General features: G+C 69.5%; 53 protein-coding genes and 1 other RNA gene (1 of these 54 running past the window's edge). 3 read left to right on the top strand and 51 right to left on the bottom strand.

Features of this window, described 5'->3' with window-relative positions; genetic code table 11:
• Nucleotides 1-118 precede the first annotated feature (118 nt).
• Together B5F85_RS02680 and B5F85_RS02675 are read right to left on the bottom strand one after the other, a co-directional pair.
• Complete coding sequence (locus B5F85_RS02680) at nt 119-424, bottom strand: hypothetical protein (protein WP_087314153.1); 306 nt, start codon at nt 422-424, stop codon at nt 119-121.
• Between the two features lie 294 nt (nt 425-718).
• The gene (locus tag B5F85_RS02675; RefSeq protein WP_087314151.1) at nt 719-2,113 is read right to left on the bottom strand and encodes an HD domain-containing protein; all 1,395 of its coding nucleotides are present in this window, start codon (nt 2,111-2,113) and stop codon (nt 719-721) included.
• A 440-nt stretch (nt 2,114-2,553) separates the two neighbouring features.
• On the opposite strand from B5F85_RS02675, the gene B5F85_RS02670 reads away from it, so the two are divergent.
• Together B5F85_RS02670 and B5F85_RS02665 are read left to right on the top strand one after the other, a co-directional pair.
• A complete protein-coding gene (locus B5F85_RS02670) occupies nt 2,554-3,912 on the top strand; it encodes a C1 family peptidase (protein WP_087314149.1) in 1,359 nt (452 codons plus the stop codon).
• Nucleotides 3,913-3,922: 10 nt separating this feature from the next.
• The gene (locus B5F85_RS02665; RefSeq protein WP_087314147.1) at nt 3,923-5,374 is read left to right on the top strand and encodes a C1 family peptidase; all 1,452 of its coding nucleotides are present in this window, start codon (nt 3,923-3,925) and stop codon (nt 5,372-5,374) included.
• Between the two features lie 252 nt (nt 5,375-5,626).
• On the opposite strand, the gene B5F85_RS02660 is transcribed toward B5F85_RS02665, so the two are convergent.
• Together B5F85_RS02660 and B5F85_RS02655 are read right to left on the bottom strand one after the other, a co-directional pair.
• Nucleotides 5,627-6,268, bottom strand: coding sequence for a YigZ family protein (locus B5F85_RS02660; protein WP_087314300.1), 642 nt, complete (start codon nt 6,266-6,268; stop codon nt 5,627-5,629).
• Nucleotides 6,265-6,801 carry a PTS glucose transporter subunit IIA gene (locus tag B5F85_RS02655; protein WP_158094544.1) on the bottom strand — a complete coding sequence of 179 codons (537 nt, stop codon included), beginning with the start codon at nt 6,799-6,801 and terminating at the stop codon, nt 6,265-6,267. The genes B5F85_RS02660 and B5F85_RS02655 overlap by 4 nt, the downstream gene beginning before the upstream one ends.
• 120 nt (nt 6,802-6,921) lie before the next feature.
• Between B5F85_RS02655 and rnpB the strand changes: the two genes are divergently transcribed.
• Nucleotides 6,922-7,276: RNase P RNA component class A (rnpB, locus tag B5F85_RS02650), an RNA gene on the top strand.
• A 93-nt stretch (nt 7,277-7,369) separates the two neighbouring features.
• Here rnpB and B5F85_RS02645 read toward each other — a convergent pair.
• The 47 genes from B5F85_RS02645 to B5F85_RS02415 all read right to left on the bottom strand — a co-directional run.
• Nucleotides 7,370-8,041 (bottom strand): DivIVA domain-containing protein, encoded by a 672-nt coding sequence (locus B5F85_RS02645; RefSeq protein ID WP_087314143.1) that lies wholly within the window; start codon nt 8,039-8,041, stop codon nt 7,370-7,372.
• Between the two features lie 58 nt (nt 8,042-8,099).
• Nucleotides 8,100-8,369, bottom strand: a complete 270-nt coding sequence (locus B5F85_RS02640; protein ID WP_087314141.1) for a YggT family protein — start codon at nt 8,367-8,369, stop codon at nt 8,100-8,102.
• Between the two features lie 91 nt (nt 8,370-8,460).
• Entirely contained in the window at nt 8,461-9,273 is an 813-nt protein-coding gene (gene proC / locus B5F85_RS02635) for a pyrroline-5-carboxylate reductase (protein WP_087314139.1), read from the bottom strand.
• 8 nt (nt 9,274-9,281) lie between these two features.
• A complete protein-coding gene (locus tag B5F85_RS02630; RefSeq protein WP_087314137.1) occupies nt 9,282-9,950 on the bottom strand; it encodes a cell division protein SepF in 669 nt (222 codons plus the stop codon).
• A 54-nt stretch (nt 9,951-10,004) separates the two neighbouring features.
• Complete coding sequence (locus B5F85_RS02625) at nt 10,005-10,730, bottom strand: YggS family pyridoxal phosphate-dependent enzyme (RefSeq protein WP_087314135.1); 726 nt, start codon at nt 10,728-10,730, stop codon at nt 10,005-10,007.
• The gene (locus B5F85_RS02620; RefSeq protein WP_087314133.1) at nt 10,727-11,584 is read right to left on the bottom strand and encodes a polyphenol oxidase family protein; all 858 of its coding nucleotides are present in this window, start codon (nt 11,582-11,584) and stop codon (nt 10,727-10,729) included. Before B5F85_RS02620 ends, B5F85_RS02625 begins: the two co-directional genes overlap by 4 nt.
• Nucleotides 11,585-11,586: 2 nt before the next feature.
• Nucleotides 11,587-12,711, bottom strand: a complete 1,125-nt coding sequence (ftsZ, locus tag B5F85_RS02615) for a cell division protein FtsZ (protein WP_087314132.1) — start codon at nt 12,709-12,711, stop codon at nt 11,587-11,589.
• Between the two features lie 224 nt (nt 12,712-12,935).
• On the bottom strand, nt 12,936-14,210 hold the full coding sequence (locus tag B5F85_RS02610) for an FtsQ-type POTRA domain-containing protein (protein ID WP_087314130.1): 1,275 nt from the start codon (nt 14,208-14,210) through the stop codon (nt 12,936-12,938).
• Nucleotides 14,211-14,223: 13 nt separating this feature from the next.
• Nucleotides 14,224-15,138 carry a UDP-N-acetylmuramate dehydrogenase gene (gene murB / locus B5F85_RS02605; protein WP_204204609.1) on the bottom strand — a complete coding sequence of 305 codons (915 nt, stop codon included), beginning with the start codon at nt 15,136-15,138 and terminating at the stop codon, nt 14,224-14,226.
• Nucleotides 15,135-16,562, bottom strand: a complete 1,428-nt coding sequence (gene murC / locus B5F85_RS02600; protein ID WP_087314128.1) for a UDP-N-acetylmuramate--L-alanine ligase — start codon at nt 16,560-16,562, stop codon at nt 15,135-15,137. The genes murB and murC overlap by 4 nt, the downstream gene beginning before the upstream one ends.
• Before the next feature lie 170 nt (nt 16,563-16,732).
• Nucleotides 16,733-17,863 carry an undecaprenyldiphospho-muramoylpentapeptide beta-N-acetylglucosaminyltransferase gene (murG, locus tag B5F85_RS02595; protein ID WP_087314126.1) on the bottom strand — a complete coding sequence of 377 codons (1,131 nt, stop codon included), beginning with the start codon at nt 17,861-17,863 and terminating at the stop codon, nt 16,733-16,735.
• Nucleotides 17,864-17,876: 13 nt separating this feature from the next.
• Nucleotides 17,877-19,436, bottom strand: a complete 1,560-nt coding sequence (gene ftsW / locus B5F85_RS02590) for a putative lipid II flippase FtsW (protein WP_239386612.1) — start codon at nt 19,434-19,436, stop codon at nt 17,877-17,879.
• Complete coding sequence (gene murD / locus B5F85_RS02585) at nt 19,433-20,848, bottom strand: UDP-N-acetylmuramoyl-L-alanine--D-glutamate ligase (protein WP_087314122.1); 1,416 nt, start codon at nt 20,846-20,848, stop codon at nt 19,433-19,435. The genes ftsW and murD overlap by 4 nt, the downstream gene beginning before the upstream one ends.
• A gap of 11 nt (nt 20,849-20,859) precedes the next feature.
• On the bottom strand, nt 20,860-21,891 hold the full coding sequence (mraY, locus tag B5F85_RS02580) for a phospho-N-acetylmuramoyl-pentapeptide-transferase (protein WP_087314120.1): 1,032 nt from the start codon (nt 21,889-21,891) through the stop codon (nt 20,860-20,862).
• Nucleotides 21,888-23,327 carry a UDP-N-acetylmuramoyl-tripeptide--D-alanyl-D-alanine ligase gene (murF, locus tag B5F85_RS02575; protein WP_087314118.1) on the bottom strand — a complete coding sequence of 480 codons (1,440 nt, stop codon included), beginning with the start codon at nt 23,325-23,327 and terminating at the stop codon, nt 21,888-21,890. Before murF ends, mraY begins: the two co-directional genes overlap by 4 nt.
• Before the next feature lie 19 nt (nt 23,328-23,346).
• Nucleotides 23,347-25,134 carry a penicillin-binding protein 2 gene (locus tag B5F85_RS02570; RefSeq protein WP_239386610.1) on the bottom strand — a complete coding sequence of 596 codons (1,788 nt, stop codon included), beginning with the start codon at nt 25,132-25,134 and terminating at the stop codon, nt 23,347-23,349.
• A 10-nt stretch (nt 25,135-25,144) separates the two neighbouring features.
• Nucleotides 25,145-25,630, bottom strand: coding sequence for a cell division protein FtsL (locus B5F85_RS02565; protein WP_087314114.1), 486 nt, complete (start codon nt 25,628-25,630; stop codon nt 25,145-25,147).
• A 313-nt stretch (nt 25,631-25,943) separates the two neighbouring features.
• Nucleotides 25,944-26,906, bottom strand: a complete 963-nt coding sequence (gene rsmH, locus B5F85_RS02560; protein WP_087314112.1) for a 16S rRNA (cytosine(1402)-N(4))-methyltransferase RsmH — start codon at nt 26,904-26,906, stop codon at nt 25,944-25,946.
• Between the two features lie 18 nt (nt 26,907-26,924).
• Nucleotides 26,925-27,386 (bottom strand): hypothetical protein, encoded by a 462-nt coding sequence (locus tag B5F85_RS02555; protein WP_087314110.1) that lies wholly within the window; start codon nt 27,384-27,386, stop codon nt 26,925-26,927.
• A 715-nt stretch (nt 27,387-28,101) separates the two neighbouring features.
• Complete coding sequence (locus B5F85_RS02550; RefSeq protein ID WP_087314108.1) at nt 28,102-29,025, bottom strand: site-specific tyrosine recombinase; 924 nt, start codon at nt 29,023-29,025, stop codon at nt 28,102-28,104.
• Between the two features lie 7 nt (nt 29,026-29,032).
• Nucleotides 29,033-30,682 (bottom strand): CTP synthase, encoded by a 1,650-nt coding sequence (locus B5F85_RS02545; protein WP_087314106.1) that lies wholly within the window; start codon nt 30,680-30,682, stop codon nt 29,033-29,035.
• Between the two features lie 189 nt (nt 30,683-30,871).
• The gene (gene recN, locus B5F85_RS02540; RefSeq protein ID WP_087314104.1) at nt 30,872-32,503 is read right to left on the bottom strand and encodes a DNA repair protein RecN; all 1,632 of its coding nucleotides are present in this window, start codon (nt 32,501-32,503) and stop codon (nt 30,872-30,874) included.
• Nucleotides 32,504-33,361 (bottom strand): NAD(+)/NADH kinase, encoded by an 858-nt coding sequence (locus B5F85_RS02535; protein ID WP_087314102.1) that lies wholly within the window; start codon nt 33,359-33,361, stop codon nt 32,504-32,506.
• A gap of 66 nt (nt 33,362-33,427) precedes the next feature.
• A complete protein-coding gene (locus B5F85_RS02530; RefSeq protein ID WP_087314100.1) occupies nt 33,428-34,162 on the bottom strand; it encodes a TlyA family RNA methyltransferase in 735 nt (244 codons plus the stop codon).
• A 1-nt stretch (nt 34,163) separates the two neighbouring features.
• Nucleotides 34,164-34,466, bottom strand: a complete 303-nt coding sequence (locus tag B5F85_RS02525; RefSeq protein WP_087314098.1) for an exodeoxyribonuclease VII small subunit — start codon at nt 34,464-34,466, stop codon at nt 34,164-34,166.
• Nucleotides 34,466-35,014 carry a transcription antitermination factor NusB gene (gene nusB / locus B5F85_RS02520; protein WP_087314096.1) on the bottom strand — a complete coding sequence of 183 codons (549 nt, stop codon included), beginning with the start codon at nt 35,012-35,014 and terminating at the stop codon, nt 34,466-34,468. Before nusB ends, B5F85_RS02525 begins: the two co-directional genes overlap by 1 nt.
• Before the next feature lies 1 nt (nt 35,015).
• A complete protein-coding gene (locus tag B5F85_RS02515) occupies nt 35,016-35,378 on the bottom strand; it encodes an Asp23/Gls24 family envelope stress response protein (RefSeq protein ID WP_087314094.1) in 363 nt (120 codons plus the stop codon).
• Between the two features lie 146 nt (nt 35,379-35,524).
• Nucleotides 35,525-36,088: an elongation factor P gene (gene efp / locus B5F85_RS02510; RefSeq protein WP_087314090.1), complete on the bottom strand. Its 564-nt coding sequence runs from the start codon at nt 36,086-36,088 to the stop codon at nt 35,525-35,527.
• A 134-nt stretch (nt 36,089-36,222) separates the two neighbouring features.
• Nucleotides 36,223-36,609: a DUF956 family protein gene (locus B5F85_RS02505; protein ID WP_087314088.1), complete on the bottom strand. Its 387-nt coding sequence runs from the start codon at nt 36,607-36,609 to the stop codon at nt 36,223-36,225.
• 110 nt (nt 36,610-36,719) lie between these two features.
• Entirely contained in the window at nt 36,720-37,661 is a 942-nt protein-coding gene (locus B5F85_RS02500) for a PTS system mannose/fructose/sorbose family transporter subunit IID (RefSeq protein WP_087314086.1), read from the bottom strand.
• Between the two features lie 19 nt (nt 37,662-37,680).
• Nucleotides 37,681-38,493, bottom strand: a complete 813-nt coding sequence (locus tag B5F85_RS02495) for a PTS mannose/fructose/sorbose transporter subunit IIC (RefSeq protein ID WP_087314084.1) — start codon at nt 38,491-38,493, stop codon at nt 37,681-37,683.
• A gap of 13 nt (nt 38,494-38,506) precedes the next feature.
• Complete coding sequence (locus B5F85_RS02490; protein ID WP_087314082.1) at nt 38,507-39,505, bottom strand: PTS sugar transporter subunit IIB; 999 nt, start codon at nt 39,503-39,505, stop codon at nt 38,507-38,509.
• 273 nt (nt 39,506-39,778) lie between these two features.
• Nucleotides 39,779-40,903 carry a Xaa-Pro peptidase family protein gene (locus B5F85_RS02485; protein WP_087314080.1) on the bottom strand — a complete coding sequence of 375 codons (1,125 nt, stop codon included), beginning with the start codon at nt 40,901-40,903 and terminating at the stop codon, nt 39,779-39,781.
• Nucleotides 40,904-41,013: 110 nt separating this feature from the next.
• Complete coding sequence (locus B5F85_RS02480; RefSeq protein ID WP_087314078.1) at nt 41,014-42,129, bottom strand: hypothetical protein; 1,116 nt, start codon at nt 42,127-42,129, stop codon at nt 41,014-41,016.
• Nucleotides 42,126-42,674, bottom strand: coding sequence for a shikimate kinase (locus B5F85_RS02475; protein ID WP_087314076.1), 549 nt, complete (start codon nt 42,672-42,674; stop codon nt 42,126-42,128). Before B5F85_RS02475 ends, B5F85_RS02480 begins: the two co-directional genes overlap by 4 nt.
• 103 nt (nt 42,675-42,777) lie before the next feature.
• Complete coding sequence (locus B5F85_RS02470) at nt 42,778-43,278, bottom strand: YqeG family HAD IIIA-type phosphatase (RefSeq protein WP_087314074.1); 501 nt, start codon at nt 43,276-43,278, stop codon at nt 42,778-42,780.
• 12 nt (nt 43,279-43,290) lie between these two features.
• A complete protein-coding gene (gene mltG / locus B5F85_RS02465; RefSeq protein ID WP_087314072.1) occupies nt 43,291-44,562 on the bottom strand; it encodes an endolytic transglycosylase MltG in 1,272 nt (423 codons plus the stop codon).
• A gap of 9 nt (nt 44,563-44,571) precedes the next feature.
• Nucleotides 44,572-44,985 (bottom strand): Holliday junction resolvase RuvX, encoded by a 414-nt coding sequence (ruvX, locus tag B5F85_RS02460; protein WP_087314070.1) that lies wholly within the window; start codon nt 44,983-44,985, stop codon nt 44,572-44,574.
• Entirely contained in the window at nt 44,985-47,645 is a 2,661-nt protein-coding gene (gene alaS, locus B5F85_RS02455) for an alanine--tRNA ligase (RefSeq protein WP_087314068.1), read from the bottom strand. The genes ruvX and alaS overlap by 1 nt, the downstream gene beginning before the upstream one ends.
• Before the next feature lie 313 nt (nt 47,646-47,958).
• Nucleotides 47,959-49,908 carry an S-layer homology domain-containing protein gene (locus tag B5F85_RS02450; protein WP_158094543.1) on the bottom strand — a complete coding sequence of 650 codons (1,950 nt, stop codon included), beginning with the start codon at nt 49,906-49,908 and terminating at the stop codon, nt 47,959-47,961.
• Between the two features lie 394 nt (nt 49,909-50,302).
• The gene (locus tag B5F85_RS02445) at nt 50,303-51,586 is read right to left on the bottom strand and encodes an AI-2E family transporter (RefSeq protein WP_087314065.1); all 1,284 of its coding nucleotides are present in this window, start codon (nt 51,584-51,586) and stop codon (nt 50,303-50,305) included.
• Nucleotides 51,587-51,691: 105 nt separating this feature from the next.
• Nucleotides 51,692-52,519 (bottom strand): SigB/SigF/SigG family RNA polymerase sigma factor, encoded by an 828-nt coding sequence (locus B5F85_RS02440; protein WP_087314063.1) that lies wholly within the window; start codon nt 52,517-52,519, stop codon nt 51,692-51,694.
• Entirely contained in the window at nt 52,509-52,877 is a 369-nt protein-coding gene (locus tag B5F85_RS02435; protein WP_087314062.1) for an ATP-binding protein, read from the bottom strand. Before B5F85_RS02435 ends, B5F85_RS02440 begins: the two co-directional genes overlap by 11 nt.
• Entirely contained in the window at nt 52,877-53,470 is a 594-nt protein-coding gene (locus B5F85_RS02430) for a hypothetical protein (protein ID WP_087314060.1), read from the bottom strand. Before B5F85_RS02430 ends, B5F85_RS02435 begins: the two co-directional genes overlap by 1 nt.
• A gap of 55 nt (nt 53,471-53,525) precedes the next feature.
• Nucleotides 53,526-54,893 (bottom strand): replication-associated recombination protein A, encoded by a 1,368-nt coding sequence (locus B5F85_RS02425; protein ID WP_087314058.1) that lies wholly within the window; start codon nt 54,891-54,893, stop codon nt 53,526-53,528.
• Between the two features lie 277 nt (nt 54,894-55,170).
• Nucleotides 55,171-56,169: an alpha/beta hydrolase gene (locus B5F85_RS02420; RefSeq protein WP_239386608.1), complete on the bottom strand. Its 999-nt coding sequence runs from the start codon at nt 56,167-56,169 to the stop codon at nt 55,171-55,173.
• A 188-nt stretch (nt 56,170-56,357) separates the two neighbouring features.
• Nucleotides 56,358-57,105 carry the 3' portion of an HD domain-containing protein gene (locus B5F85_RS02415; protein ID WP_087314054.1) on the bottom strand. It continues 500 nt past the right edge of the window, so the window shows 748 of its 1,248 coding nt (coding positions 501-1,248); its start codon lies beyond the right edge, outside the window; its stop codon occupies nt 56,358-56,360.

Here is a 57,105-nt window from a genome sequence, read left to right as displayed (position 1 = left end):
CTGAGATCTCCATTTTTCTTCGATTTGACCGCTGTTCATGGGGGCCATTGTCTCCCACATTCATTAAGAAGCCCCGCGATTTCATATTCGCGGGGCATGCTGTCTTTTCTTATTCGCTTCAGATTGTCGGGAACTCCCTGTGCACCGGACCATCCATGAGCATCCGGTACCACCAGTCGCGGTCCTTGCAGCCGCTGGCTCCCAGCATGTCGAGCAGCTGGGTCTGCTCGAGCTCTCCGAGCATTGCGAAGTGCTCTCGCATGCTGTCTTCCAGGGCGACCTTGCTTCGAATCATGTCTCCGAGAATCTCCTTGAGCTCTTCGAGCGTAAAGCTTTGCGGTGAGATCTCAACGAGCTCAGCGCGGAAGTGGGAGTAGTCCTCGAGCTCGCACATGGCTTCAATGTCTGCTGCGCTGTAGTTCATGGTGGCCTCCTTCGATCTGACCATTGCGTCGGCCTGGTTGCGGACGGGACACAACCGGGACACAACAGCGACCGGAACTCTGTTTTCGTCAGGTTCTGTCAGTCGCTGTCCGTTGCTGCAAAAGACCTGCTCAGACGCTCTTTTGTGTATGTCAGTTGTCCTCAGTCGCTGCTGTGGGATAACCCTCTCAAGGCGGAGATCACCAGTTCGAATCTGGTACGGGCTACCAAACGTTCAAGGACCGGGGTCACACGCCCCGGTCCTTTTCTTGTGCTTGCCGCCCAAGCCCATCCCCTACCACCGGAGCCACTCGAGCTGAGCCTCGCGGTCGTTGGGCAGCTGGCCATCCATGACCGTGGCGAGCAGCTGCGCGAGCACCATGCCCACGCCCGGGCCCGGCTCGATGCCGCGCTCGCGAATCACGTCCGCGCCGCCCACGGCGAGGTCGCCCACGCGCCAGACCGCCCCGGCGGCGAGCTCGGCGCGCAGCGCGCGGGTCATCTGGTCGAGCTCCACGGCATAGCCCGTGCACTGCGGCGCCTTGGCAACCGCGTCGGAGCGCTTGAGGTCGAGCAGGTCGAAGGAGAGCCTGCGCGCCTGGCCCGGGCAGGCCCGCTCCAGCTCGGAGAGCATGCGACGCATGGAGGGGGCCGTCGCGCGGATCTCGAAGTCGTGCAGCAGCACCAGCGCCGCGGCAGCGCGCGATACGTCGCCGGGAATCGCCAGACGCGCCATGACGCGCCGGGCCGTCCGGGCCCCCGCCTCGGGATGGCCGAAGAAGTGTCCGCGGCCGGACACGTCCTCGCTCCAGCACTCCGGCTTGGCGACGTCATGCAGGAGCGCCGCCCAGCGCAGCGCCTGCGAGGCGCCGCCGCCCGTGAACTCCTCCACGCCCGCGCAGACGCGCGCCGTGTGCTCGAGCACGTCGTGGGCGTGATAGGGGCTCTTCTGGTCAAAGCCCGCCATCGGCGCGAGCTCGGGGACGGCGGCGGCCATCACGGCGAACTCGTGGCGCAGCGCCCAGGCGGCCCGGCCTGTCGCGAGAATGCCGTCCAGCTCCTGGCCGATGCGCTCGTGCGCGATCTGGGCGAGCTCGGGCGCGCACGAGACGAGGGCATCCTGCGTGGCCGAATCGATCCTGGCGTCAAGCCGACATGCGAAGCGCACGGCGCGCAGCACGCGCAGGGCGTCCTCCTCGAAGCGCCGACGCGGCTCCCCAACCGCGCGGATGACCCGCGCCGCAAGATCTTTCTCTCCGTCAAAGGGGTCGAGCAGGCCTCGCTTCGGGTGAAAGGCCATCGCGTTGACGGTGAAGTCCCGGCGGGCGAGGTCCTCGCGCACGTCCGTGACAAAGCGAACCTCGTCGGGATGCCGGCGGTCGGTGTAGGCCCCCTCGACGCGATAGGTGGTGGTCTCGACGGGACTGCCGTCGACGACGGCGGTCACGGTTCCGTGCGCCGTCCCCGTCTCGTGCACCTCGATGCCCGCGGCGCGCAGCACGCGGGCCGTCTGCTGCCAGGGCGCCGAGGTCGTGACGTCGACGTCGTGACCGGGCCGGCCGAGCAGGGCGTCGCGCACCCAGCCTCCCACGACCCAGGCCTCGTGCCCGGCGGCCTCGAGCGCGCCGACCACGCGAAGCGCGTAGGCGGGCAGCTCGCGCGCGAGGCGCATCTCGATGTCGCGACTCATGCCGCCTCCCTTGGCCCTGGGCTCGTCTTGCCCGATTCTAGCATGGGCCCCGACCCCGGGCGCGTCCCGCCCGCCTGGGACGGGAGCCGCTCCGCAAGCGCTCGCGCCCACGTCTCTGCAAAACCGTCCCTCAATCCATATCTGGGCGCTCCGCCAAGCAAAACCTCATCTCAATCCATGCAAAATCCGCCCCAGAGGGAAATCTCTTGGGAAAACCGGCTCATGCAGACACAGCTCAACTGGGAAAACGCAGAGACGTTTTCGGAACGGCGCGATAATCCCATGTATCGAAGGCGGCTTTTGTTTCGCGACCTGCCCGAATATGCATTGATGGCACGTTTTGCACGGGGGCACGGGAACCCACGGGGGCCTGCCGCTGCAAGAACGCGAGTGCTATCCTCGTGAGCGGTCAAATCATCCAACAAACGGGAGGCAAGACTATGGACGAGATGACTTCGGTAACCGTCGACGACCTGGCGTCGGCGCACGACCAGTTCCGCTCCGAGCGCGTCAACATCGTCGCGAAGAACGCGGTGAGCTCCAACGGCATCACCGCCGCAGCGCGCGTGCCCGAGGGGGTGGCCGCCAACGCGCTCACCTTCGACGTCGAGGTCAAGCAGGGAGATCGCTGCGACCAGCAGCGCTCCGGCCGCTGCTGGATGTTCGCGAGCCTCAACACCATGCGCTACCGCGTCATCCACCGCTACGACCTCAAGACCTTCGAGCTCTCCCAGACCTATCCCCTGTTCTGGGACAAGCTCGAGAAGAGCAACTGGTTCTTCGAGAACATCCTCGACACCCTGGACGAGCCGCTCGACGGCCGTCTCGTGTCCTACCTGCTCATGGCGCCCGTGGGCGACGGCGGCCAGTGGGACATGTTTCGCAGCCTCGTCAAGAAGTACGGCGTGGTGCCCAAGGAGGCCATGCCCGAGACCGCCTGCTCGCGCAACACCCGCGAGATGGACTCCTGCCTCACCCGTTACCTGCGCGGCGCCGCCAAGCGCCTGCGCCAGAGCCACGAGGCGGGCGTCTGCCGCGAGGATCTCGAGGAGATGAAGAAGGAGATGATGGGTGACGTCTATCACCTCCTCGCGACCTGCCTCGGCGAGCCGCCCGCGTCCTTCGAGGTCCGTCTGCGCGACAAGAACGACAAGCTCGCGCTCTCCGGCACCTACACGCCTCAGGAGTTCTTCGCCTCCGTCGTGGACATGAACGTCGACGACTACGTGAGCCTCATCTCCGCCCCCACCGTCGACAAGCCCTTCGGCCACACCTACACCGTGAGCCGCCTCGGCAACGTCATCGAGGACGGCGGCGTGCGCTACCTCAACCTCCCGATCGAGCGCCTCAAGGAGTGCGCGGTCGCTCAGCTGCGCGACAACCTCCCCGTGTGGTTTGGCTGCGACGTGGGCCAGAGCTACCTGCGCGAGGAGGGCATCATGGACACGGCCGCCCTGGACGTCGACGCCCTCTTCGGCTTTGAGGTCGAGGGCTGCATGGACCGCGCGGAGCGCCTCGACTACGGCGAGTCGCTCATGACCCACGCCATGGTCCTCGAGGGCGTCAACCTCGACGCCGAGGGCCACCCCACGCTCTGGAAGGTCGAGAACAGCTGGGGCGCCGACCACGGTCGCAACGGCTTTGACACCCTGTCCGACCCTTGGTTCAACGAGTACGTCTACCAGGTCGTCGTTGACAAGAAGTACCTGAGCGACGAGGAGCGCGCGACCTACGAGACCGAGGAGCCCACCGTGCTCGCACCGTGGGACCCCATGGGCTCGCTCGCCCGCGCGCGCTAGGGGGGCACACATGAGCGACTACACCCCCGGCGCGATCGCGCCCGAGCGCGCTAACGAGCTCACCTCGACCTTCTCCGCCGACCGAGCCAACCGCGTGGCGAGAAACGCCGTCACCTCGATGAACGTCCACGCCGCCGCGCGCGACGTCACGACCATGCGCACCTATCACGACACCTTTGCCGTGAGCCGCGCGCGCACCGGCAAGGTCACCAACCAGCGCCACTCCGGCCGCTGCTGGATGTTCGCCGCCTTCAACGTGGCGCGCGCCGCCACGATGGACCTGCTCGACGTCGACGACTTCGAGTTCTCCCAGGCCTTCGGCTTCTTCTACGACAAGCTCGAGAAGTTCAACGTGGGTCTCGAGTACGTCATCGAGACCGCCGCGCTGCCGCTCGACTCCCGCGAGGTCTCGGGGCTTCTTGGCCACTGCATGGGCGACGGCAACTACTACCCCGCCGCTATGAACATCATCCGCAAGTGGGGCCTCGTGCCCAAGGACGTCATGCCCGAGAGCGCTTGCACCAAGGACGCCGACCAGATGAACGCCCAGCTCGAGCGCCTCTTCCACAAGAGCGCGATGGAGCTGCGCCGCCTCGCGGCCGAGGGCGCCGACGTTGCAGACCTGCGCGAGGCCAAGGAGGGCATGGTCGCCGACTGCCACCGCGTCCTCTCCGTGTGCCTCGGCGAGCCGCCGCTGACCTTTGACCTCGAGGTCCCCGTGGGCAAGAACTGCCGCATCAAGGCCTCCCAGCTCGTGGAGCAGTCCGGTGACGACCGCCCGGCATGCGAGAAGGACGCGCCGCGGCGGCTCCTCGTGGACCGCGGCATCACGCCGCGCGAGTTCGCCGAGCGCTACGTGCCCCTCGACCCGAGCGACTACGTGCAGCTCGTCAGCATGCCCGGCGAGACCCGCCCCTTCGGCCACGTCTTCCACCGCCGCTTCTCCGACACCATGGCCGGCGGCACGCCTCTCAAGATGCTCAACGTGCCCGTCGAGGCGCTCGAGGACGCCGCCGTGGCGTCGCTTCGCGCCGGCGTGCCTTGCGAGATGGCGTGCGACGTGGGCCAGCAGTTCCCGCGCAAGATCGAGGACTTCCCCGGCGTGCTCGCGTGCGACACGATGGACTACGAGGGACTCTTTGGCGTCGACCTCTCCATGGACCGCGCCGAGATGATCGACGCGCACGAGACGCGCAACACCCACGCGATGACCTTCCAGGGCGTCGAGCTGGGCGCCGACTGCCGTCCGGTGGCCTGGCGCATCGAGAACAGCTGGGGCGAGGACGCCTGCAAGGGCGGCTACCTCGTGGCGAGCGCCGAGTGGTTCCGCACCTACGGCGGCGAGGTCGTCGTGCGCCGCGAGTTCGTGCCCGCGGACCTGCTCGACCTCTGGGACAACGCCCCCGTCGAGGAGGTCGACCCCTGGACCACCGTAGGCCTCGCGCTCGCGCCGCGGCTGTAGACATACGCACCCCATGGGTCGCCCCCGGGCTTGCCCCGTGCTCAGACAGTCCTCGCCGCAGAAGGCGCGGCTGCGGAACTGCGCGCGGGACAAGCCCGGGGGCGACCCTTGTCTCGGCCGACTCTAGCCGCAGCGCCCAAGCCCCGGCGGGCAACGTCCGCCGCGAGTTCCGCAGCCGCGCCTTCTGCGGCGAGGACTGTCTGAGCGCCGGACGTTGCCCGACGGGGCGAGTCGGGTCGGAGGAAGTTGAGACTAGAACTCCGCGAAGCGGGGCTCGTGCGCGCGGGCGATGTCGTCACCGTTGGCGAGCTCGCGGGCGGCGGCGACGAAGGGTGCCTCCTCCCCGGTGCGAAAGACCAGGGAGAGCTGCACGTCCTCGGCAAAGAGCGAGTCGGCCACCTTTCCGCCGGCATTCGTCGCGAGGCGGGTCACGCGGTCGTAGAGGGCGTAGGGCAGCTGCACGGTGACCGGCGTCACCAGCGTCATCTCGACGATCTTGTCGTCTGTCTCGGCCGCCTCGACGGCTGCCTGGGTGGCGGCGGTGTAGGCGCGCACGAGGCCGCCGGGGCCCAGCAGCGTCCCGCCGAAGTAGCGCGTGACCACGCAGCAGACGTTGGCCAGGCCCGCGCCGCGCAGGACCTCGAGCGTGGGCATCCCCGAGGTCCGGCTGGGCTCGCCGTCGTCGGAGCAGCGCTCGCGGCCGTCCGCGAGGATCCAGGCGGGGACGTTGTGGCGCGCGTCGTGATGGCGCGAGCGCACCTGCTCGATGAAGGCCTCCGCGTCCTTCTCGCTCTCCACGTGGGCAAGCTGCGCGATGAAGCGGCTGCGACGGTCCTCGAACTCGCCCACGGCCTCGACGCCGACGCGCGGCGTGCGATAGGACTCCCCCGTCACCGCTCGCACCTGATGAGCTCGCTTCCGGCGCTCACCTCGACGTCGCTGTCGCACACGACCCGCACCGAGGCGAAGGCGTCGGCGTTGGTCACGGTCACGACCACCGTGTCGTCGAGCCCGCGCTCGCTCATCAGTGCGCGGTCGAAGCTCATGACGGGCTGACCGGCTCGGACGCGGTCGCCCTTGCGGACAAACGCCCGGAACCCCGCGCCGCGCAGGCGCACCGAGTCCAGGCCCACGTGAAGGAGGACCTCCGCGCCGTTCTCGGACTGGATGAGCAGGGCATGCTTGGTCTTGACGTCGGCCACCACCGTCCCCGACACCGGGGAGAACGCCACGTCCTCCTGGGCGCGGATGCCCAGACCGCACCCCAGCATCCCCTGGGAGAAGGCGGGGTCGGGCACCGCGTCGAGGGCGACCACCTGCCCCGTGACGGGAGCGAGGATGGCCTCGGGGTCCTGGGGCGCCGGGACCGCCTCGGGCGCCCTCCTGGCGCCGGGCAGCGTCCGACTCAGCTTGTCGAGAAGACCCACGTGCGTAACCTTTCCTGCTGCGTGCCGTCGGGGGCGGCGATGTGTGCGATTCGCAGTCGTATTGTAGTCCAAGGCGAGTGCCGCGGCTCAAGGTCATTTTCATGGTAGAATCCTTGGCGCGAGGTGGGCCAGGCGACCGCGGGGCGCGAAAGCGCCATGAGGAAAGTCCGGGCTCCACAGGGCAGGATGCCGGCTAACGGCCGGGCGGGGTGACCCGACGGAAAGCGCCGCAGAAAAGAAGACTCCCGCTGGCGGGCCTGGCCCGTTGAGGGAAAAGCTGAAACGGTGGTGTAAGAGACCACCAGCGTCGTGGCAACACGGCGGCTTGGCAAGCCCCATCCGGAGCAAACGCAAATAGGAGCGCCATGGTGTGGCCCGCACTGCGCTCGGGTTGCGCGCTAGAGGCGGCTGGTGACAGCCGCAGTAGATAAATGGCCGCCCACGACAGAACCCGGCTTATAGGCCCACCTCGCACCTTCTCGCCCTTCTCGGCCCAAGAGCCTCAAGACGAAAACGACCCCGCGCCGACAAGGACGCGGGGCCGCGCGGAGGCGTGCTCAACGAGGAGCTAGTCGAGGTCACCAAAGTCGGCGACGTTGACAGCCGGCGCCGGGGCGGGAGCCACGGGCGTGGGAGCGGCGGTCGGGACGTCGGTGTGGGTGGTGCCGGCGGAGCCGGTGGGGGCGCTGGAGAAGGAGACCTGCGCCGGGAACATGGCCTCGGCATCGTCCATGAAGTGCTGCAGGAGCTTCTTGTACTCGGCGCGGAAGTCCTCGCGGGAGGCCTTCAGACGGTCGATCTCGTCGAGCTCGTTCTGCTTCTCGGCGAGCGCCTGACGGATGACCTCGCGGGCCTTGGCGTCGGCGTCGTTGCGGATGCGCTCGGCGGAGTCGCGCGCCTCGGCGAGGAGCTTGTCGGCGGACTGCTGCGCCACGATGAGGACCTGGGAAATCTGACGCTCGGACGCGGTGATGGAGTCGGTGGCGGGAGCCGGCGCCGGGGCGACGGGGGCCGGGGCGGTGGAGGAGCCGCGCTCCTCGAGGCTGGCAATCTGCGCCTGGGCGGCGGAGAGCTGCTGCTCGGTGGAGGTCAGGCGGCCCTTGAGGTCCGCGATCTTCTGGAGCATCGCGTCCACCTCGGCGGAGAGCTGCTCCAGGAAGGCGTCGACCTCCTCGGTGTCATAGCCGTGCTTGGAGGGAGAGAAGGTCTGCTGCTCGATGTCTGCTGGTGTGATTGCCATTCTTGTTCCCTTTCGCTTCGCGGACGCGGTCACGTCCGCTTAACCTTACCACTACAGTCTACAAAATCAGGTAATACAGCAACCGCTCGATGAGGCTGAGCGCCAATATCGCCACAACCGGCGAGAAGTCGACGCCCATGACGGGCGGGATGAAGCGCCTGAAGAGGCCGACGAAGGGCTCCACGAGGGTCGCGATGGCCGCCCGGAGGTCCTCGAAGAAGCCGGACCCCGTCCGAGGCACCCAGGACAGGATGCACCAGATGACGATGAGCCAGCCGTAGATGTCAAAGAGCCGCTGGACGACAGAGAGTATGGTGTAGAGGCTCATGCCCCGCCTTTCCTAAACCTTCAAATTGGGGACTGTCCCCAATTTGCATATGCGAGTTGGGGACGGTCCCCAACGCACATGGTACCCACGATCAGCCCTCGGCAAGCTCTCGCGTGCGCGCGAGCGCGGCGTCGACCGCCTCCTCGGAGCCGGCGGCCACGAGCGGCTCGAGCTCGCGCAGTGCCGCGGCGGTGGTCCCGCCCGGCGACGTCACGCGCTCCATGTAGGCGCGCGGGTGGACGCCCTCGGCCAGGAGCTGCTCGGCGCAGCCGCGCATGGTCGTCTCGAGCATCTCGCGGCACGCCTGGGCGGGAAGCCCCGCGCGGACGCCGGCGCGCGTGAGCGTGTCGACAAACAGCGAGAAGAACGCGGGCGCCGTCCCCACGACGGCGCCGGAGACGTCGAGCTGGTCCTCGCGCATGACCTGAGCGGCGCCGAGCGCGGCGAAGACCTTGCGGGCGAGCTCGACGTCGGCTGCCGTCGCCAGGGACCCGGCGGCGAGCGCCGTGGCGCCGGAGCGCACCTGCACCGGCAGGTTGGGCATCGCGCGGACCACCCGCGCGCCGGGAAGGGCCGCCTCGATCGTCGAGAGCGCGACGCCCGCCGCGATCGAGATGACGAGCCTCCCGGCAAGCCCCGCGGCGCACTGCGCCATGACGTCGGGCAGCACCTGGGGCTTCACGGCGAGGACCACCACGTCCGGGCCCGCGTCGACAAGCGCCGCCCCATCCGGGAAGACGTGCGCGCCGAGCGCGGCGAGCGCCTCGGTGCGGGCGGGGTCGTGGTCTGCGGCGAGCAGACGCTCGGGGACGATCGCGCCCGCCTCGAGCAGGCCGCGCGCGATCGATCCGCCCATGGAGCCGGCGCCGACGATGCCGACGCTGACGGAGAGGGTCTCGCTCATGACGGCGCCTACCGGACGAGGTCGCCGTCGGCGACGAGCTTGTCGATGTCGGCGCGGGCGAGCTCGATGCCGCACGGCAGCACGACGAAGACCCGGTCGCCGAGCTCGCTGACCTCGCCGCCGATGCCGAAGGAGAGGCCAAAGGAGAAGTCGAGGATGCGCTTGGCGGTCTCGATGTTGGTGTTGCGGAAGACCAGGACGACCGGCTGGCCGGTACGGACGCGGCGGACGACCGTCTGAACGTCGTCATAGGAGACGGGCTTCAGGACGTAGGGGGGCAGCTGGCCGGAGTTGTTCGCCCTCGAGATGGTGCGCGGGCCGAGGTCGCCGGGGGTGGGGATGGGGCGCATCGCGGAGGTCACGTCCTGGGAGGAGTGGCGCGAGGCGTCGTCGGCGTAGCCGCCCGAGGAGTAGGAGCCCTGCGAGGGCTGGGACGGGGCGGGACGGGCGCTCACCGGGCGGCCGGAGCGGGTGAAGACCGAGACGCTCTCGGCCTCGGGGCGCGGGGTGTTGCCGAGCAGGCGCGGGCTGGAGCCCGTGTCGCGACGGCGGGACTCGTGGGCGTAGCCTCCCTGCTCGCCCTCGTAGCCCTCCTCGTCCTCGTAGTAGTCGTCCTCGTAGTAGTCGTCGCCCGCGCCGCCGCGGAGACGGTCCTTGATCGTGTCGAGAAAGCCCATGCTCTCCTCCTTCTTCCGCCGCGCGCGAGGCGCGGCCACGCTCCGTCAGTACTGTCAGCTCAGGGCGTAGCCCTGGTCGAACACGCATCGTCCGAGCCGCACGAGGGTCGAGCCCTCCTCGACCGCGGCCTCGAAGTCGTCGCTCATCCCGCAGGAGAGCGTCTCGAGGGGAAGCCCCGTCCGCGCGCGCAGCTCCTCGGCGAGCTCGCGCAGGCCCGAGAACGTCCGACGCGCCGCGGCGGGGTCGCCGGCGGGCGCCATCGTCATCAGGCCGAGCACGCGGATGCCCGGCAGCGCCACCACCGACTCGGCGGCCGCCCGAAGCTCCTCGCAGGAGAAGCCCGACTTGGACGCCTCGCCGGAGACGTTGGTCTCGAGCAGCACGTCGGCGACGATGCCGCGCGCCTCGCAGCGCGTCGACACCGCCTGGGCGAGATGCGCGGATGAGATCGAATGGATGAGCGAAACCCGACCGATCACCTGGTTGATCTTGTTCTTCTGGAGGTTGCCGATCATGTCAAAGCGAACGCCCGTCATCTCGGGCTCCCCGGAGAGGGCCTCGAGCTTGCGGACGAGCTCCTGCGGGCGGTTCTCGCCAAAGCGGCCCCATCCCGCGCGGCGGGCGAGAAGGACCTCGTCGGGACCGACGGTCTTGGAGACCGCGATGGCCTCGACCTGCCCGGGCTCGCGACCGGAGCGGCGCGCGGAGGCGCCGATCCGCTCGAGAATCTCCTCCCGACGGGAGCTCAGGAAGCTCGCGTACGTCTGGTCCTCGCTCATCGCGTCCTCTCCTCCCCCGACCCTTGCCCGTCTTCGAGCGGCCTCCACGCGGCCCGCGAGCCGCCCAGGACGGCGATCGCGCCGTGCCGGCCACAGGTTCCCCCCTCGGCCCGGTACGAGAAGAACCGCCCCGTCGAGGAGGCGGTCGAATCGGCGCAGCACGCCACCTGCGAGGCGTCGAGGCCCGCCTCGGCGAGGGCCGAAAGGACCGCCGCCGTGAGGTCGAGCCTGCGCTCCCCCGCGATGACGCCCGACCCGAACTCCTCCGAGAAGCGCTCGGCGAGCTCGGCGGACACCTCGTAGTCGTCCACGAGGATGTGGGGGCCCACGTAGGCGACGAGCTCGCCGGGAAGCGCGCCCGCCTGCTCGCAGAGCGCCCGCGCCGCCTTGGCGGCGATCCGGGACAGGGTCCCCCGCCATCCCGAGTGCGCGACCGCGAAGCCGCCCGGGCAGGCGATCACCACGGGGACGCAGTCGGCAAAGCACAGAAGGACGGGGACGTCGGGGGCGGTGCAGACGACGGCGTCGGCGCCGAGGCGCGCGAGGCGCTGGGCCTCTCGGACCGAGGCCTCGTCGCCGGAGCGCACGCACACGACCTCGTCGCCGTGCACCTGCCTCGGGTTGACGAGACGCCCGGCCAGGCCGTCGGCGCCGAGCGCCGCGAGCGCGCGGAGCCGGTTCTCGGCGACGGACGCGGGGTCGTCCCCACAGGCGTCGCCGAGGTCGAGCGAGGCGTACGGCGTCGCGGAGACGCCGCCGGTCCGCTCCGTGAAGGCGAAGGTGACCCCGCCCGCGACGCGCGCGTCGGAGAGCAGGGTCACCTCGCCGGACTGGTATCGCTCCAAGCAGGGCATCGCTAGATGCGGCTGCGCTTCAGGAACTCGGGGATGTCGAACTCCTTGTCGTTGGACGACCCGGAGCGGCTCGAGGTCGAGGCCGGGGCGCTCGACTTCTGCTGGCGAGCGGGGGCCGCGGGACGGGAGACCGGCATGGACATCGAGGGCAGGGGCTGCTGGACGTTGCCGTCGCTGAAGCCCGTGGCGATGACGGTCACGCGGACCTGGTCGCCGAGCGACTCGTCGACGACGGTGCCGAAGATGATCGTGGCCTCGGGGTCGACGTTCTTGGCGACGAGGTCGGCGGCGTCGTTGATCTCCTGGATGCCGAGGTCCTTGTTGCCGGCGATCGAGAGCAGGACGCGCGTGGCGCCGTCGATGGAGCCCTCGAGCAGGCGGCTGGAGATGGCCTCCTCGGCGGCGTCGGTGGCGCGGTTGTCGCCGGAGGCGGTGCCGATGCCCATCATGGCGGTGCCGGAGTTCTTCATGATGGTGCAGACGTCGGCGAAGTCGAGGTTGATCAGGCCGGGGACCGTGATGAGGTCGGTGATGCCCTGGGTGCCCTGGCACAGCACGTCGTCGGCCATGCGGAAGGCCTCGAGCATGGTGGTCTTCTTCTCGGAGAGGTCGAGCAGGCGGTCGTTGGGGATCACGATGAGGGTGTCGACGTTCTCGGAGAGGTTCTTGATGCCCTCCATGGCGGAGGAGAAGCGCTTGCGGCCCTCGAAGGTGAAGGGCTTGGTGACGACGCCCACCGTGAGGGCGCCCACGTCGTTCTTGGCGATGTCGGCCACCACGGGGGCCGCACCGGTGCCGGTGCCGCCGCCCTCGCCGGCGGTGATGAAGACCATGTCGGCGCCCGCGAGCGCGGCCTTGATCTCGTCGCGGGTGTCCTCGGCGGCCTCCTTGCCGACCTCGGGGTTGGCGCCGGCGCCGAGGCCCTTGGTGATGTCGGTGCCGATGTGGACCTTGATGTCGGCGTCGGAGATGGCGAGCGCCTGGGCGTCGGTGTTGACGGCCACGAACTCGACGCCGCGGATGCCCTCCTCGATCATGCGGTTCACCGCGTTGGTGCCGCCTCCGCCCACGCCCACGACCTTGATGACGGCGAGGTAGTTGCTGAGGGTGTCGGTATCCTTGATCATCGTGTCCTCCTCGAAAGGGCCTGTCTGCAGGGTTGCTTGCTTGCGTGCTGCCTCACCGCCACGCCGGCAAAACCCTCAAGCTCAGGTTCACGTCAACGCTTTGGATAAAGCGACGTATATTGGCACACTTGAGGGTCGCTCGTCAAACAGTTTGGCGAATTCGTGAAGTTCCTAGCTCAACGTGGGTGCCGCTCACCAGAAAACCCTCAGGCGAACGGAGGGGCTCACTCCTGGGAACCCTCATCCTCACCCTGAGCGGGCATGTCCTGCTCGCCCTGGTCCTGCTCGCCCTGGGCGGCGTCGCCCGTCTCCTCCAGGCCCTGCTGCCCGGTGTCCAGGCCCTCCCCGTCGAGGCCCTGGTCCTCGCCGGAGGAGACCACGCCCGAGCCTTCCTGGACGTTCTCGGAGTCGATGCCGCGGAACGAGACGCCCTTCTCGGTGGGGACGCGCACGTTGATGAACAGGAGCGACCCCGGGTACTGGGAGACGATCTTCTCGATGAGGCTCTGCTTGGTGGCGATGTCGGTCGGGGAGCCGAGAAGGACCTCGACCCCGCTCGCGAGCGTGCACGAGACGTTGTCCTCGGACGGCGCGGAGTAGCTCACGATCTGGCTCGCGAAGTCGTCGGAGAAGGCCTCGCGGAACTCCTGGACCGCGATCAGGGCGGCGTCGGTCGCGACGGAGCCCGCGACCGGGGACACGGTCGCCGGGACGTCGGTGATAAGCAGGCAGCCCTCGGCGATCGCTCGCTCGAGCGCCGCGTCGTTGATGGACTTGTCCTCGGAGGAGGTGACGCTCGTCGGCTGGATCCACGTGCCCGCGTCGCCGAGATACCACGCGATCGAGCCCGAGCTCATCACCACGAGGGCGTCGATCGCCTGCTCCTGGATCGAGATCTTGAGGGTGTGGGGGAAGGCGCGCTCGAAGTCGACGGCGGCGACCCAGGGATCCTTCTTGAGGGCGGCCTCGATGGAGGCGGTGTCGACGTTGAGCAGCGTCGAGCCCTGGGGCACCTTCACGAGGTTTCTGATGTCCTCCTCGGAGACGTGCTCGGTCGGCGCGACCTCGACCGAGTCGATCGAGAAGACCGAGGAGTCGCGCAGGGCGAACAGGGCGAGCGCCGCCACGAGCAGAAGCGCGAGCAGGCCGGCGCCGATCATGGCGAGAAGGCGCAGCGTCTGGCCGCGCTGATGGCGCTCCCTGCGCTCCTTGGGGGTGGAGGGCGCGGACGGCTTGCCCACGAGCGAGCGCACGCCCGCCTTCCCGGCGATGGCGCGGGCCGACGACGCCGCCTTGGAGGCGACGGCGGCCTTGGCCTTGGGGGCCGTCGCCTTCTTGGGCTTGGCCGCGGGCTTGGGCTTGGGCGTGGCGAGCTTGGCCGCGGGGCGCGGGCGCGACGGCTTGGGGGAGCCCGAGGCGGCCGGGGCCTTCTGCGTGCCGGGCGCGTTGACCGGCGTCTTCTGGCGCTTGGTGGGGCGCCTGCTGGTGTCCTTGGCCACGTCGCCCCCTCCGCTACGCGCCGAAGCCGAGCAGCTTGACCTCGCAGGCGAGGTCGATGCCGTGCCGCTCGAGGACCGCGTCGTGGGCGCGCGAGATGAGCGCGATGACGTCGGCGGCGGTGGCGCCCCCACGGTTGACGATGAAGTTGGCGTGCTCGGGCGAGATCTGGGCCCCGCCGCACGTGACCCCCTTGAGCCCGCAGGACTCGATCAGGGCGCCGGCAGAGCCGTCGGGCGGGTTCCTGAAGACGGACCCGCAGCTCGGGACCGCGAGCGGCTGGGCCTCGCGACGCCGCCTGAGGCGGGCGTCCATGTCCTCGGCGATCGCGCGCGGGTCGCCGGGCTCGAGGGAAAGCGTTGCCTCGAGGATGATCTCCGAGGTGGGAAGCGACGTCGAGCGATAGCCCCACGCGATCTCTCCCCCGCCGTAGCGGTGCATGCCCTCCCCGGGGCGCAGCACCACGAGGTCGCGGACGAGCGGGCCGACCCACTCGCGACGCGTGCCCGCGTCCATCGAGAGGGCGCCGCCAAACGTGCCCGGGATGCCCACGAGGGGCTCGAGGCCCGTGAGGCCGGCCTTGAGCGCGTCGTTGACCAGGCGCGAGAGCGTCGAGCCGGCGCCGGCGGTGAGCGCGCCGTCCTCCGCGAAGGAGTGGCGGGCGAACTCGCCGTCGAGCGTGATGACGCAGCCCCGATACCCCTCGTCCGAGACGAGCAGGTTGGAGCCCTTGCCCAAGATCACCCACTCAACGCGCTCGGCGGCAAGCACGGCAAGCGTCCTCGAGAGCGCCTCGTAGCTGTGGGCCGCGACATACAGCGCCGCGGCCCCCCCGATGCGGTAGAAGGTCCTGCGGGAGAGCCGCTCGTCTCGGCGCACGTCGGCGTCGACGGCCCCCGAGAGGGCCATGTAGGCGTTGAGGACGCTCACTGGGCGCGACCGCCCTCCCGCTCGCGCATGGCGGCGATGAAGGCCGGGCCCATCGTGGTCACGTCGCCGGCGCCCTGCGTGATGAGGAGGTCACCGGGGCGGACGATGTCGCAGAGGTCCTCGATGAGCTTCTTTCGGTTGGGGACGTAGGCGACGTCGAGGACGTTGCCCAGGTGGCGCACCGCCTCGACGACGGTCTTGCCAGAGACGCCCGGGACGGGCAGCTCGCCCGCGGGGAAGACGTCCATGACGCGCAGGACGTCGGCGTGGTCGAAGGCGCGCCCGAACTCGTCGGCGAGCGCCTGGGTGCGGCTGTAGCGGTGCGGCTGGAAGACGCACACGACGCGCTTGAAGCCGAGGTCGGCCGCCGCGCCGAGCGTGACGGAGATCTCGGTGGGGTGGTGCCCGTAGTCGTCGACGACGGTCACGCCGCCCACGTCGCCCACGTGCGTGAAGCGACGGCGCGCGCCCTTGAACTGGCTGAGGGCCTCAGCGGCGGCGACGGGGTCGAGGCCGAGCACGTCGGCCACGGCGATGGCCGCGGTCGCGTTGGCCATGTTGTGACGCCCGGGGTTGGCGCTGATCGTCACGCGGACGTCGCTGCGGCCGCCCGGCAGCCGCACGGAGAAGGTGCTGGCCAGGGTGTGCCCGCCGTCCTCGGGGACGCAGACGTAGTCGCAGGAGGGACTGAAGCCGTAGGTGACCACGCGCCTGCCCGTGGAGCGGGCGAGCTCGACGTAGCGGGCGACGTCACCGTTGACGACGACCGTGCCCTCGTCCCCGACGAGGCCCATGAAGGTGCAGAAGGTCTTCTCGATGTTCTCGAGGGTGCCGTAGTGGTCGAGGTGGTCCGCCTCGATGTTGGTGACCACGACCACGTTGGGGTTGAGGTAGAGGAAGGAGCCGTCGGACTCGTCCGCCTCGCAGACGAAGTGCTCGCCGGCGCCGTTGCGGCCGTTGGTGCCGTAGCCCTCGACGACGCCGCCGATCAGGAAGGAGGGGTCGAGCCCCATCTTGTCGAGCATCGTGGCGACCATCGAGGACGTGGTGGTCTTGCCGTGCGTCCCCGCGACGGCGACGGTGCGCTGGGTGCCCGAGAGCCACGAGAGCATCTTGGCGCGCGGCCAGATGGGGATGCCGAGCTCGTGGGCGCGGACGACCTCGGGGTTGGTCTCGGGGATGGCGGTCGAGGTGACCACCACCTGCGGGGCGACCTCGTCGATCGTGGCGGCCTCGTGGCCCACGTGGACGTCGATGCCGGCCGCCTCGAGCTCGCGGACGTAGTGGGAGCTCTTGAGGTCGGAGCCGGTCACGCGACATCCGCGCTCGTGCAGGACGAGGGCGATGCCGCTCATCCCCGCGCCACCGATTCCGATGAAGTGGGCACTCGTGACGTTTTCGACCTCAGCGTTGTTCTCGACCATGGGTCCGCTTTCGACGTGGCCTATCGTGCGCCCTCTAATGTATCTCAAATCGGGCGGCGTCGCGGCACCTCCGCACAAATCCCGCGAGCGCGCGGGAGTCTCAACCGGAGCTTTCGTCCGGCCGGGAACGCGGGTGGACGGGCCTTTGGCGGCAGGTCGGGAGCGGAGGGTCAGCTGCGCCGGACGGCCGCCTCAACCTGGTCCGCGAGGGCCACCGACGCGCTCGTCTGGGCGAGGCCGCGCGCCGCGGCGCGCATCCGCTCGCGGCGGGCGGCGTCGTCGACGAGGCCGAGCAGCGTCTCGGAGAAGACGGGCTCGTCGATCTTGTCGTCGGGCACGAGCTCCGCCGCGCCGGCGTCCGTCAGGAAGCGGGCGTTGGTGGTCTGGTGGTCGGCCGTCGCGTGGGGATAGGGCACCAGGAGGCTGGGGACGGCGAGCGCCGCGATCTCGGCGATCGAGGACGCCCCGGCCCGGGAGAGCACGAGGTCGGCGGCCGCGAGCGCCTCGCCCATGTTGGAGATGTAGGGCATGACGCGCCAGCGGAGCTGCTCGTCGGGCGTGAGCGCGAGGGCCGAGACGGTCTCGTCGAAGCCGTCCGCGCCGGTGGAGTGGACCACGACGAGCCCCTCGCGGGAGAGCAGCTCCCGCTTGAGGCGGCAGACGCCCTCGTTGATGTGGGCCGCCCCGAGCGACCCGCCAAAGACGAGCAGGAGCGTCTCGTCGGGCTCGACGTCAAAGGCGGCCCGTCCCGCCTCGCGGCTCGCGGACGACACGCTGCGGCGGACCGGGTTTCCCGTGAGCACCACGGAGCGCGCGGGGCGCTTGGCCCGCTCGAAGACCTCGCGCGCCGCGGGCACCGAGATGCACACGGCCTCCGCGTGCGGGGCGAGCGCCTTGTTGGCCAGGCCCGGGACCGAGTTCTGCTCGTGGAGCAGATAGGGCACGCCGGCGCGATGGCAGGCGTTGAGCAGCGGCATCTCGACGTAGGCGCCAAAGCCCACGGCGACGTCGGGCGCGCCCTTCTCGGCGAAGCGGCCCTTGATCTGGGACTGGGCGTGCCGCATGCGCGCGAGCGAGCTCGCGAGCGTCCAGGGGCGGGAGCGGTCGAAGCCGCTCACGACCACCGGCACGAGCTCGAAGCCCGCCTCGGGGACGAGCCGTCCCTCGAGCTTGGAGGTCTGGCCAAAAAACGTCACGTGGTGGCCGCGGTCGCGCAGCTCCTCGGCGAGCGCGAGCGCGGGGTTGATGTGTCCGGCCGTGCCGCCCGCGGCGATCGCGACCTCGAGGTGTCTCTCGTCCATGAGCCTCTCCCTGCTATCGTGTCCTGGGCCCCTTGTCGCGCCCGCGCAGGCGGTCGCTCGCGCTGGGGCCGAGGTCTATTCTGCCGCGTCGGCCGCCGCCCGTCGACCCGCGCCCGCTCGACCCGCGCGCGCCCGTGCCGCGGCCCGATCCGCCGCGCCCCGCGGCCCCGCGCCCGGTCGTCGCGCGGCCGCTCGAGCGCCCTGAGCCCGAGGCGCCCCGGCGGGCGCCGCCCTCGACGACGGTGAACCCGGGGCTCGCCTGAGCGCCCCCCGAGGAGGCGCGTCCGCGGCCCGAGCGCGCCGCGGGCTCCCCCACGAGCTCGAGGCCGGCGGGGTCGCGCCCCTCGTCCTCGAGCTGCCAGGTGTGCCGGACGCCGTCGTAGGCCGTCTCGGGCAGGCGCGAGTGCACCGAGACCGAGACGATCATGCCCACGAGCATGAGGCTCGCGAGGATCGAAGAGCCTCCGTAGGACAAAAACGGGATCGGCTTGCCCGAGAGCGGGAAGAGCCCGAGCACGCCGCACACGTTGAGGAGCAGCTGCACGATCACGAGCGTGGTGCAGCCCGCCGCCACGAGGCGCCCCGAGAGGTCGGGGGCGTAGCGCGCGATCTGAAAGCCCGCCCACAGGAACACCGCAAATCCCGCGAGCACGCCGAGGGTGCCCAGAAGGCCGCACTCCTCGCCGATGACGGCGAAGATGAAGTCGTTGTGCGCCATCGGCAGGTAGGAGTACTTCTGGCGCGAGAAGCCGATCCCGACGCCAAGCAGGCCTCCCGAGCCAAAGGCGTAGAACCCCTGGATGAGCTGGTAGCCGGTGTCGAAGGGGTCGCTCCACGGATCGAGCATGGTCAGCAGGCGCTGGCGGGAGTAGTCGTCTTTCAGCGAGAGGGCGAGAAACCCGAGGAGGCCCATGACCAGAAGGCCGACCAGGATCCTCTTGGGCACGCCCGCGAGATACCCCATCACCACTATCGTGAGGCCCAGTACCATCGTCGAGCCCTTGTCGGGCTGGACGACGATGAGCACGAGCGGCACGCCCACGCCCACGATGACGAGCCTGAGAAACCCGCTCCAGTCGAGCGAGCCCTCCTCGAAGTAGCGCTCGGCGACGTTGGCCGCCGTGAACACGATCGTGAGCTTTGCGAACTCCGAGGGCTGCAGGTCGAAGAAGCCGAGGTTAATCCAGCGCGTGGCGCCCATGTCGTTGTCGGTTCCCGCGACGATGACCAGCGCGAGCAGCGCCACCGTGACGACCCAGATGGGCATCAGGAAGCGCCTCACCCAGACGCGATAGTCGAGCACCGCAAGGCCCACCGCGACGACGCTTCCCACCGCGGCGAACATCAGCTGCCGCTTGAGGTAGTAGGCGGCGTCCCCCGTCGCGCCGAGCGCGGTCACCGAGGAGGCGGAGTAGACCATGAGCGTGCCAAAGGCCACCAGGATGCCCACGCAGGCGATGAGCACCAGGCGCGGGCGCATGAAGCGCTCGGGTACGCCGAGCAGCGTCCCCTCCCCCCTCGGGGCCCGCCCGTCACGGGGCCGGGCGACGGCCGTGCGCTGGCGCGCCGTCACGAGAGCGCCCCCTCGTCGGCAAGCTCGGACACGAGGCGCTTGAAGAGGCGGCCGCGCTCGGCCATGTTGGAGAACTCGTCAAACGAGGAGCACGCCGGCGAGAGGAGCACGGTGTCGCCGGGGCGCGCCGCGGCGCGGGCGGCGGAGAAGGCCTCGCGCAGGTGCGGGGCGCGCAGGACCTCGAGCCCGGAGCCGCGCTCGGCGCGGGCGGCCTCGAGCGCGCCCGCGATGCGCTCCCCCGCCTCGCCGAAGCACACGGCGACGCGGCAGCGCTCGCAGACGGCGCCCGCGAGGGAGGCGAGGTCGGTCATCTTGTCGTGCCCGCCGAGCATGACAACGATCGTGCCGGCGTCGAAGGCAGTGAGCGCCTTCTCGACGGAGTCGGTGTTGGTCGCCTTGGAGTCGTTGACGTAGCGCACCCCGGCGACGGTGCCGGCGGGCTCGATGCGGTGCTCGATGGGCGAGAAGGACCTGAGGCCCGCGCGGACGTCGTCGCGCGTCACGCCCGCCTCGAGGGCGACGGCGGCCGCGGCGAGCGCGTTCTCGGCGTTGTGCAGGCCAAAGATCTTGAGCTCGTCGGCGGGCAGCAGCTCGTGCTCGACGCCGTCGAGGCGCACCACGAGCGTCCCCTCGCGCAGGAAGGCCGCGCAGGGCGCGTCGGGCTCGGAGCAGACGGAGAGGCGGCAGGTGCGCACGCCGCGCGCCTCGCAGCGCCCCGCCACGGCGCGGCACCAGTCGTCGTCGACGGAGACGACGGCGAGGTCGCCCGCGCCCAGGTTGGCGAAGGCGCGCTCCTTGGCGGCGGCGTAGGCCTCCATCGTGTGGTGCCACTCGAGGTGGTCGGGCGTGACGTTGAGCAGCACGGCGGCGCGGGGGTGAAAGAGGCTCGTCTCGGCGAGCTGGAAGCTCGAGAGCTCCGCAACCAGCCAGTCCCCCTCGGTGCGGTCCGGGACGGCCTCGGTGGGCGGCGTCCCGATGTTGCCCACGGAGCGCGCCGCGAGGCCGCCCTCGCGCAGCAGGTGCGTGGCGAGCGAGGTGGTGGTGGTCTTGCCGTTGGTCCCCGTGACGGCGATCCAGCGCTCGGGGCTCTCGCGCCAGGCGAGCTCGGGCTCGCTCACGACCTCGCGCGAGCAGTCCCGGGCGGCGCGGAAGAAGGCCGAGTCCATGGGGATGCCGGGCGAGGCGACGGCGAGGTCGAAGGAGCCTGACACCTCCTCGGTCCCGCAGACGACGCGCACGCCGGCGCCCTCGAGCGCCTCCGTGCGCTCCCCCGCCTGCGCGCTGACGCCGCCGTAGAGGGTGACGGAGCTCACGCGCCCGGGTCCGAGCGCCGCGAGGTAGCGGGCAGCGGACTCGCCGGTGCGGCCGAGCCCGAGCACGAGGACGTCGCCGAGATGTGCCTGAGAGGACATGGTTTTCTCCCCTATCCGAGCTGGAAGTAGAGCGCGAAACCGAGGGCCGCGAAGGCGGCGGAGACGATCCAGAACCGCACGACGACCTTGTTCTCCGCCCAGCCCATCTGCTCGAAGTGGTGGTGGATCGGGGTCATGAGGAAGACGCGCTTGCCGGTGAGCTTGAAGCTCGTGACCTGGATCATGACCGAGAGGGCCTCGCAGACGAAGACGCCGCCCATGATCAGCGACACGACCTCCGCCTTGGTGAGGACGGCGAGGGCGGCGAGGGCGGCGCCGAGCGCCAGCGACCCGGTGTCGCCCATGAAGATCGAGGCCGGGTAGCAGTTGTGCCAGAGAAAGCCCACGCAGGCGCCCGCGACGGCGCCGGCGAAGATCGCGAGGTCGAGCTCGCCGTAGCTGAAGGCGACCATCGCCATCACGAGCATGACCACCATCGAGCAGCCGCCGGCGAGGCCGTCGAGTCCGTCGGTGAGGTTGACGGCGTTGGAGAGGCCGGCCATGAGCAGAAAGACGAAGGCGAGGTAGAGCCAGGGGACGGCGATCCGGGCGCCGCCCACCTCGAAGGTGGTCGTGAGCACCCCGAGGTCGATGGAGAGGCCGCCGGGGAAGCTCACCGCGGCGGGGGTCCCGCAGACGTTGACGGCAACGAGGCAGAAGACGACCGAGATCAAGATGAGGCCCGCCATCTTCTGCGAGGGGGTGAGGCCCAGCGAGCGGCCGTGCGCGACCGACTCGATGTCATCGAGCAGGCCGAGCGAGCCGGTCACGAGCGTCGCGGCCACCGCGAGGACGAGCGCGGGGGTCCACTCGGCGAGCAGCCCCACCGAGACGAGCACGCCCACGAGGATGATGATGCCGCCCATCGTGGGCGTCCCCTGCTTCACGAGGTGGCGCTGGGGGCCGTCCGCGCGGATCTGCTGCCCCACGCCCTCGTGGCGCATGAGGCGGATGAACAGCGGCATCAAGAGCCCGGTGACCAGCGCGGCGAGGCCGACGGCGAGAAACACCTGGTAGGTGGGATAGGCGGGATTTCCGATCATCGGTCGAGCACTCCCCTCACGAACATGTCCAGACCAGAGGCGCGGGACGCCTTGACGAGCACGAGGTCGCCGGGCGCGAGGACGGGCCCGATCACGCGCACCGCCTCGTCCACGGAGGCGAAGCGCTCCACGGCGTCCTCGGAGAGCCCCATCGTGAGCGCTGCCTCGGCCATGGCGCCGGCGAGCTCGTCGCCGATGAGGACGAGCAGGTCGACGCCCTTTGCGGCGGCATAGGCGCCCACGTAGCCGTGGAGGCGCGCCGCCTCGTCACCGAGCTCGCCCATCTCGCCGAGCACGGCGATGCGACGTCCCGCGGTCTCCATGGAGGCGAGGACGTCGAGCGACGAGGCCATCGAGGCCGGGGCGGCGTTGTAGGAGTCGTCGATGACGCGGGCGCCGGACGCGGCCTCGCGCACGTCGAGCCTCATGCTCGTGGGACGCATGGCCTCGATCGAGTCCGTCGCGACGTCGCGGTCGAGCCCGGCGCGCCAGATCAGCGCCAGGGCGAGCAGGAAGTCGTCCACGACCTTGCGCCCGGGAAGCGACAGCGCGACCTCGCGGCCCCAGCCGTCCGAGCACGTCACGGTGAAGCGCGCGCGGCCCTCGGCGTCGAGGGTGACGCCCGAGGCCCGCACGGCGTCCTTCTCGCCCGAGCCCACGCGCAGCGTCTCCACGCCGGCGGGCTCGCAGAAGCCCCGCTCGATGAAGCCCGTGAAGTCGCCCGAGCTCGTGAGTGCGAGCAGCGGGCCCGCGCCGTCGTGGGCGGCAAGGCCCGAGACGACCTCCGCCTTGGCGCGCGCGATGTTCTCGCGGCTGCCGAGGATGCCGATGTGGCTCGTGCCCACGTTGGTGATGCAGGCGAACGCGGGACGGCAGGCCGAGGCCATGCGGCCGATTTCGCCCGGGTGGTTCATGCCGAGCTCGCACACCAGGACCTCGGAGTCCTCGGGGGCGGAGAAGACCGTGAGCGGAAGGCCGATGAGGCTGTTGAGGTTGCCCCGTGTGGCGTGGCAGCGGCGCTGGGAGCCAAAGCCCGCGGCGAGCATCTCCTTGGTCGTGGTCTTGCCCACCGACCCGGTGACCGCCACGACAAACCATGAGGGGTGAAGCTCGCGCCAGGCACGGGCGAGGCGCAGCAGGAACTCCTCGCTGTCGTCGCCGGCGGCGCGCAGCACCGCGCAGCCCGCCGCGCCGGCGGCGGCGAGCGCCTCCTCGCCGGGGTCGGCGGAGGCGACCACCGCGGCGGCGCCCGCCTTTGCCGCGGAGGCGAGGTAGGCGTTGCCGTCGACGCACTCGCCGGCGAAGGCGACGAACAGCCCTCCCTCGCCCACCGCGCGCGAGTCGACGACGACCTCGCCCGTCACGTCGGAGGCGCCCTCCAGGAGCACCTCCGCGCCCGTGACGCGGGCAAGCTCCGCTACGGTCATCTTGATCATCGTGCATCCTTTCTTCTTGCTATGACGAGGGCGAGATGCCCAGGATGTTGACGGCCTGGGACATCACGTCGTGGAAGACGTTTGCCGCGGACGCGGACGCAAGGTGAGGGATGTGGTTGAGGCCCGCGTAGACGAGGACCTCGGGGTCGCCCGCGTTGGCGAAGCCGCACAGCGAGGCGACAAACGACCCGGCCATGTAGCCACCGTCCTCCGAGGCCTGCTCGCCCGTGCCGGTCTTGCCGGCGATGTCGTACCCCTCGATCCGGGCGTTTTTGCCCGTGCCCTCGGCCACGACGGTGCGCATGATGTCGGTCTCCAGGGCGCAGGTCTCCTCGGAGACCGCGCGGTCCCCCGCGGGCCACTCGACGTCCTCGTCGCCCTTCGTCACGAGGAAGTGCGGCGTCATGAGCGTGCCGCCGTTCGCGACGGCGCCGTAGGCGCGCACGATCTGGACCATGGGGATGGCGAGCGCCTGGCCAAAGGCCATCGAGCCGGCCGTCGAGCCGTCGTACTCGGCGGGCGTGCGCACGAGGCCCTGGGTCTCACCGGGAAAGTCGATGCCGGTAAGATGCCCGATGCCGTAGCGGTCCACGCCCTCGGCGAAGGCCTCGGCCCCGATGACCTCGGTGACGAGCATCGCCATCGCCGTGTTGGAGGAGCGGCGCATCATCTCGCGCACGGACATGTCCTCCGTGTAGTCACGTCCGTCGTCGTCGGTGACGTAGTCGTCACCGACCTTGTAGAAGGCGGGGACCGAGAAGACCGTCTCGGGCGTGTAGAGCCCGAGGTCGAGCCCGATGGAGGTCGTGAGGACCTTGAAGACCGAGCCCGGCTCGAAGGAGCTCGAGACGAGCTTGAGGTTGAGGGCCGCCTCGTCGGAGAGGTCCGAGAAGTCCGCGAGCGGCGTCGAGCAGGCAGCGAGGATCTCGCCGGTGTGGGGGTCGGTCACCATGACCGAGCCGGAGTCCGCGTCGTAGGTGCCCACGGCCTCCTTGATGATCGACTCGCAGGCCTGCTGGAGGTCCACGTCGAGGGAGATGACGATGTCGGTGCCGTTTCTCGCCTCGGTCACGTGCGAGGCGCCGCCCGCGATGGGCGTGCCGGTGAGGCCGGTCTCGACGAGCATCTCGCCGTCGGTGCCCGTGAGCAGGTCGTTGTACTGGTACTCGAGGCCCGAGGTGCCCTGGCCGTCGACGTTGACCATGCCGAGGACCTGCGCCGCGACGCTGCCGTAGGGATAGACGCGCTTGGTGTCGGCGAGGTAGTAGATGCCGCTCAGCTCGCGCTCGGCGAGCAGGTCCTTGAGCTCGTCGGCGAGCTCCTGGTCGACCTGGCGCTTGATGTAGACGAAGGTGGTGTCGGCGGGCGTGATCAGGTCCATGTAGTCCTGCTTCTCGCCGCCAAGCACCTTGACCAGCGCCGACGCGACGCCCGAGGGGTCCTCGATCTCCTTGGGGTTGGCGTAGATCGTCTCGCACTCCTCGCTCATGGCGAGGACGTTGCCGTTACGGTCGAAGATCGTGCCGCGCTTGGCATGCAGCACGATGCGGTTGGTGCGCTGGCTCTCGGCCTTGGCCGAGAGGTTGGCCCCGTCGATCAGCTGCAGAAAGCCCAGGCGCGCCGCGACGACGCCAAAGAGGGCGAGAAAGACGCGCCTCGTGATCGAGAGCCCGTGGTCGGCGCCGCCGCTGCCCGACCCTCCGGGCCGCGAGGCCCTGAGGCGGTAGCGCGCACGAGAGGCCTCGTCGTACGAGGCCTCTGGATGGTTCCTCCGCCCGGGGCGGGTATGTCTGCTGCCGTTTCTCACGCTAGCCAGTCTAGCCGACGCTGGCCTGCTCGCCCGTCTCCGTCGAGGACTGCGCAGCATCACCATGAGCACCCTCGGGCGCCGGCTCGTCGAGGACGACGGTGACGCGCTCGCCGGGGATGACCATGCCGTAGTTCTGCGTGGCGATGCGGCTGATGCGAGCGTTGCTCGAGAGCACAGAGCGCTCGATCCTGAGGTTGGAGCTCAGCGTCTGCGCGGCGTCGATCTGCTCGGTGAGGTCGGAGTTGGCCTGGAGCACCGAGACGGTCGCGGCGGAGAGCGCGACGCGGGCGAGGTTCACGGCGAAGAACAGCGCCGCGATCAGCACGACCGCACGGACGCGGGTGAGAAACTCGCGCGAGACGCCCTGGCGGACGCGGGCGTCGAGCCCGCCGCCCGAGACGACCTCGAAGGAGGGGGAGGGATTCTGCGAGGGGCGCTCCCACGCGCGCTCCGCGGCCCTCACCGAATATGCCTCTGACCCCTGATACCTCATGTGACTTCCTTGCGTGTGCGCGGTGCAGGCCGCTGTGCCCTCTGAACATAGCAGGAACGCTGGGAACTTGAGGGTTGCTTGACTCTTGCTTCCCTCGCGTGGGATGCGAACCTTAAGGTGGTGCTTGACGGTTGGTTGACGGTACGTTGCGTGGTGATGCGGTGGTGCGTTTGAGCTGCGTGGCGGTGCGTGTTTCGTGCGTCTGGGCTGTGTGACGGTGCGTTGGTGGTGCGTTTGAGCTGCGTGGTGGTGCGTTGGTGGTGCGTTTGCTATGGCAGACGGCACGAGGCCGGCTACGGCGTTGCTGTCGTCCTCAGTCGCTGGCGTCGAGCTTGACCGCCACCCTCATGAGGGCGCTTCGCGACCGCGGGTTGGCCGCGACCTCCTCGTCGGACGCGACGAGGGGCTTTCTGGTCCTGACCTTGAGTACCGGCACGTGACCGCACACGCACACCGGGAGGTCCGGCGGGCAGGTGCACCCCTGGGAGAGCTCGGAGAAGACGTGCTTCACGATGCGGTCCTCGAGCGAGTGGTAGGAGATGACGCAGATCCTGCCACCGGGGTTGGCCCATCTCACCGCCGCCCTGAGGCCGCGGTCGAGCACGTCGAGCTCATGGTTGACCTCGATGCGCAGTGCCTGGAAGGTGCGGCGGGCCGGGTGGCCGCCGGTTCTTCTCGCCGCCGCGGGAATCGCGGCCTTGATGACCTCGACGAGCTGAAGGGTCGTCTCGATGGGGGCTGCGTCGCGGGTCTCCACGATCTTGCGGGCGATGCGGCCCGCAAAGCGCTCGTCACCGTATACGCGAAAGATTCGGGCGAGGTCTGCTTCGTTGTAGGTGTTCACGACCTCTGCTGCGGTTGTGGTGTGTTTGCCCGAATTCATTCGCATGTCCAGGGGCGCGTCCTCGTGGTACGAGAAGCCGCGCTCCGGGATGTCGAGCTGGGGGGACGAGACGCCGAGGTCGAAGAGAAAGCAGTCGACCCCGGGGACCTCTGCCTCGACGAGAAGCTCGTCGAGGTCCCCGAAGTTGCCCCTGAGGGTGCGGACGCTCGCCTCGGGCGCCTCGCGGGAGAGGCGCTCCGTCGCCGCCTTGAGGGCCATGTCGTCCTGGTCGATCCCAAGCGACAGGCCGTCCGGGGCCACGCGACGCGCGAGCTCGACGGTGTGACCCGCTCCCCCGAGGGTGCAGTCGCAGGTCACCTCCCCCGGCTGGGGGTCGAGCTCGGCGAGGACCTCGGCGAGCATCACGGGTACGTGCCGATATTCTGCTGTCAAGACCGCTCACCCCCTCCGTCAGTCGTGGTAGAGAAGCGCGTCGAGATCGTCCTCGAAGCTCTCCTGCGTCGCGTTCCACTGCTCGGTGTTCCACACCTCGAAGTGGTCCCCGGCGCCCACGACCGTGACGTCGTCGGTCAGCCCGAGTCGCTCGCGCGTTCCGGCCTTGGCCGTGTCGAGCTTGCCCAGGGCCACGCGCCCGGCGGAGTCGATGTCGACCTCCACGGCGCTCGCCCAGAGCCTCGTCCTGAGCTGAACGTCCTTGCGACTGCGGGGATCGAAGGTGTTCTCACCGCGCTCAACGAAGAGTCCGTCGATGAACCTCTCGAGCCCCTCAGGGGTGAAGCCGTTCACGCACTCCTTCAGAGGGAGAAGGTATATCGTCTTTCTGTCGCCCTCCACGAGCTGCTTGCGGAAGACGGCCGGCAGGGTGACGCGCGCCTTTGCATCCACGGACATCGGATACGAACCGGCGAGCATGCACCCTCCCCTCGAGAGACGAAAAACCTCGCCCCGTTCGGAGCGTGCGAATACTATACGTCATTGCCCCCACTTTGCGACACAGAAAAACACTTCGCTACACCTTGCGGTTGAAATCTGGGTCTGGACGGTTATCGAGCAGAAGCGACACCCCAGATGTTGGGCCCTTCAGGCCGCTGAGCCACAAGCACGCCTCCCCTGTTCGCCTCTCCCTCAAACGATTTGTGTCGCTGCCGTGAAACCGCCGCTCAAGCCGTGGTGGGACGCCCTCCCACAAAACGGGCATGAGGGCTCGGAGGCTTAACGATCCTGGCCCATCGCACGCCGCGACCCCCATCACGCCCCTCCCCTACGCGATAACCCCAAATCATTAAGCGAGAAGCACCGGTCCCCTGCGATACCCCCGAATCATTAAGCGCATCAACAAGTAATAAGGTTGTTGGCGCCCAGTGGACCTCGACCTGCGCCGCGCCCAGAGGCGCGACGAGGGGCCGCCCTCCTCGCTCAGACGCATTCCGACAAGCGCGCCCCGGGCCTCCCGCATCTCTCCGGCGATTTCTGCGAAGCAGCGTAGGGGCAACGCGCCCGCCTCCCGCGATTTCTGCGAAGCAGTGAGCAGGGAGGCGGGCGCGTTGCCCCTACGCGGCGGGGTCCGGTGAGCACGGAGAGATGCGGGAGGCCGGGGCGCGGGACACAGGCAGAGATTAGCCTGTCATCAGGGCGAGAGGGGCGACCCCTCGTCGCGGCTCTGGGCGCGGGGATGTGCGGCGAGGTACACGCGCCTCACGTGGGTGCGGTCGACGTGGGTGTAGAGCTGGGTGGTGGCCACGTTGGCGTGGCCGAGAAGCTCCTGCACCACGCGCAGGTCCGCCCCGCCCTCGAGCAGGTGCGTCGCGAAGCTGTGCCGGAGCGTGTGGGGGTGCAGCCCCTTGATGCCGACGACGCGGCCGTACTTCTCGACGATCGCATGGACCGACTGCCGGGAGATGCGCCCGCCGCGGACGTTGAGGAAGACCGCCTGGGTGGGGCGCCGTCCCACGAGCGCGCCTCGGCCGCGGTCGAGGTAGGCCTCGAGCACCTCGGCCGCCGTGCCGAGGACGGGGACGACGCGCTCCTTCTCGCCCTTGCCAAAGACGCGCAGAAGGCCCTCGTCGATGAGGGTCGCGCGAAGGTCGAGCCCCACGAGCTCGCTCGCGCGCAGGCCGCAGCCGTAGAGGACCTCGAGGATGGCGTGGTCGCGCAGGCCGGCGGGCGTCTGCGGGAACGGCTGGTCGAGCAGGCGCGCGGCGTCGGCCACCGAGATCACGTCCGGCAGGCGCTCGGGCTTGGAGGGCAGCGGGAGGTCGGAGGTGGGATGGGCCTCGCAGATGCCGTCGGCCACCATGAAGCGATGGAGCCCCTTGATAGCCGAGACCGCGCGCTCGACCGAGGCGGGCGCCAGGCCCACGTCGATGAGCGCCGCCACGTGGGCCTCGACGAGCTCGCGGGTCACGTCCTCGGGCTCGTCCACGCCGCGCTCGGAAAGCCATGCCACGTAGCGGGCGAGGTCGCGGCCATACGCCTCGACGGTGTTGGCGGAGCTCCCCCGCTCGACGGAGAGATAGCCGAGATACTCGCTGCGCGCGTCCTCGAGGCTCATCGCGCCCCTATCCGAGCGGCTTCACGTCATGTCGCGAGACACCCTCGTGATGGGCGATCGCGGCGCGCACGAACTCGCGGAACAGCGGCGCCGGGCGGTCCGGGCGGCTCTTGAACTCGGGATGGGCCTGGCTCGCCACGAACCACGGGTGGACGTCCTCGGGCAGCTCGACCATCTCGACGAGGCGGTCGTCGGGCGAGAGGCCCGAGACCACGAGCCCTGCCTCGGCAAGCTGCGCGCGGTACGCGTTGTTGACCTCGTAGCGGTGGCGATGGCGCTCGTAGACGAGCGGCTCGGCGTAGGCCTCCTCGGCGAGCGTGTCGGCGACGACCTTGCACGGGTAGGCGCCGAGGCGCATGGTGGCGCCCTTCTCGGTGACGTCGGCCTGGTCGGGCATGATATGGATCACGGGATGGGGGGTCTCGGGGTCGAACTCGGCCGAGCTGGCGCCCGCAAGGCCGCAGACGTCGCGCGCGAACTCGCAGACGGCGACCTGCAGGCCGAGGCAGACGCCCAGGTACGGGACGCGCCGGGTGCGCGCGCGGTGCACGGCGCAGATCTTGCCCTCGATGCCGCGCAGGCCAAAGCCCCCGGGCACGAGGATGCCGTCGGCGTCGCCGAGCACCTCCTCGACGTTCTTGTCGTCCAGCGCCTCGCCGTCCACGAGGCGGATGTCCACGTGGCGCCCAAAGAGCACGCCCGAGTGGTGCAGGGCCTCGATGATGGAGAGGTAGGCGTCCGGCAGCTGCGTGTACTTGCCCACCACGCAGATGCGCGTCACGTCCTCGCGGGAGTTGGCGGCATGCATGGCGTCCGTGAAGGCGTACCACCCCTCCATGTGGCTCTCGCGCAGCTCCAGGCCCAGGCGCTCGCAGACCTTCTCGTCAAAGCCCTGCGCGGCCAGGTGGGCCGGCACGTCGTAGATCGAGGGGCAGTCGGAGTTCTCGAAGACGTGGTCCGCGGGGACGTCGCAGAAGCTCGCGATCTTGGCGCGGATGGAGGCGTCCACCTCGTGGTCCGAGCGGCAGACGATGAAGTCGGGCTGCAGTCCGAAGGAGCGCAGCTCCCGCACGCTGTGCTGCGTGGGCTTGGTCTTGACCTCGTGGGCGGCGGCGATGTAGGGCACCAGGCTCACGTGGATGAGGATGCAGTCCTCGCGGCCCTTCTCGTTTCTGAACTGGCGGATGGCCTCCACGAAGGCTTGGCTCTCGATGTCGCCGATGGTGCCGCCGAGCTCGGTGATCACCACGTCGGCGCCCGTCTCGTCCTCGACGCGGCGGAAGCGCTCCTTGATGGCGTCCGTGACGTGCGGGATGACCTGGACCGTGCCGCCGAGGAAGTCGCCGGCGCGCTCGCGGGAGATGAGGCTCTGGTAGATGGCGCCGGTGGTGAAGTTGGAGTCGCGCGTGAGGTTCTCGTCGATGAAGCGCTCATAGTGGCCGAGGTCGAGGTCGGACTCGTAGCCGTCCTCGGTCACGAAGACCTCGCCGTGCTGAAACGGGCTCATCGTGCCTGGGTCGACGTTGAGGTAGGGGTCCGCCTTCTGCATCATGACGCGATAGCCCCGCGACTTGAGCAGGCGGCCCAGAGAGGCCGCGGTGATGCCCTTGCCCAGGGACGAGACGACGCCGCCGGTAACGAAGATGTGCTTTGCCATGTGCTGTGACCCTCCCGTAGTCGCGCTGTTCGCTTCCCACGGGTCTTCATAGTAGCGCAGGCGGCGGGGGTCTCCGCGCGCGCTCGCCGAATCGGACGCCTGCCCGAAACAGTTGGCCACAACGCTGAAACGATGTGCAGGTGCGGCGATCGGACGGTCTTGGCGAGAAGAACGTCCGGACGCCGCACCTCAGCGGGCGCCGCGCTCGGCCAGCATCTCGCGGGCGAGGTCGCGGCTCGCGGCGCCGGTGTCGCCTGAGAGCATGCGCGCCACCTCGGCGACGCGCTCCTCGCCCGAGATCTCGATGAGCGAGGTCTCGGGGAGCTCCCCCTCGGACTTGCTCACGAGGTAGTGCTTCTGGGCCGCCACCGCCACCTGGGCGAGGTGCGTGACCACGATCACCTGATGGGTCTGGGCGAGGCGCGCCAGCACGCTCGCGAGCGCGACCGCCGTGGCGCCGCCCACGCCGGCGTCGACCTCGTCGAAGACCAGCGTCTCGCAGTCGTCCGCCTCGCCGAGCACCACCTTGCAGGCGAGCATCACGCGGCTGACCTCGCCGCCCGACGCGATCTTGCGCAGCGGCCGGGCCGTGAGGCCGGCGGCGGGGCGATAGAGGAACTCGACGCGCGAGGGGCCGGAGCGGGCCCACTCCGCGCGGGACAGGCGCTCGCAGCTGACCTCGAGGGCCGCCGTGCCCATCTCGAGAAAGCCCATCTGCTCCGAGACGGCCGCGGCCAGGCGCGGGGCGGCCTCGGCGCGCACGGCGTCCAAGGCATCCGCCGCGCGGGAGAGCTGCTCCTCGCGGCGCTCGAGCTCCTCGGCGGCGCGCCGCTCGAGCTCGCCGCCGTCGCTCGCGGCCGCCACGACCTCGCGGGCCTCGTCACGACGCTCGAGCACGTCGACCATGCGCGGCCCGTAGGCGCGCATGAGCCCCTCGAGGCGCGAGAGGCGCGTCTGCAGGCGCTCGAGCTCGTCGGGGTCGAAGTCGACCTCGTCCGCGTAGTCGCGCAGCTCTGCCGCCACGTCCTCGACGTCGATGAGCGAGCTCTCGAGGGTCTTGGCCCACGCCCCGAGCGCGTCGTCATAGCGCGCGGCGTCCCTGAGCGCGCTCACCGCCTCGCCGAGGGCGTCACACGCCCCGCCGTCGCCGGAGAGCAGCTCGCGGGCGCCGGAGGCGGCCGCCATGAGGGCCTCGCCGTGCTCCACGCGCGGCAGCTGCGCCTCGAGCTCCTCGAGCTCGCCCTCGCGCGGGTCGACCTCGTCGATGCGCCGGAGCACGAAGGCGGCCTCCTCAAGCCGCTCCCCCGTCGCGCGCCCCATCTCTCGGACGCGCTCGAGCTCAGCGGCCGCCTCCTGCGCCGCGGCGAGGGCGTCGCGATACGCCCCGAGCGCCTCGGCCGCCGGCGCGCCCGCCCACGAGTCGAGCAGCTCCACATGGGCCTGGGGCGCGAGCAGGCGCTGATGCTCGTGCTGACCGCAGAGGTCGACGGTCGAGCCCACGCGCGCGGCGAGCTCGCGCACGCTCGCCATGTGGCCGTCCAGCTCAACGCGCCCGCGGCCGTCGCTGGTCACGCGGCGGCGCACCACGGTGCCGTCCTCGTCGTCGCCGCGCAGGAACAGACGCCCCTCGACCTCGAGCGACGAGGCGCCCTCGCGGACCATGCCCGCGTCGGCGCGCTCCCCCACCAGCAGCTTGATCGAGGAGAGCAGCGCGGTCTTGCCCGCACCCGTCTCGCCCGTGAGCACGGTGAGCCCCGGGGCCGGCTCGATGCCAGCGTCACGAATCAGCGCGACGTCGCGCACGTGCAACTCGTCGATCATCTACTTTCCCACCTGCCCGTAGAAGACGCGCGAGACCGAGTCGTAGAAGCTCTGGGTGCTGCGGTCGAGAAGCACGACGTCGCCGGGTCCGCGACGCACGCACGCGCGCACGCCGCGCGTGCCCTTCTCGCGCGGGACGGGCTGGCCGTCGGCGAAGAAGTGGCGCATCACGGGACGCTCGGGGCTCATCTCGATCTCCACGACGTCGGCGGGCGAGGTGAGAAACGCGCGCGCCATGATCGTGTGCGGGGCGATGGGCACGCACACCATGCCCGTGAACTCGGGGGTCACAATGGGCCCGCCCGCGGCAAGCGCATAGCCGGTGGAGCCGGTGGCCGTGGAGACCACGAAGCCGTCGCCGCGCAGGCGGTCGATGTGCTTGCCCGAGACGGAGACGTCGAACTCGACCATGTTGCCGGCACCTCCGCGCGAGACGGCAAAGTCGTTGAGGGCGAAGCAGTGGCGCGTGGAGACGGAGCCGTCCTTGGCCTCGAACTCGCACTCGATGTCGAGCGTGGCGCGCCGCGACACGTGCAGCTCGCCCGCGAGCGCGTCCTCGACGGTCACGATGAGGTCCTCGGGACCTGCCGCCGTGAGAAAGCCGAGGTGCCCGTAGGAGATGCCCACGATGGGGACGCCCGAGTAGCCCACGGTGCGCGCGGCGCGCAGCAGCGTGCCGTCGCCGCCGAGCGAGACCACGAGCTCGCAGCCCTCCGCGGTGTCCTCGGCGTCGGGGAAGAGCTTCTTGTCGCGCGCCCACGTGGCGTCGATGCCCTGGTCGCCGAGCCAGTCCTCGAGATGGCGCGCGCCCTCCAGGGCGTCGGCGCGGGAGTAGTTGGGAACGATGAGAACCTTCACGGCCACCCTTTCGATCACCTACGCATCGCTTTGATTCTATCCCGTCGGCGCGAAAAAAGGGCCCGTCTACCGCTCGCGCCGGCCGCAGAGGAGGTACTCGACGTTGCCCTTGTGGCCGGTGATGGGGCTCTCGCAGTCGCCGAGCACGGTCATCCCGGCCTCCTCGAAGGCCGCGCGCACACGCGCGAGGGTCGCCGCGCGGACGGCGGGGTCCCGCACGACGCCCCCCTCCCCCACATCCTCGCGCGCGGCCTCGAACTGGGGCTTCACGAGCGTGAGGAAGGTCCCGCCGGGACGCAGCAGCTCCAGGACGGCGGGAAGCACGGTGACGACGGAGGTGAAGGAGACGTCGCAGACGGCGAGGTCACAGACGCCCGTGCCCACGAGCGCCGGCACGTCCATGATGTTGGTGCGCTCGAGCAGCCGCACGCGGTCGTCGCCGCGCAGCTCCCACGAGAACTGCGCATAGCCCACGTCCACGGAGATGACCGACGCGGCCCCGCGCTTGAGCAGGCAGTCGGTGAAGCCACCGGTGGAGCAGCCCACGTCGAGGCACGCAAGCCCCTCCGGGTCGATGCCAAAGTGGTCGAGCCCGCGCTCGAGCTTGAGCCCCCCACGGCTCACGTAGCGCGAGCGCCCGCGCACGTGCAGCTCGATGCCGGGGCGCACCTGCTCCCCGGGCGAGGAGAGTCGTCGGTCGCTCGTGGAGACGTCGCCCGCCATCACGGCGCGCATCGCCTCGTCCACGGTCGAGAAGAACCCCTGCTCGACGAGCTCGGCGTCGAGGCGACGGCGGGCCATCCTAGCGTCCGTCACCCGCGGGCTCGTCCGGCCGCTCTTCGCCGGCCGGGACCTCGGGCTCGCCGTCCTTCTCGGCAGCGTCCTCGGAGGGGGGCTCCACTGCGAGGCGCGCCTCCTCCTCGGGCGAGAAGTCCGTGGCGTCGACGAGGCTCACGGCCTTGGATCCGAGCACGATGGCCTCGTCGAAGAGGTCGAGCGAGCGCTCGAGCGAGACGTCCTTGTCGCGAACCTGCGCGACGATGTCGTCGAGGCGCTCGGTGATGTCGCCGAAGGTCTGGTACTGGGAGACGTCGATGCGGGCCACTACTCGGTCTCCGCGTCCTGCTCGGCCTCGGCGTCCTGCTCGGCCGCCTCCTCGGCCTCCGCGTCCATGTCCTGATCGGCCTCGGCCTCCACGTTCTTCTCGGCCTGCTCGCGAGCCTTGGAGACGACGTCGACGCCGGCGTCGAGGTCGTCGGCGACGCGGCCCAGAAGGCCGTTCACGAAGCGCGAGGACTCGTCGGTGCCGTAGGCCTTGGCGAGCTCGACGCACTCGTCGATGGTGACCGCCACGTCGACCTCGTCGACGCAGAGCATCTCGTAGAGCGCGAGGCGCAGCAGGTTGCGATCGACGGCATTGAGGCGGCCCACGGACCAGCCAGTCGAGCGCATCGCGATGACGGCGTCGAGGTCGGGACGCATCTCATCCGCGCCGAGGGCGAGCCTGCGGGCGTAGTCATCAAGAGGGCCCTGCGAGAGGGCGTAGTCGCCATCGAGGACCGAAAGCACGGCGCGGGAGTTGGCCTCCGCCTGGAACAGCAGCTGGAGGGCCTGGCTGCGGGCGAGCGTGCGCCCGCCGAAGTGAGTGCTCAAGTTACTCCTTGGGGAAGACGAGGCTGTCGATGCACACGTCGACGGCGGCGACGCCGACGCCGATCTGCTCGGTCACGGCGGCGGCGACCTCATCGCGCACGTCGGCGGCGAGCTTGGTGAAGGGGTAGCCGTAGAAGACGGCCAGGTGAACGGTCACGTGCAGGCGGTCATCCTCGACGTAGGACTCGACGGCGTTCTCGGGCGCCACGGTCCTGCTGGTGAAGACGGAGATGAGGCTCGAGGTGATGTCGTTGCCGCCCACGGAGGCGACGCCCTCGACGCGGCGGGCGGCGATGGAGACGATCGTGGAGACGACGCCCTTGGAGATGCCGATGCCAGAGACGTGGAGCTCGCTTTCGGCCATGTTGGACCCCCTTGTCGAATCCGGGCGCGAAGGCCCGCTGCGTGCGCTTGTTCACAACAGTATACCCGTTGGCGGCTGGCCTGCGCCGCCGACAAAAAAGCCCGCGGGGTCTCCCCCGCGGGCGGCGTCGCGATGCGAGGCGAGGCCTAGACGCGGCTCACGAACTTGCCGGTGCGGGTGTCGACCTTGATGCGCTCGCCCTGGTTGAGGTACATCGGGACCTGGATGACGGCGCCGGTCTCGATGGTGGCGGGCTTGGTGCCGCCCTGGACGGTGTCGCCCTTGAAGCCGGGGTCGGTCTCGGTGATCTCGGCCTCGATGAACATCGGGGGCTCGACGCCCAGAAGCTCGGTGTCGGCGTAGAGCAGCTGAGCGTTGTCGTTCTCCTTGAACCACTTGGCGTTGTCGCCGATGAAGTCCGCGGGAAGCTCGACCTGCTCGTAGGTCTCGTTGTCCATGAAGTAGTAGGTGCCGCCGTCGTTGTAGAGGTACTGCATCTCCTTGGTGATGAGCTGCACGTTCTCGAACTTGGTGCCGGCGTTGCAGGTCTGGTCGATCACGCGGCCGGTCTTGAGGTCGCGGATCTTGTAGCGGACGAAGGCGCCGCCCTTGCCGGGCTTGACGTGCTGGAACTCGACGATCGTGTAGTACTTCTCGTTGATCTTGAGGCCCATGCCGTTCTTGAAGTCTGCGGTGCTGATGGTTGCCACGTGTGCTCTTTTCCCTCAATGCCCCGGCTGGGGCGCGTACATACGACCCCGTATTCTAGCACGGGCGGGCGGCGGCCCATGAAAACGCCTAAATTGCCGAGAAGAACAGGGCCGGGACGCCCCAGGCGCAGAACCTACCCGCGGCGCGTGATGCGGTGCCAGAGGCCCACCACACCGGCGCGCAGCACGCCGAAGAAGGTCTCCGAGCGCACGATCTTCTCGCCCCCGATGTAGGTGCGGATGGCGCGGAGAGCCGCGTGGTTGTTGCGGGTGGAGAAGGCGAAGTGGCCGTTCTCCTTGGTGAAGACGGCAAAGCGCGGGATGACGCGCCCGCCGAAGAGCACCGACGCCGCGATGTGGTCGATCTGGTCCCAGGGGATCTGGATGTAGTCCTCGACGTTGCGCACGTTATAGTACTCGAGGGCCTTGTCACCCACCATCATGTTGCCGGTGGTGGTGAGCCCCACGAACATCGTGGCGGGGATGGCGAGGTCGACCTTGGTGTTCTGAGACTGGGCCATGACCGTGCCCACTCCTTTCCGAGACAAGCGCGGGGCCGCGCCCCGCAGGAAATGCCATTGTGACACTTCTTGCGAGTGCGCGGCCCCGAGAGGTCGGGCTGGCCGAGCGCCTAGAGGATCTGGGCGAGGTGGCCGAGGATGCCGATCGCGAACATGCCAATGATGATGGCGATCGGGGAGACCTTCTTCTTGAGCAGCCAGCAGCACAGCAGCGTGACGGCCACGGCCGCGAGGCCGGGGATCAGCTGGTCGAGGTTGGCCTGGAGCGTGGTCACCTTGTCGATGGAAAGGCCGGTGGCGCCGAGCGAGCTGTACTGGGACAGGGCGCTCTGGATGGCGTCCGCGACGCCCTGGGCGCCGCTGCCGGCGGTCTCGGCGATGGCGTTCCAATCGATGTAGGCGCCCTCAGACTGCGTGACCGTGGAGACGATCGGGGTGAACTTGATGGACACCCAGCGCTCCACCAGGCCGCCGATGACGAACATGCCGAGGATCGAGGCGCCCTCGGTGATCTTGCCCATCAGGCCGCCGGAGAGGTCCTTGGTGATGGAGGTACCGAGCTTGTAGCCAAACTCCTGCGTGTACCACTCAAAGGCCAGGCGGATGACGTTCCACAGCACGAAGAACAGGATCGGGCCCATGATGGAGCCGCCCATGGCGAGCGACGCGCCGAGGGCGCCGAGCAGGGGCCTGAGGGTGAACCAGAAGACGGGGTCGCCGACGCCGGCGAGCGGGCCCATCATGCCGACCTTGACGCCCTGGATGGCCGCGTCCTCAACGGGGGCGCCGTTGGCACGGTCCTCCTCGAGGGCGAGCGTGACGCCGATGACCGGGGACGACACGTACGGGTGCGTGTTGTAGAACTCCATGTGGCGCTTGAGGGCCGCGATCTGGTCCTCCTTGTTGGGGTAGAGCTTCTTGATCGCGGGGATCATAGAGAAGCACCAGCCGCCGTTCTGCATGCGCTCGTAGTTCCAGGAGCCCTGGAGGTACTGGTGACGGAACCAAACCGCGAGGCGGTCGCTCTTGGAAAGCGTGATCTTATCTGCCATGTATGCCTCTCCTCCCTTCCTACTCGTAGTCGTCCAGGATGTCGCCGAGCGGGTCGCCCGAGCCGGCAGCGCCGGCACCGGACTTGGCGACCTCCTTCAGGCCCAGGTAGATGAGGGCCAGGGAGATGCCGATGACGCCGAGGGCGATGAGGGTGAGCTGGGAGATGGCGGCGAGGCAGAAGCCCAGCGCGAAGAACGGCCAGACCTCCTTGGTCGCCATCATGTTGATGACCATGGCGTAGCCGACGGCCGCAACCATGCCGCCGCCGATCGTCATGCCTTCGTTCAGCCACGCGGGCATCATGTTGAGGGCGCCCATGACGGCCTCGGACGGGATGAAGCACAGAGCCGCAGCCGGGATGGCGATACGGATGCCCTGCAGGCAGATCGCGATGATCGACCAGACGTCGAGGGCGGTGTAGTCCGCGCGCGCCGCCGCGCCGTCCATGATGTGGACGATGGGGATGGCGATGGTACGGACGATCATGGTCAGGAACAGACCGGCCACGGACAGCGGGACGGCGACGGCGATGGCCGTGGAGATGGCCGTGCCCTGGTCGGAGCCGCCGATGAGGGCGATGACCATCAGGATCGCGGACGCGACCGAGGCGAGCGCGGCGTCAGGGGCGACGGCGGCGCCGACGTTGGCCCAGCCGAGGGCCATCATCTGCAGGGTGCCGCCGAGGATGATGCCAGCCTCGAGGTAACCGCTCACCAGACCGATGAGCGTGCAGGCGACGAGCGGCTGGTGGAACTGCCACTGGTCGAGAACGCCTTCCATGCCGGCAAGGAAGGCAACAAAGACAATCAGGATGATTGTGAATACCGACATGCTTCCCTCCTTCTTATGCCTGTGCAGCGAGCTCGGCCTTGGCCTTGCTCATCATGCTCTCGAAGTTCTCGGGCGAGTCCGCCGGGACCTTGCGGACGTCGAACTTGACGCCCAGCGAGGAGAGCTTCTCGATCGTGTCGTAATCGTCCTGGTCCATGGCGATGGCCTGGGTCACGACGACCTTGCCCACGGAGTGGGCCATGGAGCCGAGGTTGACGTTCTTGATGTCGACACCGCCCTCGACGGCCTTGAGCACGTCCTGCGGGGTCTCGAAGAGCAGGAACGCCTTGGTGGCGCCGAAGCGCGGGTCCTTGGCGACCTCGATCATCTTGGAGATCGGGATGACGTGGGCCTTGACTCCCGGAGGCGCGGCTTGGGTGATCATCGTCTTGCGCAGCTCGTCGTGAGCGACGCCGTCGGAGACGACGATGATGCGGTCCGGGTTGATCTGCTTGGTCCACGCCGTGGCGACCTGGCCGTGGAGCAGGCGGGTGTCCACACGGCAGTGGGCGATCTTGATGTGGCCGTCGCCGAGCACGGTGCCGGGCGGGATCGCGCCGGCGGGCGCGGCGGCCGGGGCGGCTGCGGGCGCGGCGGCCTCGGCGGGGGCGAGCTCCTCGGGCTTGATGCAGACGCCGGCCTTGGCCTCGGGATAGATGGCCTTGGCGACCTCGGCGGCGGAATCGCTGCCCATGCGCTCGCCATAGGCGGAGATGAGCATCGGGAGGTTCATGCCGCCGACGGCGACCCAGTTCTCGTGCCCCTCCTCCCCGAGCAGCAGCGACACCTGGTTCCAGGGCGTGCCACCCTGGAGGTCGACCAGGAACAGCACCTGATCCTGGTCGTCGAAGCCGGAGACAGCTTCGAGGATCTTTGCCCTGAGGTCATCTGGCCCCATGTCGGGCGTGAGCGTCACGGCGGCGACGTTCTCCTGAGGGCCAAAGATCATCTGGCCGGACATCTTGATGCCCTCGGCGAACGAGCCGTGACTGGCTAGAACAATGCTAACCACCGCATACCTCCTTCTTCTTTTCGCGGACTCCTACCTACAGAACCGTACGCGCAGCGACAGGTTCCCCCTGCACAACTTCTCCCCCATTGCTCCACGTACCGTCCACATTCTATCAAGTTGTGGTCACCTGGTGAAGATGTTTCGTTCACATTTCCCCGCTCAACGGGCGAGAAGAACGTGCGGCGGCAAAGCCGTCGGGCGTGTCCCCGCGCTCAAACAGTCCTCTTCGCACGGAGACACGCCCGACGGGCCCCAAAGCAAGGTTCTTCTCGGTTACTTGCCGACGATCACGAGGTCGTGGGTGGAGCAGGTGAAGGGCTCGTAGCCGTCCTCGGTCACGAGGCCAAAGTCCTCGAGGCGGATGCCGAACTTGCCCGGCAGGTAGATGCCCGGCTCGATGGTCACGACGGAGCCCGCGGGCACCGGGCGGTCCCAGGCGCGGTTGAAGTTGGGGCGCTCGTGAATCTCGAGGCCCACGCCGTGGCCGAGGCCGTGGCCGAAGTACTCGCCGTAGCCCGCCTCGGTGATGACGTCGACGGCCACCTGGTGGATGTCGCGGCCGACCACGCCCGCACGCACCGCGGCGGCGCAGGCCTCGTGAGCGCGGCGGACGACGTCGTAGACGGCGCGCTGCTCGGAGCTCGGCTCGCCCACGCAGACGGTGCGCGTCATGTCGGAGTGGTAGTCATGGTAGCCGGCGCCGTAGTCCATGACGATGAGGTCGCCCTCCTGGACCACGTAGGGGCCGGGCTGGGCGTGGGGGTTCGCGCCGTTTGCGCCGGCTGCGATGATCGTGCCAAAGGAGAGCTCGTCGGCGCCATGGGAGAGCATGTAGTTCTCCAGCTCGACGCGGATCTCCTGCTCGGTGAGGCCGGCATGGATGAAGCCGCAGATGTGGTCGAAGGCGGCGTCGGTGACCTCCTGGGCGCGCCTCATGAGCTCGACCTCCTCGGCGTCCTTGACGCTGCGCAGGTCGCAGATGTCGCCGTGCAGGCGCGGCGTGAGGCAGGCGATGCCGACGGCGGCGCACTCGGCGGTGAAGTCGTCAAAGAACGAGAGGGTGCAGGTGTCCTCGACGGCCACCACGCGGGCGCGGGCGCAGCGGGCGCGCTCGGCGGCCCAGCGGGCGGGGGCGATGACGTCCTGGTCGATCTTCCAGGGGCAGTCGGCGCCCAGGCGCTCGCGGAAGGTGTTGTAGTAGCGGGAGTCCGTGTGGAGCCAGAGGTCGTCGCGCGTCACCATGGCGGTGTGGGCGACCTCGAAGTCGAAGGTGCGCTCGGCGCCGGTGAGCCAGCGCAGGTCGGGGTTGTTGCGCAGGATGACGGCGTCGTAGCCGCGCTCCCCCATGAGCTCGCGCAGGCGCTCGACGCGCCCCGCGCATGCAGTGTTGTCTGCCATGCTGCTTCCTTTCTTTGACAATCACGTCATTTGACAATCACGTCAGGTTATATTGTCAACCCTCATGACGGGTTGACAATATAACCTGACGTGATTGTCAACCCATATCGCTAGCGGGAGGCGCACCAGGCGGCGGCGTGCTCTGCGAGCAGGTCGTCGGGGATCACGCTCAGGCGCACGCGCCCGAGGGCGCGCGGGGTCGCCATCATGAAGCGGTTGGTGCGCGAGAAGCGCTCCTGCTTGAGGGCGGCGACAAGGGCGTCGGGGTCGACGGGGACCTCGCAGGTCCCGAGCCCCAGGCGCTCGAGGAGCTCGTCTTGGGTGAACATGTCGTCGACGGAGAGCTGCTCGAGGGCCACGGCGAGGCGAGCCGAGAAGCGCAGCCCGTCGGCGAGCAGCGACGATGCGGGCACGGAGTCCCCCGCGACGGAGCGCAGCGCGCGGGCGAAGTCCTCGCCATAGGAGACGGACTGCCGGGTCGCGGCGGAGGTGGAGCCCACGACGCGCCCACGGCTCTTCACCGCGTCCAGGATCTGCCGCAAGATGACCTGCTCATTGCCGGCGACGAGCTCGTCGGTGGAGTCCCAGAGCCGCTCGAAGGCCTTGTTGGAGTCGCACGCGGCCGTCGCGGCCATGAGCGCGAAGGCGTGGCGCAGCTCCTCGTGGACGGGGTCGAGGTCAAACAGGCGCACGTCGACGATGGCAAAGCGAGCACCCGCGTCATGGCTCAGCATCTGCGGGGCGCCGGCCAGGTCGAGCGGGCGCGGCGTCACCGAGGAGCGGACCGCGCTGACCGCGTCGATCGGGACCTCGACGAGCGAGACGCCGCCGCACCACAGGGAGCACGCGAGCGCGGCGCACGAGAGCGTCTCGTCGCCGCCGATGACGACCACGAGGTCGTCCGCCGTCACGCGCGCCTCGAGCAGGCGCTCGGCGAGCGCCTCGACCCGGGCGAGGTCGCATCCGTCCCCCGGCATCTCGAGGGGACGGACCTCGAAGCCGGCGGAGGAGAGGTCGCGGTGGTTGGTGGCGAGCAGCTCGTCGGAGACCCCGCGCTCCCCCACGAGGGCGCAGGCGTGGGGCTTGCCGACGGCGGTGCGCAGGTCCTTGGCCACGTGCCCGGAGAGCCCGATACCGCCGCGCACGTCCATCGAGGAGCCTCGCAGCGCCACCCACTGCCTCATGCGGTGCAGCTCGCCGACTTCCTCGACCGTCTCGTCGCTCATAGCAGGCCCCTCTCCCAGAGCAGCTGGCCGGCCTCGTGCGCCACCTGCTCAAACGTCTTGTTCCGAATGTCAATGGTGAGGTCGGCGGCAGCCTCGTAGAGCGGCCGGCGATGCCGGTAGACCTCCGCTGCGTGCTCGGCCGTCCCCAGGTCCGGCCGCCGCTCGGGACAGCGAATCTGGCGCAGGGAGTCGGCGAGGTCCCCGTCGAGGAACAGCACCGCGCCCATCTCGTGCATGAGCTCGCAGTTCTCGGGACGCTCGACGATGCCTCCGCCGCAGCTCACGAGCAGCGACTTGCGCGCGGAGAGGCGCGAGAGCTCACGCGTCTCGGCGTCGCGGAAGGCCGCCTCCCCGTCCTCGGCGAAGACCTGCGCCACCGTCTTGCCCAGGGCTCGCTCGACGAGGCGGTCGGTGTCCACGTGGGGACGATGGAAGAGCACGCCGAGGTTGCGGGCGAGCGTCGACTTTCCCGCTCCGAGAAAGCCCACGAAGAAGATGTGGTCGCACCCCTCGTGAACGACGTATCCCCCGCTGCTGTCCTGCACGCACCCTCCTCCGAATCTACCGCTCCCGATTCTAGCAGTGAGCGCGGCGCGGGGGAACGCCTTGAGGCGCCCCTCGGCGGGATCCGGCCCGCGACCCTTGGCCCTACTCGCCCTCGAAGGTCCTGCCGCGCAGGGCGAGCCGCTCGAAGACGCGAAAGACGTGGGTGTACCAGAGGTCCGCCCGGGACTGCGGGCGCACGAGCACCGTGCGCACGCCGGCGAGGTTGCCGGCGGCGACGTCGGTGTAGACCTGGTCTCCGATCATCACGGTCTCGCCGGGCCGCGCGCCAAAGCGGCGCATCGCGCGCCGAAGCGCCAGCGGAAGCGGCTTCATCGCGTGGTCGACGAAGTCCACGCCGAGCTCGCGCGCGGTGCGACTCACGTGGCTCGTGTGGAAGTTGTTGGACACCAGGCACAGCTCGAGCCCGGCCTCGCGGGCGCGGGCGAGCCAGTCCTCGACCGCCGCCGGAGCCGCGTGGGCGTCGCGCGGGACGCAGGTGTTGTCACGGTCGAGCAGCACGAGCCGCACGCCGTCGCGCACGAGCCCCTCCACGCTCACCTGCGGCAGGGAGGCAACGTAGCGCGTCGCCGAGAAGAGCCCCATGGTCACCACCTGCTACCAGGACTGCGTGTGCTCGTCGTAGGTCTCGGAGAACGTCGCGGTGTCGGGGGTGATGTAGAAGTAGAGGTAGCTGGTCTCCGAGGGGTTGGCCGCCGCCTGGATGGAGGGCAGGCCGGGCGAGCAGATCGGCGTGGGCGTGAGGCCCTCGCGCGTATAGGTGTTGTAGGGGTCGTCGACCTTGAGGTCGTCGGCGGTGACGTCGCGGCCGAGCGAGTAGACGAGGGTGGCGTCGCTCTGGAGCATCATGCCGATCTCGAGGCGGTTGTAGAAGACCGAGGCGATGTCGGCGCGCTGCTCGTCGGTCGCGGCCTCGCGCTCGATGATCGAGGCCATCGTGATGATGTCGTCCTCGTTGACGGTGATGCCGTAGCGCTCCTGGATCGAGGCGATGGCCGCGCTGAAGTCGATGCTCGCGACCTCGGTCTGGAACTGGTCGAGCATCGCGCGGATCACGTCGTCGGCGGTGACGTCGGACGTGGGGAAGCCGTAGGTCTTGGGGAAGAGGTATCCCTCGAGCGAGTCGTCCGTGACGTCGGCCAGGAAGGGGTAGTCGTCCACGTATGCCGAGGCCTTGGCCTGGGCGAGGAAGTCGGCGGAGGGGATGTTCGCCTCCTGCTCGACCACCGCGGCGATCTGCGCGAGGGTGTAGCCCTCGGGGATGGTGAAGCTCACGGCCATGACCGGGCCGGTGGTGAGCATCGCGATGATGTCGGACTGGTCGGTGCCGGTGACGATCTCGTAGGTGCCGCTCTTGAGGCTCGCCTCGGCGTTGGTGCGGCGGACCTCGGAAAGGAACTCGCTCTTGTTGGCGATGGCGCCGGCGTCGAAGAGCGCGTCGGCGACGGCGGCGGCGCCCGAGCCCTCGGGCACGGTGATGGTCACGGTGTTGCCGGCGACGACCTCCTGCGTCTCCCCCTCGCCCGTGCTCCCCGTCAGCGCGGGGATGACCACGAGGACAAAGCCGACGACCACCGCGACCGCAACGAAGGCGAGCGCGAAGAACGGGGCGCGGCTCTGGCGGCGGGCGGTCTCGTCGCGCTGGACGCGGCGGCTGCCCGCGCGACGCGTCGCGGCGGCGGTGCGGCTCGAGACGCGGCTGCCCGAGAGCGCGCTGCGCGGCGCGCTCACGGTACCGAGCGCGGCGGGAGCCTCGGCGGGCTGGGCGTGCTCGGCGTGGGAGGGGGCGGTGTCGCGGCGCTCGGTCGCGCCGTCGGTGCTGAAGTGGGACCCGCGGGTCGAGGGGGTCCTGCCGTCGGTAGTGGCCATCGTGCCCTTTCAGCTCTGCCTGGCGTCGAGCCAGGACTGCAGGAACAGGGACGCGGCAACCATGTCGACCTTGCCGCGCATCGAGCGCTCGGAGAGGCCCTGTTCTTTCAGGATACGCTTAGCTTCCGCCGACGAGAGGCGCTCGTCGGCAAACTCCAGCGGAAGTTCGCAGGATTTTGCGATCTTTTGTGCCTGATTCTTGATGCGCTCCGCCTGGGGCCCCTCCTCCCCGGAGAGGGTGAGGGGTCGCCCGCAGAGAAGAACGTCGGGCTCCCAGTCCTCCAGGACGCGGCGGAAGCTGCGCGCGCAGCCAAGCACCTCGGGCGCCGGCAGCACGCAGACCGGGGACGCGACGCGCCCGTCGGGGTCGCTCACCGCAACCCCGACGCGCACCTCGCCGATGTCGAGCGCGAGGACCCGCACTAGATTCCGAGCGCCGAACGGGCCGCGTCGAGGGCGGCGTCGATGCCGGAGGGGTCAGAGCCTCCGGCCTGCGCCATGGCGGGCTTGCCACCGCCGCGGCCGCCGACGAGGCCCGCGATGTCCTTGATGATAGAGCCGGCCGAGAAGCCCTTCGCCACGGCGCCGTCGGTGCCGCCGGCGAGCAGAGCCACCTTGCCGTCGGGCGTGGCGGAGGCGATCACGCAGGCCACGGCGTCACCGCCAGCGGCGTCGCGGATGCCGTCCCAGGCGGAGCGCATCTCCTTGCCGGAGAGCCCGTCCAGGCGCGCGACGACGACCTTGTAGCCGTCGAGCTGCACGGCGGACTTGTACGCGTCGGCCACCTTGCCGGCGCCGGCGCCGGTCGTGGCGGCCTCGAGGGCCTTGCGCGTCTCGCGAAGCTCAGCCTGAAGCGTCGCCACGCGCTCGGCGACGTCGTCCGGGCGGCACTTGAGCTCGCGGGCCACGTCGTCGAGGGCGAGCAGCCGCTCGTCCACGTACTCGATCGCGCCCATCGAGGTCACGGCCTCGATGCGGCGGGCGTTGGAGCCCACCGAGCCCTCGGAGACGATCTTGAACAGCCCCAGGTCGGCGGTGTTGCGCGCATGGGTGCCGCCGCAGAGCTCGCGCGAGAAGGGCTCGTCGGACTCGCCGGTGGAGACGACGCGCACCACGTCGCCGTACTTCTCGCCAAACAGGGCGACGGCGCCGGAGGCCTTGGCCTCGTCGATGCCCATGACGCGGGTCACGATGGGCTCGCCGGCAAAGATCTCGGCGTTGACCATGCCCTCGATGCGGGCGAGCTCGTCGGCGGTCACGGCCTCGAAGTGGGTGAAGTCAAAGCGCAGGCGGTCGGGGGCCACAAGGGAGCCGGCCTGGGAGACGTGCTCGCCCAGAACCTTCTTGAGGGCGGCGTCGAGCAGGTGGGTGGCGGTGTGGTTGCGGCGGATGAGCTCGCGCCGGCCGGCGTCGATGGCGGCGCTCACGGCGTCGCCCGCGGCGAGCGTGCCCTCCTCCACCACGGCCACGTGGGCGTAGAGGGAGCCCTTGACCCTGGTGTCGGTCACACGCAGGCGCGCGCCGGCGCTGGAGATGGTGCCGGTGTCGCCCACCTGGCCGCCCATCTCGGCATAGAACGGCGTGCGGTCGAGAACGACCTCGACCTCGGCGCCCTTCTCGGCACGCTCGACCTCCTCGCCGTCGGCGACGACGGCCAGGACGGTCGCCTCGGCGGCGTCGCTGTCGTAGCCGCAGAACTCGGTGGCGGCCAGGCGGTCGGAGAGCGCGGTCCAGACGTCGTTGAAGGTGCCCCAGGCGTCGCGGTTGGCGGAGGCGCGGGCGCGCTCGCGCTGCTCGGTCATGCAGGCGTCAAAGGCGTCCATGTCCACGACCACGCCGCGGCCCTCGCAGATCTCGCGCGTGAGATCGATGGGGAAGCCGTAGGTGTCGTGCAGCTTGAAGGCGACCTCGCCGGGGAGCTGCTCGCCGTCGGCGAGCTTGCCGAGCTCTGCCTCGAGGCTCTCCTCGCCGGCGTCGAGCGTCGCGCCGAAGCGCTCCTCCTCGGCGCGGACGATGCCGTCGATCAGGGCGTGGCTCTCCACGATAGCCGGGTAGTTCTCGCCCATGAGGCGACAGATCTCCTCGACGTAGGCGCTCAGGAACTCGCCCTCGATGCCCATGAGCCGACCGTGGTAGACCGCGCGGCGCAGCAGGCGGCGCAGGACGTAGCCGCGCCCCTCGTTGGAGGGCAGGATGCCGTCGCCGATCATGAAGGTGACCGCGCGGGCGTGGTCGGCCACGATGCGCAGGCTGCGGTCGCTGGCCGGGTCGTCGCCATAGGTCTTGCCGGAGAGGCGCTCGCCCACGCCGATCAGGGTCTGCAGCAGGTCGCCGTCATAGTTGGTGCCCTTGTGCTGCATGATCGCGGCGATGCGCTCGAGGCCCATGCCGGTGTCGATGTTTCTGTGCGGCAGCTCCGGCAGCGACCCGTCCTCCTGGCGGTCGTACTGCGTGAAGACGAGGTTCCAGAACTCCAGGAAGCGGTCGCAGTCGTCGCAGCCGGGGCCGCAGTGCTCGCCGCCGCAGCCAAACTCCTCGCCCTGGTCGAAGTAGATCTCGGAGCACGGGCCGCAGGGGCCGGTGGGGCCGGCCGCCCAGAAGTTGTCGTCAGCGCCGAGGCGGGAGATGTGGTCGTAGGGGACGCCCTGCTCGTGCCACAGCTCGATGGCCTCGTCGTCGTCCTCGAAGACGGTCATGTAGAGGCGCTCGGGCGGAAGGCCCAGGTGCTCGGGGCTGGTGATGAAGTCATAGGCCCAGGCGATGGCGTCGGCCTTGGAGTAGCCGCCAAAGGAGAAGTTGCCGAGCATCTCGAAGAACGAGAGGTGCGTGGCGTCGCCGATGTTGTCGATGTCGTTGGTGCGCAGGCACTTCTGGCAGGAGCACGCGCCGATCTCGGGCATGGTCTTCTTGCCCTGGTAGTACTCCTTGAACTGGTTCATGCCGGCGTTGGTGAGCAGCAGCGACGGGTCGTCCGGGACGAGCGAGGACGAGGGGTAGAGCTTGCAGCCCTTGCTCTCGAAGAAGTGGAGGAAGTCCTCGCGGATCTCCGCGGTGGTCATGGTCTTGTAGTCGGCGGTGCTCATTGGTCTCCCCTGCGGTCGGGTTTTTATGCGCATACAAGCTGGTTATTTTAGCACGTGTCGCCCGCCGCGACAGGCATCCGCCAGCCCGACGCCGCACCCTCCAAGGAACAGGCGGAATCCGGACGGTCTTGGGCCCGAAACCGACCGGAAGCCGCACGTCTTTGAGGCACGTGCGGAATCCGGACGGAACTCCCGGAACGGCACGTCGGCGGGCGAGAAGGACGGGCGACGCGCCTCCCCGCACGCAAAGGGGGCCGCCCGCCAAGGCGGACGGCCCCATGACAGCCGGCACGAGGCCGGGGGGGCGCGGGCGCTAGCCGGCGAGCCTCTGGTTCATGAGGATCGTGGCAAACTCGGCGCGGGTGATGCTGCGCCCGGGCTCGAGGTTGCCCTCGCCGCTGCCGCTGAAGATGCCCTCGGAGACGGCCCAGCTCATGGCGTCGGCGGCCCAGGCAGAGAGGGTGTCGGCGTCGCCGAACGCGGTGAGGTCGGCGCGGGCGGAGACGTCCTCGCCTGCCGCCTGGGCGGAGTTGAACAGGATGCAGGCGGCCTGCTCGCGAGAGAGCGCCGAGAAGAGTCCGAAGGAGCCGTCGCCGTTGCCCTTGAAGACGCCGGTCTGGAGCGACCAGGCGATCGGCGCGGTGTACCACTCGCCCTCCTCGACGTCGGCGGGAAGCTCGCCGACCTCGACGGCGGGCATGCCGGCGAGGTTGTAGAGCACCGACGCTGCCTCGGCGCGGGTGATCGTGCGGCCGATGCCGAAGGTGCCGTCGGGATACCCGTTCATGAAGCCGTTGAAGTACATCCAGCGGACGGGCTCGGAGTACCACTCGCCCTCGGCGGCGTCGGAGAAGGTGAGCTCATGAGAGACGGAGTCAAACGTGACCACCCAGGCGGAGGCGTGGTCGACGGTCATGCTGACCGTGCCGTCCTGCGCCACGACCGAGGAGCCCTCGAAGCGCAGCATGCCGGCGCCCTCGTCGTAGCGATACGCGTTGGCGTAGATGCCGCCCGCGGGAAGCCCCAGGTCGGCCTCGAGGGTCATGGGGAAGCCGAAGGCCCCGTCGTGGGCGATCGTGAGCTCGACGTAGCCAAAGAGGCCGCCGACGAGCGAGAGCGCGCCCTCGGGCACGGTCCCGGTGCCGAGCGTCACGGCAAGGTCGAGGTCGGAGAGCTTGGCGTCGGTCGGGACGTCGGTGCCGTTGAAGGTCCAGGAGACGCCCGGGGACACGTTGAGGCGCACGTCCACGTCACGACCGGCGACGGCCTGGAACACGAGGGAGGGCACCACGGTGTCGCCCCACAGGTCCACGCTGTAGTCATGGCCCGCCTCGGTGGCGACGAGACCCTCGACGACGGAGACCCAGTCGGAGTCGACGTCGCCGGGCTCCTCGGGTGTCTCGGGCAGCACGTCCGCGACCGCCTGGGCGATGAGCTGGTGGCCGTAGGCGTTGGGATGGAAGTCGAGGTTGACCGTCTTCAGGTCCACGACCGCCGCGTTGCAGGGGTTGGACTCGGCGCCCTCGAAGGCGCCGTGCGCGTCCGCCACGAGACATCCGGCGGCCTCGACGGCCGAGAAGCCCTGGTTCATGGCCTGAACGCCCTGCTCGAAGGCGGCGACGACGTCCTCGAGCTCCTCGACGGCGAGGCTGCCGTAGGGGTTGTACTGGTTCACGAGGACGATCGTGGCGTCGGGGTTCGCCGTCTTGATCGCGGTGATGGCCGTGCCCACGTTGGTCGCGAGCTCAGCGAGGGCCTCGGTCGCCTGCTCGGAGGCGGGGAACCCAGCGAGCAGGCCCTTGAGCATGTTGACGAGGGTGAGGTCGGCCGCGCCGCCGGAGCTGGCCAGCAGGCTTTCGACGAGCTCGGGCGTCATCGCGTTGCCAAGCGCGCCGGACAGCACGGGGTCGGCGTTGATCTCATCCGCAAGATAGGCGTACAGCGCGCCCATGAGGTCGTTGCCGCCCACGGTGATGGTGATGACGTCGGCGCTTGCCACGCTCTCGTCTCCCAGCTGAGCGAGCAGCGTCTCAGAGGTGACGCCGTCGTTCGAGGCGAGATTGGTGAGCTCGTAGCCGCGCTCCTGCGCGACGAGCTCGGGGAAGGACTCCTCCCCCTCAGAAAGCCCGTAGCCCGCAGAGACGCTGTCGCCCAGGGCGACGTAGAGGGCGGCGTCGTCCGCAAGTGCGCGGGCGGGCATCAGTCCCACCGCCAACGCCAGGGCGCACAGGGCGCCGAGCAGACCGAGGAAACGTTTTCTCATGAGCATCTCCCTTCGTCGTCTGACAGGCGGCCGAAGCCTCGCGCGCGGCGAGACGGGCCCTCCATCATGGTTTCACACTTCGGAAGATCCTCCATCGCCCGTTCGAGCGGCAAATCGGGTGATACCAGTGGTTCCTCGGCACGGCGGCTGCGCCCGAGCCCCCGCCCGGAACGGGCGGTCTCGACCGCGGCAAGGGCGCGCGGGCTCCCGTCTTAGGCGGCCTTCACGCGCGTCCGGCGGCGTCTCCGGGGCAAACGTCGCACGCGCGACTCTTCGCGATTGCGCCGAGTATCGGCGTCGCACGCGGGACGGGCCCGGGTGACGATCGGCGGCGCCGCGGGTGAGGGCGGCGGATGTCCTACGCGCCCTTCTCGCCCTACGCGTCCTTCTCGCCCTACGCGTCCTTCTCGCCCGGCGCGTCCTGGCCCGCGGCGGCGGGGGCCTTGGGCTCGGCCTTCTGCTCGTGCAGGCGGGTGAGGCCGTCGAGCAGGCGCGAGCGCGCGATGAAGGTGTCGTCGTCGAGGGCGTCGAAGGTGGGCTGGGGTCGGCCGTCGGCGTAGTTGAACGGCGTGCTCCCAAAGAGCGCGCCCTCGCGCGAGACGAGCTGGCGGCCGGTGTGGGACTCGAAGTAGTAGACGAAGAAGCCCTTGATCGCGGCCGTGAGCGGCACCGCCAGGAGCATGCCCACCGCGCCGCCCAGGGCCCCGCCGATGATGATGCCCACGAGCGAGAGCGCGGGGTGGATCTTGATGGAGGACTGCATCACGAGCGGCGAGAGCACGTTGTCGGTGACGTTTTGGGCCACCACGGTGATGACGAGCGTCCAGAACGCGCAGACCGGGCTCACGAAGAAGCCCAGGAGCACGGCGGAGATCGACGAGAGGAACGGGCCGATCACGGGCACGAAGTGCAGCACGAACGTGGCGATGCCGATGAGGCCCGCATAAGGGTGGCCGATGAGCGCAAGCCCGGCGGCCACCATGAGACCGTTGGCGAGCGAGGTGATGAGGGTCCCGCGCATGTAGCCGCCCATGGAGCGGGAGAGGACGGCGAAGGTGAGCACCATCTCCTCGTCGTACTCCGGGCCCGCGATCACGGCGAGCTCGCGCATGATCTTGGGGTAGTCGAGCGCAAACCAGTACGCCAAGATCAGGCCCAGGAAGAAGGTCACGAAGTGGCCCGCGAGGTCGGTAAGGTTGGCGACGAGGCCCGAGGAGAGGTTGCGCGCAAGGTCGGAGGCTATGCCGGAGCCCGCCTCGGTGAGCACCTGGACCAGGGCGTTCACGGTGTTCTGGACGTTGGTGTTGCCCGTCGTGCCGAAGTAGTCCCAGAAGGTGGCGAGGCCGTCCTGGAGCTGCGTGAAGTAGGTGGGGACGTTTCGCAGGAGCACCATGAGCTCGCGGGCGAAGGGCCCCACGAACAGCGCCACCACCGCGACGATGGCGGCCAGCACGATGAGCAGGGCGAGAAGGGCGGCGAAGCCGCGCGGGACGCGCCGGTCCTCGAGCCAGTTGGTGATGGGGCTGCAGACAAAGCCCACGATGACGCCGATGAGCAGCAGCTCGACGGCCTGTCCCACGATGGCGAGGCCGCGCACCGCCAGCAGGAAGAGCGCGACGCCGCCGACGATGGCCCAGGCTATGGTGGCCCTCAGGCGCCACTTCTCGTATCTGGTCATGCTCCTCCTTCGTGGGTTGACAATCTCGTCAGGTTATAGCGTCAAGGTTGACACTATAACCTGACGAGATTGTCAACCTTCGCGGGGACGACGACCCCCGCCGTCTCATGAGCTCATGAGGCCCTCGGGGTCGATCTTGTCCTGGATGCGGCGCAGGGTGCGGCGCAGCAGGCGCGAGACCTGCACCTGGGAGATGCCCAGACGCTCGGCGATCTCGACCTGCGTGAGCCCCTCCTCGAAGCGCATCTGCACGACCTCGCGCTCGCGCGGCGAGAAGTCGGCGATGGCCTGCTCGAGGACGATGCGGTCGTCCGACGCGGCGAGGTCGGGGTCCTCGGTGGCGTAGTGGTCGATGACCGAGGGGGTCTCGTCGTCCTCTCCCCCGCCGCCGCCCTCGAGCGGGACGGAGCTGTAGGCGCTCGACGACTCCATGGCCTCGAGCACCTCGTCGACGGTCGACCCGAGGTAGTCGGCGATCTCCGCCACGGAGGGGCTGCGCTGCAGCTGGTTGGTCAGCTCGTCGGTGGCCTGGTTGACCTTCGCCGAGAGCTCCTGCAGCCGGCGCGGCACGCGCACCGACCAACCCTTGTCGCGGAAGTGGCGCTTAATCTCGCCCATGATGGTGGGCGTGGCGTAGGTGGTGAACTCGAGCCCGCGGTCCGGGTCAAAGCGGTCGATGGCCTTGATCAGGCCGATCGTTCCCACCTGCACGAGGTCCTCGAGGGACTCCCCGCGGTTCTTGAACTTTGAGGCGAGAAAGCGCACGAGGTTGATGTGGTTGACGATCAGCTGGTCGCGCGCGTCGGCGTCCCCGTTGTCCTTGAGGCGACGGAAGAGCTCCCTGGTGCGGTCCTTGTCCCAGGCGGCCTTTCCGGAGGAGGCGCGGCGCGTGGCGCGGACGGCGGCTCGCTCGGCGGACCCCTTACTGGTCATGGGCGTCCCCCGCCCGCTTGACGAGGTGCAGCGACCGCCCGTCCTCGGAGACGGAGAAGACGTCGCACACGGCGGAGAGCAGGACCTCGACGAGGTCGATGGAGTCGTCGGAGGGCTCCTGCTCGCCGAGGGTAAAGTCCATCGTCATGGCGTCCTCGGAAAGCGAGAAGGACACGTCCACGCGCTCCGGCGCCGTGGCGCAGGAGTAGACGAAGCCCTCCTCCGCGACCATGCGGACGTCCTCGACGTCCTCGACACTCATGTCGCAGCAGACCGCGAGCGTAGAGGCCATCATGCGCACCGAGCGGGCAAACCCCGCCTCAGAGGGGACGCTGAGCGTCACGTTCTTCTCGTCCATCACTTGTCCTCCGCGTCCTTGGAAGGGGCGTCGCCCGCGGGATCGGCCTCCTGCGCGGCGGCCGTGGCCGGGGCCGGGGCCGCGCCCACGGCGCCGTACTCGACGTAGCGGGGCGGCGCCTGCTCGACGCTCGGCGCGAGCTCGACCTGGTCCTTCTCGGCATCCCCCTCGCCGAGGCGCGCGGCGCGCTCGGAGGAGGCGGTGCCCTTGAGGCGCGAGACGACGCTCGCCACGCCGGAGACGGCGGACTCGGCGGCGCGGTTGACCACGTCGGTCACGCTGGAGGCGGTCCCGGAGACGGACGAGACATCCTCGAGGATGCCGTTCACGCGCTCGAGCGAGACGTTGGCGGTGTCGAGCGAGACCTCGGCCTTCTTCAGCAGCGGCAGCGCCTCCTTGGCCACGGGCTCGAGCTCGTCGACGATGCCGTCGAGCTTGGCGACGATGGGCTGGGCCTGCTCGATCACCTCGTTGGCGGAGGCGCTGATCTTGTCGACGCTTTTCCTCGCCGTGCGAGCCGTGAGCGCGAGCTCCACCACGGCCCAGATGCCGACGACGGCGAGGACGAGCAGAGCGATGTAGAGGAAGTCCATGTGCGCCCTCCTTAAGGAGCGTCTTGTGCCTCAGATGATTCCCTAACGTCTCATTTTACCCAACTGGGCGGCCGTCTTTGCCGCGCTTCTCGGCGCCGTCCTCTCCGTCGGCGATGTCGCGCCCGATGGCCTCCTGGCGCCACGCCTCCCAGCCGCGCGGGCTCGCCTGGTAGAAGCAGCCGCGCTCAAGGCCCTCGGGCAGGTAGCGCTGCGGCACCCAGCCGCCCGGGTAGTTGTGCGGGTAGAGGTAGGGGCCGTACTCGTCGGAGCCGGGGCGATGGCGGTCGCGCAGGTGGCTGGGCACCTCGCGGCGAGGTCCCGAGCGCACCTCGGCGAGCGCGGCGTCGATCCCGGCCTCCGCGGCGTTTGACTTGGGCGCCAGGGCCACGTAGGTCGCCGCCTGCGCCAGGTTGATGCGGCACTCCGGCATGCCGATGACCTCGGTGGCCTTGAAGGCCGCGTGGGCGACGAGCAGCGCCTGCGGGTCGGCGTTGCCCACGTCCTCCGAGGCGCAGATCATGATGCGCCGCGCGATGAACTTGGGGTCCTCCCCCGCGTCGAGCATGCGGGCGAGCCAGTAGAGCACGGCGTCGGGGTCGCTGCCGCGCATCGACTTGATGAAGGCCGAGATGACGTCGTAGTGCATGTCCCCGGCCTTGTCATAGGGAAGCCCCCGGCGCGGGTTGGCCTCCAGGACGTGCTCGCGGGTGATGGTCGCGGGACCGCTGCCCTCCCCCTCGGCCGGGCGGTCCACCATCTGGGAGGCCAGCTCGAGCGAGGTGAGCGCGGCGCGCCCGTCGCCACCGGCAAGCGTCACGATCTCGTCTTCCGCCTCGGGCGCGAGCTCGAAGGCGCCCGCGAGCCCCTCCGGGGCGGCCACGGCGCGGCGGACCAGCTCGCGGACGGAGGCGTCGTCGAGGGCGGTGAGCTCCACGACGCGGCTGCGGCTGATGAGGGCGGAGTTGACCTCAAAGTAGGGGTTTTCCGTCGTGGCGCCAATGAGAACGACGATCCGGTCCTCCACGGCGTGCAGGAGGGCGTCTTGCTGGCTGCGGTTGAAGCGGTGGATCTCGTCCACGAACAGGATGGTGCGACGCCCGGAGGTGAGCAGGCGGCTTTCGGCAGACTCGATCTCGCGCCGAAGGTCCTTGACCGTGCCGGTGATGGCGCTGACCTCGACGAACTCGGCGTGCGTGGTGTTGGCGATGATGCGCGCGAGCGTGGTCTTGCCCGTGCCGGCCGGCCCGTAGAGAATGACCGAGGAGAGCGTGTCGTGCTCGATGGCGCGGCGCAGCCAGCTGCCCGGCCCCACGGCCTTGGCCTGGCCGACGTAGCCGTCGAGCGTCGTGGGCCTCATGCGGGCCGCGAGCGGCGCGTTTTGGTTTTTTCGCGCGGTCTCGACGCGCGTGAACAACGTATCCATGGGAACGATTGTACGCCATCGCGCGGGATGCCGCCGGCCGCGGGCGCAGGGGGTTGTTTCAGGACGTGCTCTGCGAGAAACGTCCCTCCGCAACTCCCGGCGCCCGCGGGCGGCGGCGCGCCCCTGTCGGCACTCTGGGGCGAAGGTGCGGGATCGCGACGTTCTTGTCGGCCAAACCGTCGCGTTTCCGCACCTCGGCGGCTGGCGTGCGGGATTGCGACACTTCTGTCGACAAGAACGTCGCGCCGCCGCACCTCAGTAAAACGCGCGGAAAACCCTACAGGTGCTCGGCCACGAAGGCGTCCACGGTGGACCAGTAGAGGTCGGGGTCGGTGCTCGCGGCCAGGCCGTGGCCGGCCCCGGAGACGACGAGCTTCTCCTTCTGCTCGCTCGCGCAGGCGTCGTAGCACTCGTCGAGCATCGAGAAGGGCACGAAGGCGTCCTCGTCGCCGTGGATGAAGAGCATCGGCACGCTCGCGGAGCGCAGGCTCTCCACCGCAGAGGCCGCCTCGAAGGTGTAGCCGGCGCGCAGCAGGCACGCCGCGTCGGCGACGTTGAGGATCGGAAAGCTCGGCAGGCCGAAGACGTTGTCCAGCTGCAACACGAACTCGTCCCAGACGCTCGTGTAGCCGCAGTCCTCCACGATCAGGCTGACGTTTTCCGAGAGGCCGCTCATGCCGGAGGCCATCATGACCTCGGCGCCGCCCATGGAGACGCCAAACAGGATGATGCGCGCCTCGGGGTCGCGCGCCACGATGTCGTCGACCCAGCCCAGAAGGTCGCGCGCGTCTCCCCAGCCCATCTGGATGAGGCCCGTGTCGACGTTGCGCTCGTGGCCGCGCGCGGCAGGCATGAGCACGCTCATGCCCAGCTGGGAGAAGTGGTAGGCGTACTTGGCCATGTCCGCGGGCTCGCCGATGTAGCCGTGGCAGACCACCGCCCAGGTGTGCCCGTCGGAGTAGGCGTCGCCGTTCGCGCCGTCGAGCTCCCAGCCCAGAAGGACCGTGCCGTCCGACGCCTGGTGGGAGACGCTGCGCTTCTCCGCCTCGAACCAGGAGGCAGCCTCGGCGGCATACGCCTCGTCGAACTTGGGCGCCTCGGCGTAGTCGAGCCCGCCCACGCCGCCTTCGCGCATCGAGCGCGCCATCGAGACCTCGGCGTTCGGGTTCAGCGCAAAGTCCACGAGGAAGTTCCCGGCGAGGCCCAGCCCCACGACCACGAGGGCGAGAAGCGCGGCGACCACGATCGCCACGACCCGCCTGGTTCTTCTCGCCAACGCCATACCTACCCCCTCCTTGCGTATATCGGGGCGCCATTCTACACGTGTAGGCCGAGGGGTCAATTATGGGTTAAAGGAGGTGCCGGGAACTCCATCGCGAGCGTGCGCCTTGAGACGCCACGCTCCGTGCAGCGGCTACGGGTCTGCACGCGCCCCTCTCGTCAGCCGCGTCGCCGCCCGGCGCCCTACGCGCGCACGCCCTCCGAGAAGTACCCGCGGTTCGGGAAGAGCCCGGCGGCGTCGGGGAACAGAGCCTCGCAGGTGGCCATGAAGTAGTCGTCGGTCATCGAGGAGATGAAGTCCACCACGGTCTGGTCCGGGTCGCGCTCCCAGTCGTAGCCGCGCCCGTAGAACGCGAGGCGCCGCTGCGTGGGCAGCACGTGGTGCGCGAAGATCGCGGCGGACTCGTCGCCGGCCGCGAGCGCCTCCAGCTCGTAGTCGTAGAGCCGTCCGAAGAGCTCGGCCACCTCGGCGGAGAAGTCGCCGTTGACCTCGCCGGCGCCGTAAATCTTCTCGTAGTTCTCGCGCTTGGCGCGGCGCATCTCGGCAAAGGCCTCCTCGCTCATCTCGATGCGGTCGCGGCCCAGGCTGTGCTCCACGACGTCCGCGACAAAGGCCGCGAGCGCCCAGGCGTTGTAGCCGCCGCCCAGGCCGTCGTCGAAGGTGTCCTCGGAGCAGAGGCCGGCGCTGATGGCGTCCTGGCGGTCCTTGCCCACGTAGGCGATGATGTCGGAGACGCGCACCACGCAGCCCTCGAGGGTCATGGGACGCAGGTGCGAGATGGTCTCGTCGCCGTGCTCCCAGGACGACTCGACCACGCGGTCGAAGGTGTCGAACTCCGCAAGGCCGCTCGTCTCGAAGACCTGCTGCTCGAACTCGCCGTTGTGGCACAGCGCCCCGTCGAGCGTCTGCAGGCTCACGTTGCGCCCGGCG

The sequence above is a fragment of the Olsenella sp. An293 genome (assembly GCF_002159495.1).
Lineage (GTDB): Bacteria > Actinomycetota > Coriobacteriia > Coriobacteriales > Atopobiaceae > Thermophilibacter.
This window is presented reverse-complemented; position numbering and strand designations above follow the sequence as displayed.

Bases quoted from the DNA above. Each gene is read 5' to 3' on its own strand.
- B5F85_RS02630 (WP_087314137.1), bottom strand. From the start codon at position 9,950: ATGGGCTTTCTCGACACGATCAAGGACCGTCTCCGCGGCGGCGCGGGC.
- B5F85_RS02550 (WP_087314108.1), bottom strand. From the start codon at position 29,025: ATGAGCCTCGAGGACGCGCGCAGCGAGTATCTCGGCTATCTCTCCGTC.
- B5F85_RS02620 (WP_087314133.1), bottom strand. From the start codon at position 11,584: ATGCCCTGCTTGGAGCGATACCAGTCCGGCGAGGTGACCCTGCTCTCC.
- mltG (WP_087314072.1), bottom strand. From the start codon at position 44,562: ATGGCCACTACCGACGGCAGGACCCCCTCGACCCGCGGGTCCCACTTC.
- B5F85_RS02665 (WP_087314147.1), top strand. From the start codon at position 3,923: ATGAGCGACTACACCCCCGGCGCGATCGCGCCCGAGCGCGCTAACGAG.
- B5F85_RS02440 (WP_087314063.1), bottom strand. From the start codon at position 52,519: ATGACCAGTAAGGGGTCCGCCGAGCGAGCCGCCGTCCGCGCCACGCGC.
- murF (WP_087314118.1), bottom strand. From the start codon at position 23,327: ATGATCAAGATGACCGTAGCGGAGCTTGCCCGCGTCACGGGCGCGGAG.
- proC (WP_087314139.1), bottom strand. From the start codon at position 9,273: ATGAGCGAGACCCTCTCCGTCAGCGTCGGCATCGTCGGCGCCGGCTCC.
- B5F85_RS02430 (WP_087314060.1), bottom strand. From the start codon at position 53,470: ATGGACTTCCTCTACATCGCTCTGCTCGTCCTCGCCGTCGTCGGCATC.
- B5F85_RS02545 (WP_087314106.1), bottom strand. From the start codon at position 30,682: ATGGCAAAGCACATCTTCGTTACCGGCGGCGTCGTCTCGTCCCTGGGC.
- B5F85_RS02470 (WP_087314074.1), bottom strand. From the start codon at position 43,278: ATGGGGCTCTTCTCGGCGACGCGCTACGTTGCCTCCCTGCCGCAGGTG.
- murD (WP_087314122.1), bottom strand. From the start codon at position 20,848: ATGTCCTCTCAGGCACATCTCGGCGACGTCCTCGTGCTCGGGCTCGGC.
- B5F85_RS02505 (WP_087314088.1), bottom strand. From the start codon at position 36,609: ATGGCCCAGTCTCAGAACACCAAGGTCGACCTCGCCATCCCCGCCACG.
- B5F85_RS02500 (WP_087314086.1), bottom strand. From the start codon at position 37,661: ATGGCAGATAAGATCACGCTTTCCAAGAGCGACCGCCTCGCGGTTTGG.
- B5F85_RS02645 (WP_087314143.1), bottom strand. From the start codon at position 8,041: ATGGCAATCACACCAGCAGACATCGAGCAGCAGACCTTCTCTCCCTCC.
- ftsZ (WP_087314132.1), bottom strand. From the start codon at position 12,711: ATGATCAAGGATACCGACACCCTCAGCAACTACCTCGCCGTCATCAAG.
- B5F85_RS02530 (WP_087314100.1), bottom strand. From the start codon at position 34,162: ATGGCCCGCCGTCGCCTCGACGCCGAGCTCGTCGAGCAGGGGTTCTTC.
- murG (WP_087314126.1), bottom strand. From the start codon at position 17,863: ATGGACGAGAGACACCTCGAGGTCGCGATCGCCGCGGGCGGCACGGCC.
- B5F85_RS02480 (WP_087314078.1), bottom strand. From the start codon at position 42,129: ATGAGCGACGAGACGGTCGAGGAAGTCGGCGAGCTGCACCGCATGAGG.
- alaS (WP_087314068.1), bottom strand. From the start codon at position 47,645: ATGAGCACCGCCGACTACAAGACCATGACCACCGCGGAGATCCGCGAG.
- B5F85_RS02640 (WP_087314141.1), bottom strand. From the start codon at position 8,369: ATGAGCCTCTACACCATACTCTCTGTCGTCCAGCGGCTCTTTGACATC.
- mraY (WP_087314120.1), bottom strand. From the start codon at position 21,891: ATGATCGGAAATCCCGCCTATCCCACCTACCAGGTGTTTCTCGCCGTC.
- murC (WP_087314128.1), bottom strand. From the start codon at position 16,562: ATGGTCGAGAACAACGCTGAGGTCGAAAACGTCACGAGTGCCCACTTC.
- B5F85_RS02425 (WP_087314058.1), bottom strand. From the start codon at position 54,893: ATGGATACGTTGTTCACGCGCGTCGAGACCGCGCGAAAAAACCAAAAC.
- B5F85_RS02515 (WP_087314094.1), bottom strand. From the start codon at position 35,378: ATGGCCGAAAGCGAGCTCCACGTCTCTGGCATCGGCATCTCCAAGGGC.
- B5F85_RS02485 (WP_087314080.1), bottom strand. From the start codon at position 40,903: ATGGCAGACAACACTGCATGCGCGGGGCGCGTCGAGCGCCTGCGCGAG.
- B5F85_RS02435 (WP_087314062.1), bottom strand. From the start codon at position 52,877: ATGGACGAGAAGAACGTGACGCTCAGCGTCCCCTCTGAGGCGGGGTTT.
- B5F85_RS02445 (WP_087314065.1), bottom strand. From the start codon at position 51,586: ATGACCAGATACGAGAAGTGGCGCCTGAGGGCCACCATAGCCTGGGCC.
- B5F85_RS02670 (WP_087314149.1), top strand. From the start codon at position 2,554: ATGGACGAGATGACTTCGGTAACCGTCGACGACCTGGCGTCGGCGCAC.
- B5F85_RS02565 (WP_087314114.1), bottom strand. From the start codon at position 25,630: ATGAGGTATCAGGGGTCAGAGGCATATTCGGTGAGGGCCGCGGAGCGC.
- B5F85_RS02680 (WP_087314153.1), bottom strand. From the start codon at position 424: ATGAACTACAGCGCAGCAGACATTGAAGCCATGTGCGAGCTCGAGGAC.
- B5F85_RS02675 (WP_087314151.1), bottom strand. From the start codon at position 2,113: ATGAGTCGCGACATCGAGATGCGCCTCGCGCGCGAGCTGCCCGCCTAC.
- recN (WP_087314104.1), bottom strand. From the start codon at position 32,503: ATGATCGACGAGTTGCACGTGCGCGACGTCGCGCTGATTCGTGACGCT.
- B5F85_RS02625 (WP_087314135.1), bottom strand. From the start codon at position 10,730: ATGAGCGAGGACCAGACGTACGCGAGCTTCCTGAGCTCCCGTCGGGAG.
- B5F85_RS02495 (WP_087314084.1), bottom strand. From the start codon at position 38,493: ATGTCGGTATTCACAATCATCCTGATTGTCTTTGTTGCCTTCCTTGCC.
- B5F85_RS02450 (WP_158094543.1), bottom strand. From the start codon at position 49,908: ATGAGAAAACGTTTCCTCGGTCTGCTCGGCGCCCTGTGCGCCCTGGCG.
- B5F85_RS02555 (WP_087314110.1), bottom strand. From the start codon at position 27,386: ATGCTCGCCGGTTCGTATCCGATGTCCGTGGATGCAAAGGCGCGCGTC.